We start from the raw sequence: 57,671 nt of genomic DNA, 5'->3' as shown, positions 1-57,671 counted from the left end.
TAAACTTCCAGGTGCTGTCTGACCATGGATAGTTATCTGCCGTAAACTCTTTCTTCTGTCCATCCTTTTCATACACAAACACCATTTCGTATACGTCGGGAGTAGCGCCGGGAGGCAGTTTCATCTTCTCCGGAATATTATTACCCACCTTATACGGCAGGCAGTCAAAGAAAGGCAGATGTTGTAAAGTATACCGCTGGATGCCAAAAGACAAGAGGACAGACAAAAGCAAAACAATACCGGCGCCTTTGACGGGCTGGATTTGTTTCCGGCAGAAAAAGATCACCAGGATCATAGCCAGCAGCGCCACATCTTTCCAGAATGTTTCCACAGCAGTCAGTTTGATACAATCGCCAAAACAGCCACATTCGCGGATGGTTCCGCTGAACAGTGCATAACCGGTGAGGAAAGTAAAGAACAGGATCAGGAGTAACAGCAGCACAGAAAAGACACGCATACGGTATCCCACGAGTACAGCTACACCCGCAATAATTTCAAAGGCATTCATCATGATTGAAAATGCCAGGGAATAGGGAGATAAGAAGGTAAGGTGCAGTACTTCAAAAAACTCCTCCATTTTATAGCTGAGTCCTAACGGATCATTGGCTTTAATCAGACCGGAGAAAATGAATAACACCCCTACGATTATACGCAACAGGTTAAGGATAATCTTCATAAAATAGTTTAGTGGTTAAGTTATCTGTGAAGATAAGGACAATCACCATTTACCTTTCTCTAAAATTGATGAGCGTAAGATATTGTTGATGGTGACAGCAAATCTATTTCTGAAATTGAACGGTTAAATCCCTAAATTCGAAAATGATTAATTTTCCTGCTTAGATTTGCAGCAAAATAAAGAATTTCGGGTAAAAGGCCGGAACTATATGAAAATCAGGCAGGATGTGCCTGCAGGCTAACTTCTTAACGCATTCAAATGAAACCAGACCATATCCCGACATTATCTTCACCGGCTATTAATTGCAGGGGGCAGTTGTTATCGCTGTCGACCCCTGTGGTGATGGGTATCATCAATGTAACAACAGATTCTTTTTATGAAGGTAACCGCATGCACGAGCTGCACCTGGTGATGGAAAAGGCGAAGCAGCACCTCGAAGAAGGCGCTACTATCCTGGATCTGGGAGCGCAAAGCACGCGCCCGGGTGCGGAGTTAACAGGCCCCGAAGAAGAGCTGCACCGTTTACTGCCTGCTATTCACGCTATCCTCAACCGCTACCCTACTGCAATTATTTCTGTTGATACCTGGTATGCCGCCGTAGCAGAAAAAGCGGTACATGCCGGTGCGGCCATCATAAATGACGTTAGCGCCGGAGATATGGATGCCGACATGATACCGGTAGTGGGACGGCTGCAGGTTCCATATATTGCAATGCACATGCAGGGTAAACCGGCTACTATGCAGCAGCAGCCGCAGTATACTGATGTGGTGACCGAGGTGCTCGACTATCTGAAAGAAAAGCTGGCGGAGTGCAGGGCAGCAGGCATCAAAGACTTTATTGCTGATCCGGGATTTGGTTTTGGGAAAACGCTGGAGCACAATTATACGCTGCTAAAGCACCTTCACCTGTTTACCTATATACTCGGCGTACCGGTGTTGACGGGTATTTCCCGTAAATCGATGATATACAAACTCCTGGGCATCACGCCGGTGGAGGCATTAAACGGTACTACGGTACTGAATACAATTGCATTGCAACAGGGCACCCACCTGTTACGGGTACACGACGTAAAAGCCGCTATGGAAGCGGTTAGGATTATGGAGAAAATGAAAGGCTAATTTAATCTTGCTATTTTTACAATTATGAAGGAAGTAATACAGTTTTATGGAGTGGAGTTTCGCTGGCTGAATCTATTGGATCTGCTGATTGTTATTTTTTTAATTATTCAATTGTATCGTTTATTAAAAGGGAGTCTCGCTTTTAACATTTTCGTAGGGTTGCTGATGGTATATGCGGCCTATTTCCTGGTAAGGGCTTTGCAAATGCCCATCCTGACCAGTATCCTGCAAAACTTTATTAATGTTGGTATTATTGCCATCATTATCATTTTTCAGCCCGAGATACGGAAGTTCCTGCTGGTACTGGGCAAGAAGACACCGCTGAGCAAGGATAGTTTCCTGACCAAGTTATTTCTTCCTGATAAGTTTAAAAGTTATAAGGAAGAAGAAAATATTATCAATGAAATCATTGTAGCGGTAAGCCGCATGCAAAGTACTTCCACCGGGGCTTTGATGGTGATCGCCACTACTTACCGTGTAAAGTTTGATTCAGCCTCCAGTATCCCAATAGACGGGAACGTGAGTGCCAAGCTGATAGAAAGTATTTTTGAGAAACACAGCCCGCTTCACGACGGTGCGTTGATTATTGTAGGTAATAAGATCCTGGCTGCCAAGGTGATATTACCTGTTTCCGAGAACCCGAACCTGCCCACGCGCATAGGATTACGTCATCGCTCGGCGGTGGGTATTACGGAGCATAGTGATAACCTGGCGATCATTGTTTCTGAGGAGAGAGGTACTGTTTCCTATGCGATGGATGGAACATTGACACAGGATGTATCGCTGGAAGATTTGAAAGTGAAGTTATACGAGGTGTTGATCGATGGGTATAGTTGAGAAACAGCTTTTAGCCGTTAGCTTTTAGCTTTTAGTAAATGCAGCGGAGAGATAAGGGTGAGAGCGTTTTTTTAGTCTTCTGTTATTTTTAATCTTCTGCTATAAAGAGAAAGGAGATCAGGTGTGATACCTGATCTCCTTTCTCTTTATAGTTAATAGCCGGCGGCTAATAACGGGAGTATATCTTATTTGCCTGGAACAATCGGAGCAGCTGGAGCAGGAGCGCCTGCTTTAATGTCTACCAACTGAACGTCAAATACCAGTACAGAGTTACCTGGAATTACCGGAGGACTTCCCTGTAAGCCATAAGCTAATACAGAAGGAATTACCAGGGTAGCTTTGGAACCTTTTTTCAGACCGCTTAAACCTGCATCCCAGCCTTTGATAACGAAACCGCGACCGATAGGGAATTTAATTGGTTCTAAAGGCATGCCTGGGCGCATAGTTGAATCCTGGCTGGAATCAAATACTTTACCGGAGGTCAGTTTACCAGTGTAGTGTACATAAACGGTATCACCCGGATTAGGGGTGCTTCCTGTACCTTCCTGGGTAACGGCCACGTATACACCTTCAGCGTTTTTAGTAGCGTTGATCTTGTTTTTGTCCAGGTACTCTTTAATGAGTTTTTCGTCTTTCTCTTTCTGGGCAGCGGCAGAGTATTTAGCTTCTACGGCGAAAGTGATTTTCAGTTTATCACCTTTTTTACCAAACGGAGGACGTTCCTGGGCAGGTAATGAATCCCATGGAATGATGAAAGTGGCGCTATCTCCTTCATGCAGGACAGCAATACCTTCCATCATGTCATACTTGTTCTGGGCTTTAGCCACCAGCACGGGAATCGGAGCTCCAAACATTTTGCGGGAATCGTCCAGCAGGGAGTCATTGATTTTCCGGGTTACGTTCAAAAGGGCAGTATCCCCCAGTTTCAGTTGTGGACCGCTGCCGGATTTGTGAACGATATACTCAATACCGCCCGGTGTTTTTTTAACACCTGTACCGCAGCTGGCTATCAGTAAGCCGAAGGCTGCAGTTGCAACTAATAACTGATTGTTTTTTTTCATTTGTTTGTATTAGTAGGTTGAAATACTTTATTAATTTATTGTAACAGCGCTTCGTTTTCTTCGATGGCTTTGATAAAGCGGTCTACCGTTTTCTCGAGCGAATCTGTGCTGCGGCCACCGGAAGCGTTGAAGTGTCCTCCGCCATCGAAGTATTTACGGGCGAAGGTATTCACATCAAAATCGCCTTTGGAGCGGAACGACAGTTTTACTTCTGAGTTACGGTCAATCACCAAAGCGGCCATTTTTATGCCCTGTATGGATAACAGGAAGTTGACCAATCCCTCGGTATCCCCTGTTTGTAAATCAAACCTCTTGAGGTCTGAATAAGGGATGGCGAGCATGGCGGTATTATATTCATAGAATACTTCCATGCGATTAAGCAGACTATGTCCGAGGAATCGCAGGCGGTTTTCCAGGAAGTTGTCGTATATAGCCTGGTGGATCACCTCATGTCGCAAGCCCCTTTCCATCAGGTCGGCCACCATGCGGTGCACGGCAGCAGAAGTAGATGCAAAGCGGAAAGAGCCTGTATCTGTGACCGTTCCGGCATAGATACATTGTGCAATTTCGAGGTTAATATACTGCTCATCTCCCAATTTATATATAGTTTCATAAACTAATTGAGCGGTGGAGCTGGCTTTAGTATCGCTAATGCCGTAATCGAAATTGGGCTGAGGCTCGAGGTGGTGGTCGATGAGGATTTTAATACAATCCAGTTTTTCCAGGTGTGGCGCCAGGTTTTTGGTGCGGTATAAAGCGTTGAAATCGAGGCAGAACAAGAGATCAATTCCTTTCAGCGCCTCAATGGCGCGGTCTGTTGAAGATTCGTAGTCTATAACAAAGTCAGCCCCAGGCATCCATTTCAGGAAATCCGGAAAGTTGGTAGGTGAGATTACAGTTACCTGGTGTCCTTTCTGCAATAGATAGTGATACATTGCTAACGAAGAACCCATAGCATCCGCATCCGGCTTCTGATGCATGGTTATTACCACTTTTTTAGGGCTCTCCAGCAAAGGCTTAATTTCCTCGATCGACTTCATTAAAAAACTGTAATGTTAAGAGTTGATTTCCAATCACAACAAGTGGTTGAAACAGAAAACGAAGATGCGAAGATCTTTATTTGAAGCAGAATTTCAAAATTTTTTACCACTAAAGAAAATGTAATTACTTTTGCGGCCTAATCTGTAATTCGGAATTAAACATTATATGAGCAACAGAACATTTACTATGATCAAGCCTGATGCAGTAGCAAACGGGCACATTGGCGGCATTTTAAACATGATCAACGCTGCAGGTTTCCGCATCGTAGCCATGAAAATGACGCAGTTATCTACTGCTAAAGCAGGTGAGTTTTATGCAGTGCATGCGGAAAGACCTTTTTACGGTGAACTGGTAGAATTCATGAGCAGCGGCCATATCGTAGCGGCTATCCTGGAGAAAGACAACGCCGTAGAAGATTTTCGTAAACTGATCGGTGCTACCAATCCTGCTAACGCAGAAGAAGGTACCATCCGCAAAAAATACGCTGAGTCTATTGGCCGTAACGCAGTTCACGGTTCTGACTCTGATGAAAACGCTGTGATTGAAGGTAACTTCTTCTTCAGCGGTCTGGAAAAATTCTAGTACTGCATCGCAAAATTGATTTTGGAAAAGGCTGACGTGATGAACGTCAGCCTTTCTTGTTTTAACTTATCTAATTGATTCATTATAATAATGTTAAGTGCATTTATATAAAGTACATTATCAAATAAATCAATCAGACTGCCAAATAGTCGCAAACACATGATTTTTAACGAAAATATGATACCTGAATAGGGCTTAAAAACGGCATTTTTCAGTGCTAAACCAGGAAATTTTTGCCACTTCTAATACGTTCGTTATTAATTAATTAAATACATATACCGGATGCGCAGCTTTAAGCATTTACCACTCCCCTCTTTTTAGCCTGAAAATACTGATGTTATATTACCGTTTCAGATAGGCGTTCACGTTGTTTAGCATAAAACTTTTTAACTTGCCCCTATATGTGGGAATCATTCCGGAAACTGTTTAAGGGTTATTTGAGATTAGAGCGGTCGATGTCTGACCACTCAGTAGAAGCCTATTTGCGTGATGTAGAAAAACTGGAACAATACCTGATGTCTGTGGGTAAAGAGCAGCTTCGCCCCCAGGACGTTACCCTGGAAGAACTACAGGGTTGTGTTCAGTGGATCGCCAAACTGGGAATGACTGCTACCTCCCAGGCGAGAACGATTTCGGGGTTGAAGGCATTTTACAAATTCCTGTTGCTGGAAGACATGGCACAGGAAGACCCCACCCAGTTACTGGAGGCGCCCAAGGTGTTAAGAAAATTACCGGATGTACTGACCTTTGAGGAAATAGAAAAGATAATCGCCCAGATATCGCTGGATACCGCCGAAGGACACCGTAACAAAGCGATCCTGGAAACCATGTATAGTTGCGGACTGCGGGTAAGTGAAGTTATCGGCCTTCAAATCACCCAATTACACATGGATGTGGGGTTTATCCGGGTAATTGGTAAAGGTAACAAGGAGAGAATGGTACCCATTGGCAAAGACGCCATGCGGCAGATAGATATTTACCGGAGAAATGTTCGTATAGCGTTACCCGTTAAATACGGAGAAGAGGATACGCTGTTTCTGAATCGCCGCGGCGGCGCTCTCAGCCGGGTCATGATATTCCTGGTGATCAAGGAACTGGCTCAAAAAGCAGGCATCCATAAAAATGTATCACCCCATACCTTCCGGCATTCCTTTGCCACCCACCTGGTGGAAGGCGGCGCCGATTTAAGGGCTGTCCAGGAAATGCTGGGGCATGAAAGCATCACCACCACAGAAATTTATACACACCTCGACCGGGAATACCTGCGGGACACCCTGCTGCGTTTTCACCCGAGGTTTTAACACAAAAAAACAGCCACCCGGGGAAAGGCGGCTGCTTACTCGCTGTTAATCGGGTTAACGGACAAAGTAATGTGGGGGATTTACAAACAATCAGTAGGTCTCAAAACATCCAGTTATTAGTTAAAATAAGCTTGGGGAGGTTAACAAACGGTATTTATCACTCTTCTTTTTTCGTATAACCGTCAGGGTAATCATTTCGCTGAACCAGTTACCAATCTGACTGGAAGCTCTCCGCACCCTGGAGGGTCTGTAAATAATATTGATATTGCTGCAGGGGGCTACATCGCGTCTTTCCCTTGACTGAGAGATCCTTTCATCCTCTTCCCACAATAGCAAGTCGTTTTTGTATACCTTAAAATAAACATCGGGGCCCAGGTTTTTACGTCCTGGTATGATAACTGGTCCCATACCACGTCCCAGCTGCTGCCGGGAGAAATGAAGATAATACCTGCCCTCTTCATTGGTAGCTGCACGTCCAAGCAGCCTACCGGTTAAGGCGTTATAGGCTTCCACTTTCAGGTGAGGTTGCCCTTCACCGCCCAGGTGATTTTTCACTACTCCCGTAATCACCCATGCGCCGGCATGTGAATAGATATTATGCCAGGTCACTGCAGGAATTACATACGCATAAGCGCCTACGTAACCATTGCTGTTGCGCTTCCAATGTAATACCAGTTTGCTGAGATGGAAATTGCGGGGCTGACGGCTGCCGTTTCTCCCTGGCATCTGATCAAGACAAAGGTCCAGTTCCAGGGGTTCGGTAAAAAGATGCACCTCCTCCCAGGATAAACAAAAGTTGCCTTTTTCATCCAGGCTTGTTTCAGCCAGTAACCTGTCGGCTTTCATGAGCACCTCTTTGGCTGATAAAGGCTTCATATCGTTAAAAATACCGTTGGCCTGCGGCTCTTCCTGATACCGGTTATCCGGTAAGTAAATACGGATGCGCGCATTTGCCAGTGGCTCAATACAATCATTACAAATTAGTGCAGAGATGTTGCCGATTAATAGGTAACTCATAATTTTATTTTTTTTAAAGAAAAAAAAAGGGGTTAACGAGCATCACCTGATGAACTGTTTCTGCATAAACTAACTAAATCAAAAAACAAACAAGGTTGAAAGACCAAATACCGTATTCTTTTTTGAGGACAATAGACTACTAAGCCAGTTGACGATACAAAGATTGCGAAGTTTAAATGAGCAGTCAAGCGTTTAACAACTGAAAAAAACAAATGCGTATTTATACGCATATAAGGCTAGGACATACGGAGAGGCGTCGTGAGAGCATGATTTATTTATTTCAAAACAGCCATAGATTATTGATGCGTATTTATACGCAATTTCAGGGCTAACGCTACGGAATCATTCAAGGGAAAGCAATTGGCCAAACCGTCAAAACGCTGTACCACATTGCATTTGAGCACTCCGCATATCAAACAGGCCGGCCAAAGCCGCCACGGGGTGGTGCTTGCAGATGCAATTATTTATAATAATTTTACCATCAAACTAAAACTTACCCACTATGAGCGATTCTACAAAAAGACCTATCCCTTCGGATGCGGGGGCCTTCATTTCTCTTGAAGAAATGAACGTACTTACTAAAAACCACGACGACCAACATGCTAATCAGAAGTCGTTGGATCCTCATATCAAAGCCATATGCTTTGGCAAGGATAAAATACTTGAGTTACTGGATCAACCTGGCGCAACAGCGTTAAGAATATATTTCGGATTGAAGATAGATACGGATGGCGATGGTATAAAAGAAAAGAAAATGGTACTGGTGGCGGTTGACGAAGAAGGAGACGATATTCTGCCTGTTCCGCAGGATGCCGCGGCTTTGTCTTCCGGTATCCAGGCTAAAACAATGCAGGCTAAAATACTGGATGCCGGACTTCCCTGTCCCTCCTATTGTGGTGGTAAAAGACCTTAGAAAATAAAAAAAACTACGTGGAAGTTTATCAAATCATCTTCTATATTATGTTGGGGATCGAATGCTTGCTTTTGATCCCCTTTACATTAAATTATAGTACGCTCGACAAGGCTGGAAAAAGCATCTATCAATACCTGATCAGCAGTATCGTATTTGCGGTAGGATCTGTTACTATTGAGCAATTTGTCCACAATAATATGTGGTTCTTTGCCATTATGTATTTTATCCAGTTTCTTATCTTATCTGTTTTCTATAGTACCGTCATTAAAAATGCTGCTGTTAAAAAGGCCATCAAAATATTGCCTGTCCCTGTACTGATTATCTTTATCCTGGATCTTTTAAAAATTGAAGGGGTAGATAAATACAACTCTTTGTTTACAACCATCCGCTCATTTGTTTTGCTTGTTTACGCCATCATCTTTTTCTTTCAGCTACTCAGAGACAATGAACTGATCGAGCAGGCTATATTTATCAACAGTTTGCCCAATTTCTGGTTTAATTCGGGCCTATTCCTTTATTTGTGTGGGTCTTTCATATTTTCACTTAGTTATAACTACCTCGAAAGCCAAAAAATAATCTCCAACATTACCTTTACTATTACACTGATAGGCGGTATTTTGCAGTTGATTCTTTTTTACATCGGCCTACAGAATATACCTAAAAGAAAATAATGAGCTTTATCGAAATAATGATCATCGGGACTGCTGCTATGCTATTACTCGGCGCTTTGGTGGTGGGATTGGTGTTTCTACAGCAAAAACAGGTTATACAATATAAACTGAATCTGCGCGACAAGGACCTGCAGCTCCAACGGGAACGCCTCATCGCAGTACTCCAGGGCCAGGAACAGGAACGTAAACGGATTTCAGAAGACCTCCATGACGAGGTGGGTGCGCAGCTTTCTGTGTTAAAACTCAACCTGGGTGGGCTTCAATCCCTGCTCAAAACGGGTAACGGCGAAGCCGAGCGGCTAAAGGAAACCAAGGATTTTACGGATAATATTATACAGCATCTCCGCTTTATTTCCCAGAGCCTCCACCCACAGGCATTGGATAATCTTGGTTTGGCCCACGCCCTCGACTCTTTCTGTAATCTGATGAATAAAAATAAACAGGTGAAGATTACTTTTAAAACCGCCGGCAACGGACAGCCCGTGGACCGGGAAAAAGCGCTGAACGTGTACCGGGTGGTCCAGGAACTGCTTAATAATATCCTGAAACACGCCCAGGCCAATGAGGTGCTGATTACCTATCAAACAACACCTTCCCTGCTCACCGTGAACGTGGAAGACGACGGAAATGGCGCATTAATCACGTCACTGGCTGATTCGCGTAAGAAAATCAACAGCCTGGGACTTAAAAATATTGAAAGCCGACTCAATATTATCGGTGGAAATATTACCTTCACCCCAAGAACACCACAAGGAACTATTGCTTCGATCAGTGTAGAGAATTATCAGGCGTCCGCACAGAATAGTTGATACTTATGTTGTTTTATTACTAAATTGCCGTCTGTTATGTTTGAATCCGTTTATAACGACATGACTTATAGTAATTTATTCTCAATAAAATAATAGCAAATCTTCTAACTGTCCACCTATGGCACACATAAAAGTGGCCATTGCGGATGATCACAAGATCTTTCGCAGTGGAGTGATTAACACACTTATTCCGTACGAAAATATCAGCTTCATCTTTGAAGCGGACGACGGTCTGCACCTACTGCAGATCATGGAAACACAACAGCCGGACGTCATCCTGATGGATCTGAAAATGCCGAATATGGATGGTATCGAAGCCACCATCAAAGTAAAAGAAAAGTATCCTGATGTAAAGATCATCATACTCACCATGTATGAAGACGACAATTTTATTGTCCACCTGGTGGAGAATGGGGCCAATGCATACTTACTGAAAAATGCGGAACCGGAAGAAATCTATGAAGCCATCTGTACTACTTTCGATAAAGGATTTTATTTTAATGAAAACGTAAACCTGGCACTGCTTAAAAAGGTATTACACAAGAATAAACAACAATTTAAACCGACACTTAAAAACGAAATCCAGCTGAACGACCGGGAACAGGAAGTACTGAAGCTGATCTGCAATGAACTCACCACCCAGGAGATTTCGGAGCAGATATTCCTGAGTCCCCGGACCGTTGAAGGCATCCGGCAAAAATTATTAGAAAAGATCAACGTTAAAAACAGCGTTGGCCTGGTACTGTACGCATTCCGAAATGGATTAATAGAATAGATTTAAATACCCACCTAATCATGAGAACTATCAAAACCTTCGCCGCCACAGCAGGCGCTATGTTGCTGTTGTATGCCGGCACCACCCTGGCTCAGGGGATTAAAATGCCTGCTCCTAGTCCAACCCAAACGATCAAACAGGACTTCGCTTTATCCAATATAGAGCTGAGCTACTCCCGCCCATTGAAAAATGGCAGGGTGATCATGGGTGACCTGGTTCCTTACGGCAAAGTTTGGAGAACCGGCGCCAACAACGCTACCACCATTACTTTTGGTGATGATGTTAAGTTTGGCGGCGTAGCGGTGAAAGCCGGTAAATACGGTTTACTGACCATACCCGGCGCGCAGTCATGGACCGTGATCCTGACCAGCAGCCTCGATGTAACCAGCCCTGCTGCCTACAAACAAGAAAACGATATTGCCCGCGTACAGGTAAAACCGATCGCCGCTCCCTTCACCCAGGAAAGCTTTACCATCGGTTTTGAAAACGTACGTTCCAATTCCGCGGTCCTGACCCTCAGCTGGGATAAAACTAAAGTTCCGGTTGTGATCAGCGCCGATATCGACGATAAAATCACCGCCCAGATCAATGACGCGATGCAGTCGGCCGAAAAGAAACCTTACTTCCAGGCGGCTGTATACTACTATGAATCCGGTAAAGACCTTACCAAAGCAGTAGAATGGATCGACCAGGCTGCTACCCAAAGCCCTGACGCATTTTGGGTATGGTACCAGAAAGCACGCATCAACGCGAAAGCAAAAAATGTGAAAGTAGCGAAAGAAGCTGCGCAGAAATCCATTGAGCTGGCTACCGCCGCCAAGAACGACGACTACGTAGCACTGAACAAGAAGTTACTGGCTACTTTAAAATAAGCTTAAAGCAGAAGGCATAAAGCAAAAAGCTATAAAAGCGAATGACCAGAGCAAAATGGATTAATATCCGCTCTGGTCATTCGCTTTTATAGCTTTTTGCTTTATGCCTTCTGCTTTAAGCTCGGAGAAAAATACTGGAAACCCGACGCCAACGCAATTACCAGCAAACAGCCTATCGCGTTGAGCCATAAAAAAGAAACAGTACCTGTCCAGTAAATGACCAATACCACTATCTCTGAAATGATGGCCGACCAGAAAGTAGCGGTGCCGCCTACACGCTTTAAATAAAATGCTACCAGGAAAATACCCAGTATAACCCCGTAAAACCAGGAGCCCAGTATATTTACCACTTCTATCAAGCTGCCCAGGCTGCCGGCAAACTGCGCTACCAATATGCAAAATACGCCCCAAATCAGTGTCCAGAGCTTCGATATCCTGAGATAATGATCTTCGCTGGCATCACCATTATACAATCGTTTGTAGATGTCTATCACCGTAGTGGAGGCCAGTGAATTCAACGCTGCTGCAATGCTTCCCCAGGCGGCCAGGAATATGATGGCAATCAGCAGGCCTACCAGTCCCTTCGGCAAACTGTTCACCACAAAATGAAGGAAAATGTAGTTGGTATCATTGGTATCTGCGGTGGTATCAGCCGCTTTAATCAGCGACAGCGCTTCTGTTCTTACCTGTTGCGACTGAACATCCGTTTCCTGCAACGCCTTTTTTGCCGTGGCTATCTGCGCTGTATTGTCCGCTTCCAGCGCAGCCGCCAGTTGTTTTACCTGTTGCTGTTTCAGCTGTCCCAGCTCCCCGTACCGGTCTTCCAGCTTTATCAACGCGGGCCCCTGTTCGGTTTTATGTACCCTGGCCAGTTGTGCTTCATTAAAGAAGATGGGCGCCTTAAAATACAGATAGAATACAAATACCAAGGCGCCTATCAGCATGATGAGGAATTGCATCGGCACCTTTACCAGGCCATTCATCAATAGGCCCAACCGGCTTTCTCTGACCGATTTAGCCGTCAGGTAACGACCTACCTGCGACTGGTCAGTTCCAAAATAGGATAAGGCCAGGAAGAAGCCCCCGATAATCCCGCTCCAGATGTTGTATTTATCTTTCCAGTCGAACTTTGTTACAATCACATTCAGCTTATCCATTTTACCGGATACCTGTAAGGCCTGTTTGAAACCTATATCTGCCGGCAGCAGGTGTACTACCATCCAACCGGCGAGGAACATACCTGCAAAAATAATGACCAGCTGGAATGTTTGGGTATACGCCACTGCACGGGTACCGCCGGCAACCGTGTAAATAATCAGTAAGCCCCCCATGATCATATTGGTCCAGTAAAGGTTCCAGCCCAGCAGCGACGATAGGATGATAGAAGGTGCACAGATACTGATACCGGTAGATAAACCCCGCTGTATCAGGAACAGTGAAGAAGCCAGTGTACGGGTTTTCAGGTCAAACCGTTGTTCCAGGAACTCATAGGCGGTGTATACTTTTAACCGGTGGAAGATAGGCACAAAGGTGATGCAAAGCACTACCATCGCCAATGGCAGACCAAAGTAATATTGTACAAAGCGCATCCCATCGGTATAAGCCTGACCGGGCGCGGAAATAAATGTAACGGCGCTGGCCTGAGTGCCAATGATCGACAACAACACAATATACCAGGGCATGGACTGGTTATCGAGGAAATAACTTTCCATGTTGCGCTGGCCACGGCTCTTCCAGACACCATATAATATAATTATTGTGAGCGTACCACCCAGTACAACCCAATCTAAAAGGCTCATGAAAAGGTTTTGGTGAATAAGTAGAAGAGCACGATCAGCAACAGCAGCCAGGCTATTACCAGTATATACCACCAGTTCCATGACGGAAACAAGGGCGGTTTCTCTTCGTGCGGGTTGTCAGCTGTCATAGACATTAATCGTTTGAATTGCTTTTGCTCCACATACTTCCTGTTAACAGTCCCAGTCCGATGCCAATCACTAAACCTACCTGTACCCGCTTAATAGAAAAACCTATCAGCAAACCCAGGATAATACAGAATATGGCCGCTATCTTCAACCGGGGCCTGTTTTGTTCGTGTTTCTTACTCATTTTTCTTTCAATCCCTATTTAACAGAAATCAGGTTTACGAATAACCGGTATGCACCAGGTACACCTGCCGGCAGCTGTCTGAAAAAAGACAAGCCGGTATAAACATAGCACCCTTTGCCATAGTGTGCCAGCAATGCAGCACCATCCAGCGGCGATTCTCCTTTATCATTCATCGCAAAAAGCCTGGTATAAGCCTTATCAGCGTTCACTGTGTAATATAATCCCCTTTCCTGCACCCATCCGTTGAAGTCGGCCGCAGTGATTTCGTTAGGATAATGAAATACCGGGTCTTTGGCGTTGATCAGTTTCACCGGTGCATTTTCATCGGTTACCCTGTCACGGGAAAGACTGAATGGATAAGGGCCCAGGTCATTGATCACCAGCGGACCATTTACATTATACTGGATGATCAGCTTACCGCCCTCTTTTACATACTCCATCAGCCGGGGCTGCCAGTATTTCATACGTGCGTTTACGTTATAAGCACGTACGCCGGCGATAATGGCATCGTATTGTTGCAGGTTACCGCCCATGATGTCCTTCTCTCCCAGTTCTGTTACATCGTACCCTACCTGGCGCAGGGAAGCCGCCACCATGTCACCTGCTCCGGGTATATATCCCAGGCGGTTCCCATTATGTTTGAGGTTTACAGATACCAGCCTGGCCTGTGCTTCTGGAAACAGGGTGATCAATGGAATATGATCATAACGGATCTGTTGCAAGCTTTGCGTATATTCTTTCCCGTTACATTCCATGACTACCGTAAACGTATCTACGTGATTTTCTGCCGCACTTTTTACGGGATTAATATTAAACCGTAATTCTATTTCATCGCCTTTAGCGGCCAGTGCGTAAGACAGGTTATTGGTACCGGCGGTAAAGCCGGCAGGCAGCTTCAGGTGTACGTTTCCTTTCACGTTATCCGTCATCGCTTTTATTTTCACGGGCACCGATTGTGGTTTGGTGTCTGTAAAAATATATACCTGGCTGCTAAGATCCGCTACTACCGGTGGCGCAATCACCAACGGCTGATAGATCTCTCCTTTTACCGGATCGGTATATTTATATTGTAAGGGGCGGTGCATCGTAAAATCCTGGTCGCCGATACGGAAACGGATTTCTGCCTGCAACGCAGGTATGTTTTCGGGATATCCCACCAGCAACGGGTCTTTTATTATATACATGCCCACCGGATGTGATTCAGCCAGCCAGTATGGCTCTGATTCCGGCGTACCGGCGGGTACTGCCAGGCTTTGGGAAATGCTGGTGAATTTATTAAAGGCCAGTTCCTGTTTGCCTGCGATATTTGCTTTACCCGGAAGGTCAATCTGTTCCAGTGTAATTTTTACGGGTCCCCTGTTAATCAGTTGTACGGTGGCTTCCATGTTATAGCCAGGCACCACGGTAGGCGAAGTGCTGTAGGCTTCTGCCCAAAGCCCGGCGCAGGCGTATATCAGTTGTTCTGTTTCTCTTAGTTTCAGGTTACGCCAGTAGCCATCGGGTAAGGCCTGTATGGCACTGCGTATTTCCAGCAGAGCTGGTACTGATGCGGCGGGATCCTCCATGTTGTAGGCGGCAAGCGCAGCATCTACCAGTGCGCCTACTTTACTCCCCCCGGGCACCCTTGCCCAGCTGGTGTTTACATCATCCAACAGGTTGTTTTTGGGTGTATTACCTTTTATGGTGAGAAAGTATTCCTGTGAGCTGCCGCGTGAGGCGGGCACACCAAAGCCCTGACTTTTGTGCTGGGAGCGGCTTTCGGCGGCAATTTCCCCGAAGCCCTTACCAAGCAATGGATTAAAGGTGCCTACGTCCATCTTAAACTGGTCATCGGCAGTGGTATTTACGCTGCCGAAATTAAACGTATTCCAGAGGATACGTTTGGCTTGCCAGGGTTTTAACTGTTTCAGCTGTTCCGGGAAGCGTGCGGGATCCGCTGCGGCGGCATAGGCTTCTTCCGCCAGCATGGCGGAGGCGGTATGATGTCCGTGACCGGCGCGGCTATCTGCCGGGAAGCGGCATATGATCACGTCCGGCTGAAATTTACGGATCATGTATACCACATCTCCCAGAATCTTCTCCCGGTCCCAGATAGTGAAGGTTTCCTGTGGATTTTTGGAGAAGCCGAAATCCTGTGCACGGGTAAAGAACTGTTCGGCCCCGTCGATACGGCGGGCAGCCAGCAGTTCCTGGGTACGGATCAGGCCCAGGAGCTCTGATTGTTCGTTGCCCACGAGGTTTTGGCCGCCATCGCCGCGGGTGAGCGACAGGTAGCCCGTGCGATATAGTTTTTCTTTCGCCAGGTAGCCCAGCAAACGGGTGTTTTCGTCGTCGGGATGGGCGGCAATATACAATACGCTTCCCAGCGTATCGAGTTTTTTCATTTGCAGTTTAATGTCTGCAGCATTCCATACAGGCGAAGGCTGCGCCATAGCGGGCAAGCCCATTGCTGCCAGTATAATGATGACCAGGGCGGTGTAACGTCTTATAACCATTTGGCGATACGTGAATTTACGGATTGTCAAAAGTAATAATTAATTAGTGGGAGAAGCAGATAAAATGGTTGAGTGGCGAGGGGAATAAAAAAAGTCCCGGTGGATCCACCGGGACTTTACTTCTCATAAGCAAAAACCAACCAGCTCGTAAGCAAAAACCAATTATTAACAAAGGCGGTTTAGATTTAATTGTAACCTTCGTTCTGCTGGTTGCGAATATTGGGGTTAGCATCCAGTTCTCTTTGCGGGATGGGCAATATCACTTTCGTGCTGGGCCACATCACCTTTATATTTTTGTCACTCGCCAGGTATTTGGTGAATGATCGTTTTGTTCTTGTCAGGTCAAATAAGCGATGTCCTTCAAAAGCAAGCTCCTTGCGTCTTTCCAACAGCACAGCATCCAGGAGCGCCTGCCCGGTAGCGGTTACCGGCGGAGCATTGCGATCGGCGCGTTGCGCCACTACATTCAGGTCAGCCTGAGCTTCAGGAATGCGTCCAAGGTGTGCCCGTGCTTCTGCACGGATCAGGTATAATTCTGACAACCGCATCACTTTTATACTTTCTATAAAAGTGGTTACATCGCTGTATTTGGTGATGATATTAGCGGGATCTTCTCCGCCATTACCAGCGCGTTTACCTTTCTTCAAAAAATTTCTTCTCACATCGCCGGCTGTATAGATGTTGTATATATCGGTAGTGGCCAGTACATCACCATAGCCGTCCTGGCTAAACATATATCCGAGTCCATCGGTACCGCGATTATCCACCGCTGTGTTAACGATTTCAAAAACTGTTTCGTTGTTACCGGTCATTTTAAAATCTGACAACAGCTTTTCTCCTGTCAGCAGTGCATATTTATTTGACTTAATGACGTCATCTGCCATGGCGGCGGCGCCTTGCCAGTCTTCCTTATACAACAGTATCCTTGACAGCAGTGCCTTTGCGGAATAAACATTCATCCTGCCTGTTGTGAAAGCAGTGCTTTTGCTTTCTTCCAGTTTACGAATCGCCGTTGTCAGGTCGCTGATGATCTGTGCATAAGTATCTTTCATACTGCTGCGGGATGGCGACTGTATAGCATCTACATCGGTGATGGTTACAATGGGAATGCCCATGTGCGACGCGTTTGCCGTATAGTTATATGGTTGTGCATACATGCGCGCCAAATCAAAAAACACCTGTGCCCTTACTGCGTATGCTTCTGCTACAATCTGTTTTGCTTCGATGCTGTCTGCCGCGGAAGGCAGCAGCGAAATAGCAGGTCCTTTCGAAATCACCATGTTGGCATTGGCTACTACGCTGTATAACCGGTTCCACGAGTCGGTAGTATATACATCGTTAGCGGTAACTATGTACTGATCCTGGTTCCGATAGCGGTTGCTGTTGATCACGCTGATGAAGCTGTTGTCTGACCGCAGATCCGGCAGCAGCGGCATGGTGCGTCCGTAATAATCTTCGCTCTGCATCAGTGAATACACCCCGCTGATGGCTGCCCGTAAACCAGGCAAATCCCTGATGGCTTTACCTGTTTCCGTTGCCTGGTCTGGTTTCAGCTCAAGGAAGTCCTTGTTGCAGGCACTTAGCAGGCCAGCCAGCAAAATAATGACACCGTATGTATATCGCTTCTGCATGAATACCTTAAAAATTTACATCCAGTCCTATCAAAAATGTTTTGAACACCGGGGGGCGCTGGTCGTAATCACCTGTTACCGGTACTTCCGGGTCCATGGTAAGACGTTTATCTTTTACATAGGTCCAGAGATTATTACCTCTTACATAAACTTTTGCATCCATGATATTGGCTTTCTTCAACCAGGTTTGTGGCAGGCTGTAGGCCAGCATCACATCTCTGAGGCGAATAAAGCTGCCATCATAGAGAAAGCGTGAAGATATCTGGTTGCTCAGGCCTGATTGGGTGCCTCCAAACACTACTTTGGGTACACTCGTAATATCGCCCGGATGTTGCCAGCGGTTTTCGTAGGTAAGCCGTGATAGTTTTGAGCTGCCGCCAAATCCGCCGCTGCCATCTGACTCTGTAAAAGGTCCCCAGTTATCAACCACTTTGTTTCCCCAGCTATAGAAGAACTGAAAGCTGAGATCAAAACCTTTATAGCTCAGGAAGTTGGTAATACCGCCATAAAATTTTGGCAGGGCGCTTCCCTGGTAAAACCGCTGCGCTTCCCCATAAACATTGGTGGTAGCGGTTTTGGAACCGTCCTTATACCAGAGGGCTTCGCCGGTTTGCGGATCTGCACCTGCAAATCCCGGCAGGAAAAACTGGTAGAAATCCTTTCCTACTTCTCTTTTATAATAGAGCGCGGAGATCGGATTATCCAGCCTGGTGATTATATTTTTCAGCGTAGACAAATTTGCGTCTGTACGCCATGAAAATTCATTTTCGTTAGTGGCGATGATATTGCGGGAGGAAAGGGATATTTCCACGCCCCTGTTTTTCATCTCTCCATTGTTCCTGAAAACGGTAGTAATACCATTTGAAGAAGATACCGGTACGTTCAGCAGCAAACGAGATGTTGTTCTGCTGTAATATTCAATGGTACCGGATAACCGGTTTTTAAGCACGGCAAAATCGAGGCCGATATTGAAAGGCCGGTTCTGTTCCCAGGTGAGAAAGGGATTGGGGTATTGCGTGAGCACATACCCCGGTTTCCCATCATAATCATTTCCCGGACTATACAACGATAACGATGCATAGTTGTCAATGGCCTGGTTTCCGTTGCTGCCGTAGCTCGCTCTTATCTTTAATTCGTTGATTCCGTCTACATTCTGCAGGAATGGTTCCCTGTAAATATTCCAGGCAGTTCCCAGTGACCAGAATGTGGCGCTTCTTTTCAGGCTGCCAAAGCGGGACGAAGCGTCTCTTCTGATGGAAGCCGTGAAATAATATTTTTGTTTGTAATCGTAGCTGTTGTTCAAAAATACGCCGGTCAGTGAATTGGCGTTGGACACGGATGATACTTTTTCCGGCTTGGAAGCGTCTGCCAGCAGTTGTAACCCGGGGAGCAGGTTAGATGCATCCGAAGAGTTGCCTGTGTTGGTCGTTTTTTGTGCTTCGTAGCCGATAAAGGTACTGATGCCGTGGTTTCCCCAGCGCCTGTTGAAACGCAGGATATTGGTAGATACCCAGTTGTTCCATAAGCTGTTATTCACCGTTACCCAGCCGTTGGTATTTCTGCCGTCACCAAAGCCCGGCGCCAGAAAAGTGTTGCTGCGGGCGTAGTTCAGGTCGAGACTGATCTTGGTTTCAAAAGAAAGAAAGTCGGTAAAGATATATTTGGCGGCGGCGCCTCCCAGCAGGCCATAAGTGGTGCCGGTGCGGGAGTTCCCATCCAGTACTGCCACCGGGTTAAAGGTGTTGTTGTAACTGAAATCGTAGCTGCCGTCTTTGTTGTAAACCTTCAGCCAGGGCTGGAGCCTGACAAGTGAACGTACGGGGTTTGCCATGAGTCCCACATCTCCTACCGCATTTGCACGCTGATAGGACAGTGACAGGTTTACATCAAACGACAAGCGGTTGGTGGCCTGGTTACTCAGATTGAGCTTACCCGTCATACGTTTATAGTCTACTCCTTTCAAAGCTGATTTGGAATCGTAGTAGCCGCCGGAAACATAAAATTTTGTTTTATTACTTCCGCCTGCGGCAGACAGATTCGCTTGTGTATAGCTTCCATGGCGGGTCAACACGTCGATCCAGTCGGTATTTACAGTAGTATCCACGCCGCGTGCGGCGAGTTCTTTCTGAAATCCTGCTTCGCCGGAGCCATCTGCTTTATGTGCCCATCCTTCCCGCAGGAGTTCCATCATTTCCCTTGTATTGAGGGGATAGTTGGCTTTGGGAATGGTGAGCTGGTTACTGCCGCGTTGAATGGTGGCGCTGATCTTTGTTCTGCCCTGGCTGCCTGTTTTGGTGGTGATAAGCACCACCCCGTTGGCGGCCCGGGAGCCATAGATAGAAGCCGAAGCAGCATCCTTTAAAATAGAAATGGAGGCGATATCTGCGCTGTTGATACCTGCCAGGGAGTTCACGTTAAAATCGGTGAGGTTATCTGTTACTACCGGCACGCCATCGACCACATAAAGTGGGGAGCTGCCTGCAGTAATGGAACCTATACCGCGTATATGAACGCTGGGGACGGATCCGGGCTGACCGGATCCGTTGGTAGATTGTAAGCCGGTTACATTGCCTTGTAAGCTTTCCTGGAAGCTGCTACGGGGCGCCTTATCATACAATGAGGCGTTTACCATAGTAGCTGATCCTGTCAAAGAACTTCTTGTTTGCACGCCATAAGCAACTACCACTACTTCATTCAATCCTTTGGAATCGTCTTTCAGCACAATGTTGAAGTGGGTATTGTTATTTACCGGCACTTTTTGTTCTTCATAACCGATGAAAGAACAAATCAATGTGGCAGACGAAGGTGATTCCATGTGAAACTGTCCCTTCTCATCTGTAGTTGTTCCCTTATTAAGGCCTGCGATACGCAAACTCACACCTGGTAAGGGATGTCCGAAAACATCTGTTACCGTTCCGGCGATACTGATACCGGTGACCACTTTTTCTTCCGGTGCAATAGCGACCAGGTTAGCAGAAAGTTGCTTAAAAGTGAGACCTGTATTCTTCAGTATCTTCCGTAAAATATCTTCTGTCAAAGCATCATTCACATTAAGCGACACTTTGCTGTTGGCTGGTATCAGATCATTGCGGTATACAAAACGATAACCGCTTTTCTTTTCAATCAGCTTCAGCACCCGCGTCAGTGGCAATGAATCCGCTTTGATAGAGATGCGACGATCCTGCTGACCGAAGGCATCTCCTGCTATTTGCAAACAGGTAATAAGAATAATAAAGGACACCAGTTTCATTATCAGTACAACTTTTCCCAATGTTTTTAAACGCAAAAGGATTGCATAATGTAGGAATTTTTTCCATACATTTAGGTTGTAAAAGGTCATAAAACTACGACAGGACTACATTGCCAAGTGAAGCTTACTGCCGTTTTGATCTCAACAAAGGGGTAAATGTTTGCAGCATTTGCCCTTTTTTATATGAGAGGTATCGATTTTGCTTTTTTCCAACCCCTTATTGGGTGATAAATACTTCATTGCCTGTTATCCTGCAATGAAATGATGTTGTAACCTTCAGCGCTTCCAGTACTTCCGGAAACGTTTCATTTTTAAATGTGCCGGTAAAATGGAAGTTTTTTAATTTGTTGTCGCTGAGATGTACTTTAATCCCATACCAGCGCTCCATTTTAAGGGCGATATCTTCAAAATTGTCGTTGTCAAAAACCAGGAAATTATTGCACCATGCTGTTTCCGTTACCATGCTATCGACCGGGTTGCTATGGATATTTTCTACCTTATAACCAGCCACGTTGTATGGCTTCGCGGGTTGTTTATCTCCATGATCGAGTACAATCTTCTGATTAGGCAACAATTTTACACTCCGTTCTATTCCATCATTGAGGGTTACCTCTACAGCACCGGTAATCAGCGTTGCTTCCGTTGTGTTGTCCTGCGTATAGGCTTTCACGTTAAAAGAGGTACCCAATACCCTGATCCCCATTTTGGTGGTACGGATCAGAAAAGGTTTTGCTGCATTCTTTGCTACGTCAAAAAAAGCTTCTCCTTCCAGTGTCACTTCCCGGCTGTCCAGGTTGTTCATATCAGGATTATAGGTTAAACGGCTGCCTCCATTGAGCCACACCTCTGTACCATCGGGCAACTGCGCTTTTGAGCGGGAACCATCGCGGGTTTGAATGGCTGCCACGGCGGTTTTATCGGTTTTGGGCGATGTTTTATCGGCCAGCAGATAAACGCAATAGCTTCCCAGCATCAGTACCAGTACGGAAAGGATGGATACGACTTTGCGGATACTCCTGCCCTCTTTTTTTACGGGCAGTTCTGCCGGAGGAAAAATGGTCTCCATTTTCTGAAGATGTTTTTCCAATGCGTTATCTATTTTGTTATTCCATTCTTCATTATTGCCTGGCTGAGGCCAGTTGCTCAGAACTGAAAGCTTGTATCGCAGGTCCGGATCTTTCTGCAGGAGCTCTTCCAGCTCGCGCAACTCCCCCATCGTGGCTTCGCCCGATACCTTTCTTCCCATCAAAAGCCAAATTCTTTCCTGTTCCATGTGTATGATTACAAAAGCATGATTATATAGAAGGACAAGTAAATTTTGAAAATCTACTACTCCGTCTGAAAAAAAAATTAAATTATTTTGTTTTGATAAAGGAGAGGTTGATCACCTCGCTGATTTTTTTGAGGGCCTGTGCCATATGTACGTCGATGGTATTCACGGAGATATCGAGGATCTGGGCTACCTCTTTATACTTCAAACCATCTTCCCGGATCAGTTTAAAGATCATCTTCCTCTTTGGCGGAAGCGCATTGACGGCGGCTTCAATTCGTTTGACCATTTCACCGGAAATAAAGATCTGTTCGGGGGTGGCATAGCTAACGCTGAAGTCTACCGCAAGCTCATCGAGACTGAAGTGCTGGGTTTTAGCAGCTTTATTAAGATAATTAAGGGCAACATTTTTAGTAGAAACATAGAGATATACGCGGAGATTTTCAACCTGCAGCAATCTTTCCCGGTGATTCCAGACGTTCATAAACACGTCTGACGCGATTTCTTCAGCAGATTCCCAGGATTTTATGATGGAATAGGCAAACTGGCTCAATGGCTTGTAGAACATCCGGAACAACGCCTTGTAAGCCTGTTCATCTCCCAGAGATGCCACCCGTTCCACCAGTAGCTGTATATTAGCTTCTTCCCTCAATGAATTCGTTTTTGGTTGAAAGTTGATCCCTAAAGATAATACGGAATAACATTAATTTAATCTTGTTTTACATCTTTTTTTATTTAATGTAATATTTCACTAATATAAAAACCCTTGCTGCGGTGTTTCTGCATTATTTTTTAAACATAAAATAAACGGCCCCTACCAGGAAGAAAAAAGAGACCAGGTAGTTCCAGCGGAGGGGTTCTTTGAGAAAAGTGACGGCAAAGATGCTGAAAACGGTGAGGGTAATGACTTCCTGGATGGTTTTGAGCTGGAATCCGCTGAATCCTTCCTGGGCGCCATACCGGTTGGCCGGCACCATGAAGCAATATTCAAAAAAAGCGATGCCCCAGCTGATCAGGATGACTTTCCAGAGGGCCACGTCCTGGTGTTTAAGGTGTCCATACCAGGCGAAAGTCATGAACGTGTTGGAAACGGTAAGAAGGAGAATGGTGCGCATAAAATAAATCCGCAAATTTAATAATTCTTCTTCCAAAATCATAAACCGGGAAAATAGCCAGCTATTCAGGCAAAAAAAAGAGGGCCCGAGATGGGGCCCCCTGGATCAAACCAAAATGGGTTTCCATATTGGATGATGTTGTGTTGTTGGTTGCTATTTCATTAATTCAGACTATTGCTCTAATTTGATTTCGCCCAGGTCTGTAGCCTTTCCTTCTTCCACTTTTACATCTTTAATCACGGCATTTTTGTAAGGGCTTTTACCCAGCACGGTAACTGTATAAGTACCGGCTTTTGCAGCAGGGATCGTAAATGCACCCTGTGATACCGCACCTTTCAGTTTATCGGTACCGTTGTCTGCTTCTACTTCAGCAGCGCCATCGGCCGGTGCAATTTTACCGGTGATAGAACCACCTTCTACGGCAACACTTTTTGCTCTATCCAGGCCCTGTAATGAGTCTACACGCTGTAAAGAATCAAATCTCATTAATGAATCTGTTCCTTTTAAAGAATCGAGACTTGTTAAAGAGTCAACGCGTTGCAAAGAATCAAATCTCATTAATGAGTCAGTTCCTTTTAAAGAATCGAGACTTGTTAAAGAATCCAGGTGCTGCAAAGAGTCCAGTCCATAGAACTTCATTGAGTCTGCGCGAACAAGGGAGTCAACGCCTGCTACTGAATCCACCATTGCGGCGGTGCTGTCAACAGACTTAACTGCGGCTACGTCGGCGCTTTTAAAAGCGGACATTCCTACTACCATTGTTGCTAATGCGAGCATTCCTACAATTGATTTTTTCATGGCATTCAATTTTTTGTATGGTTAATGTTTAATGATAAGTTCATCCGGCTCTGATGAATGTGCATGGTTTTTGATATATGCCCTCATCGTTGGCTGCCGTATAATAACAATACATCCGACAATTCACTTACCATTAGTCAAAGAAATGTTAAAGTGAAAAAAAGAATTACGGCGCCTTCACAGGTAAGCGTTCGTAATTAGTAATTTTAAAAATTATCTTCGCACTACGGAAACAAGTACAAAAGATCAAAAGCATGTTGCAATTGAGTAACGACGAAATAGTAAAAGGCATCCGGAGCAGGAATAAAGATGTATTTGAGGCTGTTTTTAAACAGTTCGCCCCTTCTATGTATAATATTGCCGTGAAGTATGTAAAGAACGAAGATGATGCGAATGATATGGTACAGGATGTTTTCCTCAATTTGTGGAAAGGTGCGGAAAACCTGGATGAAAGAGCCCCGATTAACCATTACCTGGCAAGAGCTACGGTGAATACCTGTTTAAACCGTATTAAAAAAGAACAGCGGCAGGAAGTATATGCCAAGGAGCAGCTGCATCGCGCAAATCCCGCAGCCGACAATCATTCACAGCTGGAGCACAAAGAACTGGAAGCGCACTACCGTTCTGCGCTGGAGAAATTGCCTGAACAATGTCGTCGTGTATTTGAAATGAGCCGCCTCAAAGGCTTGTCTCCCGCTGAAATCGCCGAGCAATTAAATATATCTATTAATACAGTATACGCCCATCTGACCACAGCATTAAAACGATTACGGGTAGACCTTATTAATAAGTCCTGACCGCGGCCAAAATTTTTTTTATTATCGCTTAATGGTATAACGTTCCCTGGTTGTATTACTAATAAGTAGCCATGAATAATCAAACCGACATAGATATAGTAGTCCGTTACCTGGAGGATCCGGAGAATGAGCAGTTCAAGCAGCAGCTCAACGAATGGATGCAACAGGACGCTGGAAACCTGGATATTTTCCTGGATATGAAAGCGATGTGGCATGGCGATCCGCTCCCCGCCCCTTCCACTTTTGATACTGATGGAAAATGGCAGGAGCTCAATACCATGCTGGACAAGGTTCCTGTAGCTATGCCGGCTCCGTTGGTTAATACCCGTGTTGTGAAGATGAACCGCAGATACTGGTGGGCAGCTGCCGCTGTGCTGCTGATTGCAGGTACCTGGACATGGATGGGTCCTGGCGGCTATAAAACCTACGCTACCGACATGCAACAGGATAGCCTGCGTTTGCCGGATGGTTCTATGCTTTACCTGAACGCGCATACGCAGGTGCGCTATGCCCGCGGATTTGGGAAAGCAAACAGGTTGGTTAAAATAGATAAGGGAGAAGCATTTTTTGATGTTAAAAAGAATGATGCCCTTCCTTTTATCGTTAATGCGCCGGAAGTAGAAGTACAGGTACTGGGTACCGCCTTTAATGTAAAGGCCGCCAACAGCGGCGTAAAAGTATTTGTGCAGTCAGGAAAGGTAAGCGCCGCCTATAAAGGCACCGAGAAAAAAGTGATACTTACCCCGGGAGTAGAAGCGTCTCTGAAGCATAATGGCAATGCGATAGATACCCGCATTCATAAAAAGAATAATAACATCCTGGCCTGGAAAACCCGGACCCTGACTTTTGATGATACCCCACTGAATGAGGTGGTAGACGCATTGGAAGATTTTTATAATGTACAGATCACGATCAGCAATCAGCAACTGGCTGATAAAAAGCTGCTCGCTACCTTCCCGAATATGTCGCTGGATGAGGTGCTGGACATTATGAGAAAAACCCTTCAGATTAACGTTACTCATAAAAATGACCTGGTAGATATCTACTAATACGCGCCTGACCTTTTGCTTATGCAGCATTTTATGCTACAGGCGCGTGGCTCCAATACCAGGTTTGGATGCGTGCCTGATTTTATTTTCGTTGTTATCCTGGTATTCGCCAATGCTGTTGCAATGGCTCAACAACCTGTTGCCCCTCCAAAACGAGTTTCCCTCCAGTTTAATAATGCCAGCCTGAAAACCGTGATCCGTGAAATAGAGAAACAAACCAAATACACTTTTGCTATTTCTTCCGAAGAACTGGAGACGCGCCACGGTGTTAGCTTACATGTACACAATGCGCCGCTGCGGGAAGTACTGCCCAGCATCTTCCCTCCCACTAAATATAAAGTGGAAATAAAAGATGGGCAGATCATCGTTATTCCGCTCAATGCCATTGCATCAAACCTGCCGCCGCTCCCTGATAAAGAAACTAACAGCAACAAATGGACAGTTACCGGGAGTGTCAGTGATGGTATGCAGGCACTCAGCGGCGTATCTATCCGGGAAAAAGGCAGCACTAACGGCACCGCCACAAAAGAAGACGGCAGCTTTAAACTCGATGTGGCCAGCGGGCAAGCGACCCTGCAGGTATCACTGATCGGGTTTGAGACAAAGGAAATCGCTGTGCGGGAACGCAGGAGTTTTTCTGTATTGCTGCAACCCGATCTTCGTAAACTCAATGAACTGATTGTACTGGGATATGGATTGCAGAAACGCGCCAACATTACCGGGGCTATTGCCCAGGTAGACGGCGTACGGCTGAGAAGCCGCCCAGTAGCCAATGTGATGGCCGCCTTACAAGGCACCGCCACCGGGCTGGTAGTTACCCGCAGTAACGGGCAGCCGGGCCGGGAAGGCTTTAATATACAGGTAAGAGGTGTTAGTTCCGCCTCCGGTAACACGCCCATTATTGTAGACGGCGTGCCTGGTTCACTGGCCGTACTAAACCCTGATGACATTGAATCGGTTTCCATCCTGAAAGATGCCGCCGCCGCCTCTATATACGGCGCACGGGGCGCGGGCGGCGTAGTGCTTGTAACTACCCGGACCGGCAAACCAGGCAAGCTCAGAGTTGATTTTAATACCCTCGCCGGCTTTGAAACCCCTATCCGCCTGCCTAACCGGTTACCTTCCTGGAAAGCAGCTGAAATGGAAAATATCGCGGCCGGAAATGCAGGCAAAACGCCACGCTGGGATCCGGCTGAAATAGCGCTGATGCAGTCTGGTAATCACTACGCCATCGACTATCAGCAACCGGATTATTATAAATACTATTACAATTTTGATCCGATACCCGTGCTCACCAAAAGCAAAACAGGTGTACAGAATTATAATATCTCCGTGAAGGGCGGCGATAGCTCCAACCAGTTTTCCGCGTCGCTGGGGTATTTCGGGCGACAAGGACTTTTCGCCGTTGGGCCAGACAAAACACAGCGGGTCAACGCCCGTGTAAATATGAACAATCGCTTCAGTAAACATGTGAGCCTGGAAACACGGTTGTCGTACGCACAAACCAATACCTTTTCTCCATCGCAACCCGTAGAAGGACCGAAAGGTTTGCTGGCCGGGCTTTTCCGGGGACCAGGCAATGTGCCTGTTTATGTGCCGAGCACGAGCAACTATGCCTATGGCGGCGCGCCTACCTACCCGGTACTGGCAGATGGCGGGGAGCGCGACGAAAAAAATAATTATGTGGATGCAGTATTTACCTTACGTGCAGACAGCATTGCCAAAGGTCTTACGCTTCGCCTGATCTACAGTCCGCAGCGACATACCTTGCAGGATAATCTCGGCAGGAATACCATTGTGCTATGGAACCGGGTAGATACTGCCGCACTGGTACCGCCGGATAACATGCTCCAAAAAAGCAAGCTCGTAGCCAAAGGCGGGAACCTACAGGCGCTGGCAGATTACGATGTAAAAAGAGAAAAACACAATATCCATCTGTTGGGCGGTTATACCCAGGAAACCTATAACACCACGCAGCACACCGCTGCTTCCTATCACATCTCCCCTGCTGATATCAGCAACAATAGCTTTACTAACGCCCCCGACTATACGCAGTTACTGGCGGCCAGCGGTTCATTGCAATCAATTTTCGGCAAGCTGAATTATAATTATGATAACCGCTACCTCGTGGAAGCGAACCTGATCGGTGCGCGTTTAACGCAATACAGCACTTCGTTTGAAGGAGGAACCCAATGGCAGGCGTTCCCTTCTTTTTCTGCCGGATGGCGGTTAAACAATGAAACCTGGTTTAACAGGGCGTTGCCGTTTTTCAATGAGTTTAAATTAAGATGGTCCTGGGGCCGGCTGGGCAATGTAAACAGCTGGAACAATATACCGAACGACGAGCGCCTGCAGACCTTTACCTTTGGTAACTACTGGCGTCAGCAGCCATTCGTTTATAAAAATCCGGTCATCCAGGCCAAAGGATGGGAAAATATCTCTACAAATAACTACGGGTGGGATGCCACACTTTTCCGCGGACGACTTACGCTGGCGGCCGATTATTTTGTAAAACGGAACCGTGATATGCAGATCCCGCAGTTGACGGCTTCCACAGAAGGCGCCTGGCCGCTTGCTTTTCACCGGGGAGAAATGAAAACCTGGGGCTGGGAAATCAACGCCGGCTGGAGAGACGACCGGGGACCATTTACCTGGTATATTAACGCGAATTTGTTCAATAGCCAGAATAAGGTGCTGCGCAACGACGATGTAGCTCCGCAGGCCGGATGGAACCAGGGCATCGCCGGCTATCCCTACTCTTCCCTTTTCGGATACCTGTCTGACGGCTATTTCCAAACCGCCGCTGACGTGGCGCAGCATCCTTTTCAAACCGCGGCCACCGGACCAGGAGATCTGCGCTATAAAGATATCAATGGCGACCATCACATAGATAAGGCTGACCTCGTGTACCTGGGCAGCACTGATCCGCAGTTGTCTTACGGAATAGATGCCGGATTTGCCTGGAAAGGGTTCGATTTTTCTGTTTTCTTCCAGGGGGTGGCCAACCGTAAGGTAATGCCGGATCCCCGCTATAACCTGCCCTTTACGGGCACCTGGCAGCAACCCTGGGATATCAACCAGGACTACTGGACGCCCGATCATCCAAATGCCTTATTTCCCCGTCTGTATATGAACGATGAACAGAATACGGTACCCTCGTCGCATTGGGTGATGAATGGCGCTTATATCCGGCTTAAAAACCTCCAACTGGGTTATACCATTCCGCCACGCTGGCTGAAACAGATCCGGCTCACCAGTCTGCGCATTTATTTCTCCGGACAGGATCTCTGGGAAACTACAAAAATGAAGATCAAGTATTATGACCCTGAACAGGCAGGTGGTTATAACGGGAACGTATATCCTTTTTTCAGATCGTATACGGCTGGAGCAGCTATTAGCTTTTAGCTGTTAGCTTTTAGCAAAAATGCAGCGAGTTGAACATATTATGTTCTTCGCTGCATTTTTGCTAAAAGCTAAAAGCTAATAGCTATTCTACTCTGTTTTCTTTCCTGCCAGCAAATACAGTGCAGCCATGCGGACAGCCACTCCGTTTTCTACCTGGTCGAGGATAATGGACTGACCTGAGTCGGCCACATCAGAATTTATTTCCACACCGCGGTTGATAGGTCCCGGGTGCATGATGACGATTTCTTTATTCAGGCTATCGAGCAGTTCACGGTTTACGCCGTAAGCGAGGGAATATTCCCGCAGTGAAGAGAACAAGGGGGTATTTTGCCTTTCCAGCTGGATACGTAATACGTTGGCTACATCGCACCATTCCAGGGCTTCACGGATACTGTAGCTGACATTTACACCCAGTGCGGCGGCCATATATTTCGGGATCAGCGTAGGCGGACCTACCACGGTTACTTCTGCGCCCAGTTTTTTGAGACAGTAGATATTGGAGAGGGCTACCCTGGAGTGCATAATATCGCCGCATATGGCGATCTTTTTCCCCTCCACACTGCCCAGTCTTTCCCGGATGGAGAAGGCATCAAGCAGCGCCTGCGTGGGATGTTCGTTGATACCATCGCCTGCATTCAGGATAGGCACGTTGATGTGCTTGGCCAGGAAATGCGGGGCGCCGCTGGCGGAGTGCCGCATCACCACCATATCCACTTTCATGGACAGGATGTTGTTCACCGTGTCTATCAGCGTTTCACCTTTGGAAACCGATGATCCCGAGGCAGAAAAGTTAACGGTATCGGCTCCCAGGCGCTTTTCCGCTAACTCAAAAGAGATGCGGGTGCGGGTAGAGTTCTCAAAAAATAAATTTACAATTGTTGTATCGCGTAGCGTAGGAACCTTTTTAATAGGCCTTTGTAAAACCTCTTTAAACTGGTCGGCTGTTTGAAAAATAAGCTCTATATCCTGGCGCTGCAGATCGCGAATTCCGAGTAAGTGTTTTACAGAAAGTGACATTAATGTGCAAATATAAAGGGTGAAATCTGAATTCTGAAATCCGGATTCATTTTAGTCAATTAGGATTACTTCGTCGTTACCATCTCTTTCGTTCCATAACACCCTTACTTTCTGGGAAATGAGGGCATCAATGGTTCGTCCGGTATAGTCGGGCTGAATAGGCAGCTGCCTGCTGAAACGTCGGTCTATCAGCGTAAGCAGCTCCACAGAAGCAGGCCGGCCGAAATCCAGCATTGCATCCAGGGCCGAACGAATGGTACGGCCTGTATACAACACGTCATCTATCAACACTACCTTTTTATTTTCTATGGAAAAATCAATACTTGTTTCACTCGGCACATGCAAAGTTTTGCTCTGGTTAAAATCATCCCGGTAAAAAGTGATATCCAGTTTACCATAATCGATATGTGCGCCAGGCACCAATTTCAACAGGGTTTGATGAATTCTTCCGGATAAGTAAATACCCCGTGGCTGCAAGCCAATCAACACGGTATTTTCAAATTGTAAATGATTTTCTATCAACTGGTGACAAAGCCTGTCTATCGTGATAGCCATCTGCCTGCCGTTTAGTATGGTTTTCAAAACACAACGTTTTAGGGGCCAAAAATAACGATTAAATGCAACAGATAAAAAGCTGATTGTTAGAAAACCCTGATAAGCAACGGAATATTTACGGCCTGCCAATCTTTTCTGTACTTCTCTTTGTTGTTTCGTACTTTAGCGGTATCAATACACAGGCATGCACCTTATCAAGACAATTATTGCTATGGCCGCTTTCTTCCAGCTCTGGGGCACCGACACCCAGGCACAAATTAAGACAGGAGATAAAATACCCGCTTTCTCGCTGCAGGATCAGGATGGAAAAACTTTTGATATCACTGCTGTATTAGGCAAACAGCCATTGGTGATTTATTTCTATCCGAAGGATGAAACCAGTGTTTGTACCAAAGAGGCCTGTTCTTTCCGGGATTCATTCCAGGATTTTCAGAAATACGGCGCAATGGTGATTGGCATCAGTTCAGATGATGTGGCTTCCCATAAAAGCTTTGCGACTCATCATCGCCTTCCTTTTACCCTGCTCAGCGATCCTAAAAATGAAGTACGCAAATTATTTGGCGTGCCGAAAACCTTTGTGATCCCCGGTCGCGTCACTTATATTGTAGATAGAAAGGGTGTGGTAGTGCATGAATTTAACTCCCTGCGCGACGGAGAAAAGCATGTAACGGAATCGCTGGCGGCCTTGCAGAAGATGCAGTAGGGTCAATGGTACCAGCAGATACTATAATCTCCTTAAATCTTTAAACGTATTAATTTCTTCTTTCAGGGCAAACAGCTGTATGCCCCAGATCAGTCCGCGCACGAGTGCGAAGGCTACCAGCGCCAGGGAAAATGATACCTGCATAAAGCTGCCTTCCTCGCGGTTGGTAAGGGTAATCACCCTGATCAGCATAATAAAGGCTACTACGAGAAAGATCCCGGCTTTTACACCGGTGGTACGCATCTGTTTACTGAAAAACTCATCAAAACTTTTGGCGGCGGCGATGCTGGCTTCTGATGGCGGTGTACCATCCTGGATGAGACGTTGTTCCAGGTCGGCTACCCGGCGTTGTTTGTGGTGTTCTGTAAAGTATGTTTTGATAATATCTGCCTGCATAGTTTCCGAGATTCAGTATTGAGGCTGCAAGTTACAAAAAAGGCGATGGATATAGATCCACCGCCCTGATATAAATCATGAACATTTACTAAGCTTCTTTCAGGAACGGATACCTGTAATCGGTAGCCGGTACAAAAGTTTCTTTGATACTTCTGGCGCTTAACCAACGGTAGAGGTTCAGCATAGAACCGGCTTTATCGTTGGTACCGGAAGCACGGGCTCCGCCAAATGGCTGCTGTCCTACTACGGCGCCGGTTGGCTTGTCGTTGATATAGAAGTTACCGGCAGCGTTCACCAGTTTGCGGGTAGCCAGTTCTACTGCGTAGCGGTCCTGTGCGATTACCGCGCCAGTCAGCGCGTATTCGGAAGTAGTATCCACGATCTGCATGATCTCTTCGAATTTATCTGCCTCATACACATGAATAGTGAGCACGGGGCCGAAAATTTCCTCGCACATGGTGATATACTTCGGATCGGTTGTTTCAATAATAGTTGGTTCAATGAAATAACCTTCTGATTTATTGTAGTTACCGCCTGCAATGATCTTTGCTGCAGGATCCTTTTTGGCGTTATCGATATAGCTGGCGATCTTATCAAAAGAACGTTCATCGATCACGGCGTTGATAAAGTTGCTGAAATCTTCTGTGGTACCCATTTTCATGGTTTTCAATTCAGCAACAAGTTTTGATTTTATATTGTCAGCAAGATTGCTTGGTATGTATGCGCGGGAGGCGGCAGAACATTTCTGGCCCTGGTATTCGAATGCGCCGCGGGCTAAGGCAGTAACGGCGATATCTACATCGGCTGATTTGTGAATCAGTACGAAATCCTTGCCACCGGTTTCGCCAACGATGCGCGGATAAGTTTTGTATTTGTGTATGTTTTCGCCGATGGTTTTCCACATAGTCTGGAATACACCGGTAGAGCCGGTGAAGTGGATACCGGCGAAATGAGGATCTGCAAAGCAGATATCACCGATCAGCGGACCGCCTGCATATACCAGGTTGATAACACCGGCAGGCAGACCTGCTTCTATCAGCACCTTCATGATTATCTGCGCTGCAAATACCTGGGTGTTGGCGGGTTTCCATACCACCACGTTACCGCACAGGGCAGCAGATGTTGGCAGATTACCGGCAATGGCGGTGAAATTAAATGGTGTTACGGCGAGCACAAAACCTTCCAGCGGACGGTATTCTACCCGGTTATGGATACCTGGGGCGCATACCGGCTGTTGACGGTATATTTCGCTCAGGAAGTGTACATTATAACGAAGGAAGTCGATCAGTTCGCAGGCGCTGTCGATTTCGGCCTGGAAAGCATTTTTGCTTTGGCCCAGCATAGTGGCTGCGTTGATGTGGTAGCGGTATTTGGTGGCCAGGAGGTCGGCGGCACGCAGGAAGATGCCAGCGCGTTGTTCCCAGTCCATATTTGCCCATTTTTCGCGGGCCTCGAGTGCGGCAGCGATGGCGGATTTTACATGAGAGGCGTCGCCTACATGGAAGTGACCTAATTTGTGTTTGATTTCATGCGGCGGGCGCAGATCTACGGTCTTTCCTGTACGGACTTCCTGACCACCAATGTACATTGGTATGTCAGCTACTTCTCCCTTAAATGCGGCTAATTGTTTCTTGAGTGCAATTCTCTCAGCGGAACCGGGTGCATAAGACAACACAGGCTCATTGGCAGGCGCTGCGTATTCAAAGTATCCTGTATTCATTGTAACCTGATTTAATATTAAGAATTACCAATTATTAACTACGAATGACGAAACTTCGCGAACATCCGGTTCGTCATTCGTAATTAATAATTCGGAATTGCAAAAATAACGGTTACGGCGCCTACACGCTTATTAATAATTAGTCGATACTTATTAATTATTGTCCTCTTCTTTCTGCATCATCAGGTATGCCTTTACAAACCCGTTCAGGTCGCCGTCCATTACAGGTCCTACGTTACCTACTTCAAAATCGGTCCGGTGGTCTTTGATCATCTTATACGGATGGAATACGTATGATCTGATCTGTGAACCCCACTCAATTTTGCGTTTGTTGGCGTTGGCTGCGTTTTTCAGCTCTTCCCGTTTACGGATCTCCTCTTCATACAGGCGTGATTTCAGCATGGTGAGCGCCTTTTCGCGGTTCTCTCCCTGTGTTCGTGCCTGCTGGCATTCGATAATGATTCCTGAAGGGATGTGTTTTAAGCGCACGGCAGTTTCCACCTTGTTTACGTTCTGTCCGCCTTTACCTCCTGAACGATAGAATTCCCATTCCAGGTCAGCAGGGTTTACAGCGATTTCGATAGTATTGTCTACTAACGGGTACACATATACGGAAGCAAAGGAAGTATGCCGGCGTGCGTTGGAGTCGAACGGTGAAATACGCACCAGGCGGTGTACACCGCTTTCTGCTTTGAGGTGGCCGTATGCAAAGTCGCCATCAAATTCCAGTGTTGCGGATTTGATGCCGGCGCCATCGCCATACTGGGTATCAATTTCTGATACTTTCCAACCTTGTTTTTCTCCATACATACGATACATCCGCAGCAGCATTTCGGCCCAATCCTGGCTTTCCGTACCGCCTGCACCGGAGTTAATGGTGAGTACCGCAGGCATTTCATCTTCCGGCTGGTTAAGGGTAGATTTGAATTCCAGGTCGTCCAATGCTGCTACCGCCGCACCATACGCTTGTTCTACCTCCTCCTCGGAAGCCTCTCCTTCTTTGAAAAAATCGTTCAGTACCGCACTATCATCGATAGCGGCGTTTACATGATCGTAAAGGTCAACCCAATATTTGTTTACCTTAATTTCCTTCAGAATCGAAGTCGCTCTGACATTGTCATCCCAGAATCCGGGCGCCAGGCTTAGTTGTTTATCATTTTCTATTTTTGCTAATCGGTCAGGTACGTTAAAGAAAACCTCCCAGGACATATAAACGGTCCCTCATAGCTTTAAGTTGCTCAGCTGTCATAGCTGGCAAATGTATGTAAAAATACAGATATCTGCTAATGTCTCCGAACTTTGTTTTCATTGTTCATTTTAGCATAATATTTGTGTTATAACGCGGTAACCATGTCGCTAATATTACAAAAAGTACCTATCTATTATGGTCAGCCATGAAACCCTCCACTTTAAAAATAAATCTGTTTTTAATACCCTCGCATATATTATAATGATCGCCGTAAACGTACTGGCAGTAATGCTTCCCATTAACGGCAAAACGACTGCACAAATTTCTGAAGAGTACCCCAACCTTTTTGCTCCTGCCGGTTTTACCTTCTCGATATGGGGTTTGATATATCTTTCTTTGCTGGTATTTATTATTTACCAGCTCTGGCTGGCTTTCTCCAATAAACAACCTGAGATATTATCGCGGATGATGCAGAAAATGAAAGACTGGTTCCTGATTTCCGCCGTTGCCAATGCCTGCTGGCTTTTCGCCTGGCACTATCGTCTTATTCCCGTAAGTGTGGTGATTATGCTGATGTTGCTGATATCCCTGCTGGCAATTCATATCAACTTTGGTATCAATACTGCGCCGGCTACGCTTCCGGAGAGAATATTTATTCATTTTCCTTTCAGTCTTTACCTGGGTTGGATTGCTATTGCCACACTGGCCAATATCACCACCCTGCTGGTATATGCGGGTTGGGAAGGCACCATTCATAAGCAGGTGATCTGGACTATGGTGATGATTGGCGCGGGCACGGTTTCAAGTATGGCGATGATCCTGCAGCGTAACAATCTTGTCTATGCGCTGGTTTGTGTCTGGGCATTTTATGGCATCCTCGTGAAAAGAAAAGCCGCCGACGTGATCGCTGAGAATGCCATTGTACATGCCTGCATCATTGCCATTGGCATCATTGCCATCACAATTTCCTGGCAATTATACAGGAAGCAGAAAACCTGATACTAAAAGATTATTTTTGATGCGCATTTAATATATACTACTATGTTTCCATCTATCAATCCAACTGCCACCAAATCATGGGAGGCTTTAAAGAAACACGCGGAAGAAATGAAAAAGGTACACATGCGTGCCTTGTTTATGGAAAACAGAGAACGCTTCAGCGAATTCTCCCTGCGGTTTGAGGACATCCTTTTCGACTACTCCAAGAATATTATTACCGAAGATACCCGCAACCTGTTATTAGGCCTGGCGGAAGAATGTGGCGTACCTGCTGCGATTAAGGCCATGTTTGGTGCTGAAAAAATCAATGTAACGGAAAACCGCGCAGTGCTGCACACTGCGCTGCGCAATACCTCCGACAAGCCGGTGTTGCTGGACGGCCGCGATGTGATGCCGGATGTTAAAGCGGTACTGAATAAAATGGATCATATCTGCCGGCAAATACATTCCGGGGAATGGAAAGGATATACGGGTAAGCCTATACGTTATATCGTAAACATCGGTATCGGCGGTTCGGATCTGGGCCCGGTAATGGTTACCGAAGCATTAAAGCCCTACTGGAAACCCAACATCCAGCCATATTTTGTTTCCAACGTAGACGGCACCCATATTGCTGAAACGCTGAAGAAAATAACACCGGACGAAACACTGTTTCTCATTGCGTCGAAAACCTTTACCACGCAGGAAACCATGACCAATGCACATACTGCACGTAACTGGTTCCTGGAGTATGCGAAAGATGAAAAATTTGTTGCCAAACATTTCGTGGCGCTGTCTACCAACGAAAAAGCGGTTACTGCATTCGGTATTGATCCGAAAAACATGTTTGAATTCTGGGACTGGGTAGGCGGCCGTTATTCCCTGTGGTCCGCTATCGGCTTGTCGATTGCACTGACCGTTGGCTTTGAAAACTTCACGCAGTTGCTGGATGGCGCCCATGCCGTTGATACGCACTTTGCTGACACCCCGCTGGAACAGAATATTCCGGTGATCATGGCGCTGATTGGCCTGTGGTATACCAACTTCTTTGGCAGTACTACGGAGGCTATCCTCGTATATGATCAATACATGCATCGCTTTGCTGCTTACTTCCAGCAGGGCAATATGGAAAGCAATGGTAAGTCGGCAGATCGTACAGGCCATAACGTTAGTTATGAAACCGGGCCTATTGTATGGGGCGAGCCTGGTACCAACGGACAACACGCTTTCTACCAGCTCATTCACCAGGGCACACACCTGATCCCCTGCGATTTTATTGCACCAGCGATCAGTCATAACCCGATCGGCGATCATCATGTGAAACTGCTCTCCAATTTCTTTGCACAAACAGAAGCGCTAATGAATGGTAAAACAGCGGAAGAAGTACGTGCAGAGCTGGAAAAAGCAGGCACACCTGAAGCTGAAATAGCAAAGATACAGCCATCAAAAATATTCAGCGGTAACCGTCCTACCAACTCCTTCCTGCTGAAAGAAATCAACCCGCGCTCACTCGGTGAACTGATAGCCCTATACGAACATAAGATCTTTGTACAGGGTGTGATCTGGAACATCTACAGCTTTGATCAATGGGGGGTGGAACTGGGTAAACAACTGGCGGGCAAAATACTGCCGGAACTGGAGAATAATGAGGTGGTGCTGAATCATGATGCCAGTACCAATGGCCTGATCAATGCCTGGAAGGCGATGAAGGCGCCGGGAATGTAATATCGCCGCGGATTTTTTTCTTGCCCAGGATTAAACTGATTTCAATGATTTTAGGATTTTTTTTTGTGATTATAATTTGATTTTGAAAGATTTGAGAAGACAGAGACAAATATGTCACTTGTATCTTCCCAAATCTTTTAAAATCAGAGTAGAAAAAATCCTAAAATCATTGAAATCAGTTTAATCCTGGGCAAGAAAAAAATCCGCGCAATAAAAAACCCCCGGAGAAATCCGGGGGTTGCCAATTATTTTAAGTAAAAAAATTGAGTAAAAGTTCTTACCATTTGTCTACCTCATCTGAGCTATGTGAAGCCGGGGCGGCTACTGACGCCTCAACAGGAACTGCTACTTCTTCCACAGCGGCTGAAGCGCGCACTTCAGATCCATCTGCTTCTGTTTCGTCCTGTTCTTCCTGCACATAATCATGGTTGTAGGCATCAAAGTCGAAATCGGGCATCAACTCAGTCTTAACATAGTTGATGGTTTCGGTTAATGCGTTCAGGAACTTGTTGAAGTCCTCCTTGTACAGGAATACTTTGTGCCTGTCATAACCGTTGTCATTAAAACGCTTCTTACTTTCTGTTATAGTAAGAAAATAGTCGTTTCCCCGAGTGGTCTTTACATCAAAGAAGTACGTTCTTCTTTTGCCCGCTTTCAATCGTTTAGAAAAGATGCTATCATTGTTTCTTTCCTGTTGATTGTTGTTTTCGTACGCCACAGTTGATAGATTTAAGTGTTAACGAATCAAATCCTGTTACAATAAGAGACAAATATACTATTGTTTTACAAATATCAAAATATTTTTAAATGATTTTGAAAAATCATAAAACCGGCGTGTAACGGGCTGCCGTAGCGCATATACAAGCTCATGATTGTTACTCAGTTACGCTTTCATCATCTCCTGATTGCTGACGTGCATACAACTCTGCATAATAACCATTCAATGACAATAAATCATTATGCGTACCTTCTTCCACTATTTTTCCTTCGTCCAATACGATAATCTTATCGAACTCAAACAACGCAAAGATGCGGTGGGTAATGATAATAGCCGTTTTATTTTTCAGATAGGCGTAGAGGTTGCCAATGATCTCCTTTTCCGTACGTGCGTCTACGGCAGAGAGGCAATCGTCGAAGATCAGGATGTCCGGATCCTTGATAAGCGCCCTTGCGATGGAAATACGCTGCTTCTGGCCACCGCTGAGGGTAACACCCCGCTCTCCTATTTCCGTGTCGAATCCTTCCTTAAACCCGAGTATATCTTTCTCCACGGAGGCCTGCCTTGCTGCAGTCCGCACGGATTCCAGGTTAGCGGCAGGATCGCCGAAGCGGATGTTATTGGCAATACTGTCTGAAAACAGGAACACATCCTGGGGCACATAACTGATCTGGCCGCGCAGATTAGTAAGTTCCAGTAAACGGATGTCCTGGTCGTCTACCATCACCTTGCCTTCCTGGGGATCGTACATACGGATCAGTAATTGCGCCAGGGTACTTTTACCCGACCCTGTTCTTCCGATGATGGCGACTTTTTGCCCGGGTGCAATATGCAGGTTGAAGTCGCTGATAGCAGTAATACCGGTATGCGGATAGGTAAAGGTGACATTATCCAGCCGAACACCTCCCTGCAGCTTTACCGTTTTGGCATTCGGCACATCTTTTATGACTGGTTCCAGTTGTAAAAATTCGTTTATACGTTGCTGTGAGGCGGCGGCACGCTGTATCATAGAGGCTACCATCCCGATGGAAAAGAATGGAAACATCAGCATGTTTACATAAATCACAAACTCCGCCAGGTTACCTACGGTAATGTTACCTTGAATAACCTGGATGCCACCGATAAAGATGGTAAGGATAACACTCAAACCGATCATCAGCGCCATTGTTGGCTGGAACAGGGCATCTGTTTTAGCAAGACTGATAGAACTGTTTTTATAAGCTTCACTGGCTTCTTCAAAATGTTTCGCACTGGCATCTTCCTGGATATAGGATTTAATTACCCGGATACCGGAATATGATTCCTGCGAGATGGAAGTGATGTTGGATAACTGTGCCTGAATTTTTTCACTTTTGCGGTGAATGATCCTGTTTACATAGTAAATGGTAAGCGCCAGCAAAGGCAGTGGTGATAAGGTATACAGGGTAAGTAACGGATTTACTTCCAGCATCAGGTATACAATGATCACAATGAGAAACAAGGTGCGGGATGCATACATAATAGCCGGTCCTACGTACATGCGTACCCGTGATACGTCTTCCGTAATACGGCTCATCAGATCACCGGTGCGATGCATCTTGAAAAAGTTCAGATCCAGTTTCTGATAGTGCTGGTAAACTGCATTTTTCAGGTCAAACTCAATATGCCGGCTCATCACAATAAGTGTTTGCCGTTGCAGAAAGAGAAAGAAGCCACTCAACAGTGCAAAAAGGAGAATACTCACGCCATAGAACGCCAGCACGTTTGTAAAGTCGGCCCGGAATACCCCTTTCAGCGAAGTATTATTCAACAACCTGTACTCATCGATGTTGTGGGAAAGCAGATCGAAGATCTGTCGTACCATGATAGGCTGAAAAACGCTGAATACAATGGAAATAGCGGTAAACAGCAAACCCAGGATCAGTCGCCATTTATTCGAAAGAAAATATTTATTGAGTGCGGCAAGGTGTTTCAATGGTCATCAATTTGCCAACAAAAATAAGGGATTCAGCCCATATAGCTATTATGGAGAAGACCGGGGTGGATAAGTATATCTGCCCCGGTCTTCTCCATAAAATTTTTATGTATATCCTACTTTGCTTTGAAGGTATTTAGTATTTCTTCCAGCGCAGGTGTATATTTCTCAAGGTCATCGGCAAGTGTTGTCAGCGTGATGGCGTAGGCGATATTATTTTTCACCAGCACGGTCACGAGTATATTAAGTTTGGTTCCGGTTTCGCGGTGCACGTAGCCGCACTTCAACCATTTGGCTTTTACGTCTGTTACCGTGCGTTCTCCATCTTCGAGCTTTTTGTAGCTGTCGAAATAGTTTTGCATTTCCTGTTGGGTGGCCTCCATGTATTTATCTAACGAAGATCCACTTTTCAGTTCCTGGGTAATTACGTTTACGTTTGCCTGAAACGCGCTGCCTTGCTGTACGGGGGCCATCATAAAGGTATATTCTACCCGGCTGATCACGGTATCCTTTCGGCTCCAGCCTTCGGGTGTTTGAACGGTAAAGGTGCCGTTTCCGGCGTTCATTCCGGGAGCTTTCCCTACCTGTTCCAGTATTTCAGCGCTGCTTAATTCTTTGGGGGATTTAGAAGCATTGTTACACGCGGCGAAGCCTAACAAACAAATTGCCGCGGAAATTAATTGTACTTTCATCGTGCACTAAGGGATAAAAACCGCCCCGGTATTGGCGCCGGGGCGATTAAAATGATTATAAGCTTTTAAGTGCAGCTATTATTCTGGATTCTGCATCCGCAGCCGCTACTTCTTCCTTCACAAATTTTTGACCGGTAATATTTTCAAACAGTTCAATGTAACGTTCGCTTACGCTGCTTACAAATTCGTCTGTCATTTCAGGAACCTGCTGCCCGTCTTTACCCTGGAAACCGTTTGCCATCAGCCATTCGCGAACAAACTCTTTACTGAGCTGTTTCTGCTGAGTACCACTTTTCTGATTTTCTTCGTAGCCTTCTGCATAGAAGTAACGGGAAGAATCAGGTGTATGAATTTCATCAATTACGTAGATGGTATCGCCAATTTTACCGAATTCATATTTGGTATCAACCAGGATCAGTCCACGTTTTGCAGCCATTTCCTTACCTCTTTCAAATAAAGCAAGGGTATATTTTTCCAGTTGCTCGTAATCTTCTTTGCTCACCAGTCCCTGCGCGATGATTTCTTCACGGGAAATATCCTCGTCATGGCCTTCGTGGGCTTTGGTAGTAGGTGTAATAATTGGTGTGGGGAAGAAGTCATTTTCCTTCAGTCCTTCCGGCATAGTAACGCCGCATAGTACACGCTGACCGGATTTGTAAGTTCTCCAGGCATGGCCGGTGAGGTTACCACGTACCACCATTTCCACGGGGAAAGTTTCGCATTTCAAGCCAATCGTTACATTAGGCAGTGGTGTTGTTTTTACCCAGTTAGGAACGATGTCCTTTGTTGCTTCCAGCATAATGGCGGCCACCTGGTTCAGTACCTGACCTTTAAATGGAATCGGGCGGGGCAATACTACATCAAATGCAGAGATACGATCACTTACTACCATTGCCATCAGCCTGTCTTCAATGGTGTAAACATCGCGTACTTTTCCTTTGTAAAAGGCAGTTTGACCTGGCAATTTGAAACTTGACTCTAACATGAATAAAAAAATATTAATAATTAAAGATGAAAACCGGTATTACAAGTTGCAAAAGTAATCAGGAATCAGTTATTTTCTGCGATTACCTCATTTTTTTTCTGAACCCCGGCCAAAGGGATAATGTTTGCAGAGCGGATGTTGTTACATACCCGCCAATTGCCTGCTGTTGCCGGCATACGGCCGAAGCAGGCTGATGATCACCTCATTTTCGGCGTATTGGGTCAGGTATTCCCTGAAATGTTCTGCTGCTGTAGTGTTCACCTCTGCGGGAACGTATCCCATTCCATAAAAGCGGCCCTTTTCCATCAGGATACAGCTTTTTTCGCTGCTGTTGCGGCCCTTGTCGATAATAATTACCGAAGGCTGTTGTTCCTGCAGGAAAGCGACGGCAGCCAGCATTCTTTCATTATAGGAAGCCGGCGGTTCTGCTTTCTCACAGGCTCCCTTACAGGTAGCCGCGGTAATGCCGGCGCAGGTGCCGTTCCCCTTTTGCAGGAAGCACAGTTTGGGGCATAGTTCAAATTCCTTTATGAGGGAGCGCAGCAGCCGGTGTCCATCTATCAACAGGTTAAAGCTGTGTACCGGGTGGGAATATTTACGTTTCTTTTCGATGGCCAGCCGCAGATAGCCCTGCTGGTCTTCAAACAGGTAAAACCCGTATCTGAACTCCACCCTTTTCTGGGCGTAGTTGAAAATAGGCCACAGACGTTTTATCTCCACCGACTCTAATATACAGGCCATCAGTTCTGTGGCTGTTTCCTGGTGGGTGATGCTATGAATGGTACGAAGAAAGTTCTGGCGCTGGCGACTGGTGCTATGCCCGGTAAAGTGGCTGTTAACACGCTTCTTCAGGTCTTTGGCCTTGCCTACATATACAATCTTTCCTTTATGATCATGGAAGTAATATACTCCCGGGAGTTCCGGCAGTGATTTCACCTGTTCCGGCGGCAGGTTAGGCGGCAGGAACTGTTCTTTCGATCCTACCTTCAGGGCGGCGGCAATCACCTTTTCTTTGTCGTTGGCCAGCATCAGCCCAAAAAGGTGCGTGGTGGCTTCGGCGTCTCCTCCCGCCCGGTGACGGCCATTCACCGGGATACTAAAGTGCCGGCAGATATTACCAAGGCTGTACGATCTCAGACCGGGGAATATTTTGCGTCCCAGTCTTACCGTACACAACTTTTTGCATTGCAGGTCGTAGCCTGCATTACCCAGTTGGTGCTTTATAAAAGAGTAATCGAAGTTTACGTTGTGGGCCACAAAGATCCTGTCTTTCAGCAAATCATACAACAACGGCGCGATAGCCTCAAAAGGAGGTGCTTCGGCCACCATACTGTTACTGATGCCCGTTAATGATTCTATGTAATAAGGAATGGGGATACCGGGGTTTACCAAAGTCTGGTAATGCTGCGTGATTTCCTTCCCGTCATACAAGAACACGGCGATTTCCGTAATACCATTTGCGCTGGCATGGCCGCCTGTTGTTTCAATATCTACAATTGCATACATCCGTTACAAAGATAGGGATTGTTGTTGCTTATTCAAACGTCTTAATCCGAGCAGCGCCAGCAACATATAAAAAGCGGTCAACGCCAGTAAATGCAGCACAGACGGGACATTATCAGCCAGCGTAGCGCCGGTTTGCACTACTGACTGGTACACCCGGAGGAAGGGCGTGGTAGGCACCATCGACGACAACCACTGCAGCGGTACCGGCAACGATTCATACGGCCAGGCATAGCCTGCAATCAAAAAAACCGGGTAAGTGGAAAACACCATCATCTGGGCAGCCATCAGCTGGCTGGGAAACAGGGTACCCAACCATATCCCCAGCGGGATAAGGGTAAAAAAGAAGATGATAAATGCTACCGCCACGTCAAATGCGTGACCACGGAATGGGATATCCAGTGTGGAATAATTTACCGTCAAAAAGAAGAACGCATAACACAGGAACAGCACCAGGTAAAAGAGTCCCTTCCCCCAGAGGGTGGCCGACAGACTTCCCCCTCCCATATGCAGCATCTCGGGCACATTTTTCTTTTGCTTATCAAGTGCCATACTTTCCGCCAAACCGATCAGCAGCGTTTGCTGCAGAATGAGTGCCAGCAAGCCTGGCAACAGAAAGGCCCCATAGCTCGAGCGGGTATTGTACATAGGCCGGTAGTCGAGGTTTACCGGTTGAGTTTCCCGCATGGCCATCTGTGAATTAAGCCCTTTCATTTCATTGTATTTCAAACGTACCCCTGCTCCTACCGTGAGCGCCAGCGTGGTAATAGCGCCGGCCAATTCGCTGGACGGCAGGAAGCGGGCTGCATTCACGGCCAGCACTATATCTCCCTGTTGCAGGGCCAGTACTTTCTTCTGTACTCCGCCCGGAATATAGAGGTATCCCTGGCAGGTTCCGTAGTACATCTTCTCCTGCGCATCCTTCAGATCCCGGGCCCCCACTACTTCCACGATCTGCATTTTGGAGAGCTGCTGCAGGAAAGTCCGGGACAACTCGCTCTTATCGTCGTCGGCAACAGCCAGTAACACTTTTTCTTCTACCTTATAACTATATATACTACCGTAGAAAAAAGCATACAGGAGTGGCGCTATCAGCAAGGTAAGCAGCAGGCTGTGGTCCTGGACTACCAGCTTCGCTTCCCGGAGAAACAGGCGGGTGATATGACGAAAAAAATCAGGCATGCTGTAGTTTAAGTTTATTCATTCTACGCTGCAGGAAAAACAACGCCAACGGAAAAGTGATCACTATATAAATCAGCAGCTGTCCTGTTTCCTTATACACATAATGCAATGGCAATTCCATAAAGTACACTTTAAAAAAGCCATCCAGGAAGGGTGTAAAAGGCATCAGCCAGGCATAGTACTGATCGTACCAGGGCATTGCCCAGCGCGGAAAAGTAAAACCACTGAAAACAAATGCCGGGGAAGTATAGAACAGCCCCAGATCGCAGGCCACCATCACATCGCTTACAATGGCGGACACCATAAATCCAATTGAGATACATCCCATGATCAGCAGGGTAAAGAGGGTAAAGAGCGCCCAGGACCCTCCCATCCTGCCCCCGGCAAAAACAGGATACACGATAGCTGTTACCAGGATATAATGCAACCAGCCAACGCTCAGGTGTGCCAGCCCCTTTCCCAGCAACACACTGGAGGCGGATCCGTTGGCCATCACGGTGAGTTCCGGCAATGTACCCCGTTGCGCTTCCAGGTTGAGCGCCAGCACCGTAACCATGATCACCATCATTTGAAGGGCTACCGCAATAAGTCCGGGTACCAGGTATTGGAGGTAGCTGAACTGGGGATTATACAACAGGTAAGATGTTAACCTGATGGGCTGCACCAGCGCCATGGCCTTGCCCTGGGGCATACCTGTTTTCATGAGCTTTTGCAGAATGACTCCCGAGCCGGCGGTTATCAATACTTTGGCGGCATCTTTATAGATCAGTTTTCCGGTTACTACTGCGGCGGTGTTGGTATACAACGTAACATATATGGGTTGCCTGCTTTTGATATGATCGTCCATCCGGGCAGGAAAATGAATCGCGCCCTGGATCACGCCCCGCTGCATCAGTTGCTCGATAGTCGCTTCGTTATGGATCTGCTGTGTGATATGGATACTTTCCGTTTGCTCGAGCATGAACGTGAATTTGCGCGACAGCGGCGAATTGGACTCATCCCAGATGGCTACCGGCAGCTCCCTGGCAAATTGCTTGTGATAGATGTATCCATATAAAAAGCAGACCAGTGGCGGCAACAGGAGCAATACAATGCAATGCTCGGGAAGCGTGAGTATACGCTTCCATTCCCGGATGGTGATATTAATAATAGAACGCAGCATCATGGCAGGGTCATAGAAGCCGTCATGCCCGGGCGTAATCCCCTGATGCCGGCCTGGTTTACAGGTTTCAGGTCTACCGTAAAAGTGCGCAGTTCAAACTTGCCCTGTTCTTTTACCGGTACCCAGTTGGCGAAGGTGAGAGACGGGGATACTTTGGATACTTCCGCCTCAAAGCTTTCCGGATCACAACCGGGTACGCGCATTTGAAAGCGGGTACCCAACGGAAAATCTTTCATATCATCCTGCCGGATATTATAGGTGATGTGATAAGTAGCCGGCTTTTGAATGGTCATCAACGGATAACCGATGGCTACAATTTCGCCTTCTTCTATTACCATGGAGGTAATGATCCCGTCGGACGGTGCGTGGATATAAGTATTATCTGATAAGGCTTTGGTCAGCTCATATCCCTGTTCCGCCTGGCGTACAATGGCGGCGGCGGTGGTGATAAGTTCAGGCCTGGTGCCCTGCTGAAGCATGTCCATGTTCAGTTTGGCGGTTTCCATTTCTTTTTTGGCTGCCTGCAGTTTAAAATATACGAGGTCTTTTTCCTGCCCGGAAATAACATCGTCATTGAAAAGATTTTGCATGCGCTGATAGGTTTTCTGCATCAGCTCATACTGATGTTGGGTGATGTTGTACAGGTTGTCGGCGGCTTTGATAGCTTCCGGCCGGGCACCTTTCTGCAGCAGCGTAAGCTGTGCCTGTGCAGCATCGATGGCGGCCTGCGCCTGGTTGCGGATAGCATTGATTTCGGTGGAGCGGAGTACCCCGAGCAGCTGTCCCCGGCGAACGGTGTCGCCCTGTTTTACCAGGAGGCTGTCCAGCCGGCCGGGAAATTCGGCTGCCACATCCACGTAGTCCGCATCTACCATGCCTATGGCTGATTTATCAGTTGCAGCGGGCTTCTTCACAAAAAAAATCAGTGCGATGATCAATATAACAAGGGGGATCAGCAGCGCCCAGTAATTTTTAAATATAGCTCTCATGAATGATATCTGTTTATCTGTCAACGTAAGTAGCAAATTGTTCCGGTGTACCAACAACATTCCAGTATTCTGCCAATCCCAGGTAATAGCCCATCACGGCGGTATAGTAGATCTTCTGCATTTCTTCTTCCTGGAGCAGTGCATCATTTACATCTTTTACGGAAGACAGTTGATTTTGCATGCGGTCTGTTACCAGGGTGGTAGTTAAGCGGGCCTGCTGCCTGGCACTATCGAGAGATGCCACGTCGTTTTGCAGCGCCTTCATTTTGTTCATGGATATACGCAGTCGCAGTTCCAGGTTGCTTTTGGTATTGACGGCAGCCAGGCGGGCTTCTTCCACCAGCATCTTTGTGGCTTTGGTGCGTTTATATTTCTGAAAGCCATCGAACAGGTTCCATTGCATTTCCACGCCAATCAGCCATGGTGGTATCGTAACGGGCAGGTCTTTCTGATAAAGATTAAGGCTGCCGATGGCGAATATATTGGGCAATGCCAGGGAGCGGGCGGCTTTCACGGCTACATTGGCAAGATCCGTTTTATTTTCCACCAGCCGGTAGGTGGGATTATTCTGCAGCTGTTGCAGCTCTCCGGATACGGTGAGTTGCTTCAATTCGTATTGCAGCGTGTCATCGATAAAGATGGGTGTTTCTATGGGCTGTCCCAGGAGGTTATTTAACTCCAATAGCGCATTTTCTTTTTCCAGGGTAAGATTGCTGTAGCGGTTAGTGGCCTGAACATAAGCTACCCTGGCCCAGTTCAGCAGATATGGGGGCAAGATCTGGTTATCTTTCAGAGAGGTCGCATAATCGCGGTTCTTTTTAAACGATTCCACGATCACTTCTTCGTGTGCAATGATGGTATTGAGATAAAGGATCCGGAGATATTGGGCGCTGATAGCGAAAAACAGTCCTTTCTCCACTACCTGCTGGTTAAATTCTCCTGCGGCCACCTGGGTTTTCGCCAATTGCTGGGCGGCGGAGATCTTTCCACCGAGATATATTGGCTGCCTGAGCGCCAGAGCGGCGGTAAAATAAGATTGTTTGGAAAGTTCCGGGTTGTAGTCCGGGTAAAAAGTATTGATGATCCCTTTCGTGGCATTATAGATCACATCCTTCACGTTTTGAGGAAGGGGTTGTCCCGTAATTTGCTGGTATACGGTATTGGCTGTATTTACGCTTTGTGTGGAGGAGCCATTCACCACCCCGTCTTTCACCTGTTGCAGGTTAATTTCCAATGGTTTGCCGAGGTAATTATAACCTGCGAGGAGATCTACTTTGGGGTAGTAAGAACGGTTCTCCGCCTGTAGTGAATACTGCCGGGACTCCAGCGATCGCTGTGCCTGTTGCACCAGGGTATTGCCCTGTTTTGCCAGTTGGTAACATTCCTTTAAAGTCAGCTGCTGCGCGTTTTGCTGGGCCCGTGCACAAACAACGGTCAGTAACTGTATCAGAAACAAGTAATATCTCATACGGTTTTCTTTTCATCAGGCAGGTCGCTCAAATGACCTTAACACCTCAAAACAATATTTCATGAATAATGTTTGAAGTATTTGAAAAAAATTATACATAATTTGATAACGAACCGCTTACCTTCAAAATCAGTATCTTTAACCGCGATAAAAAATAGTACATCAATTAGTTTATTTGGTCCATTTTCACCCTCGTGTTATCTCCCGACATTTGTGTTAGAATAAGTTTGAACAATCAGTATTCATTCTTGTTAGCATATAGCCCTGCAGCGGTTTCCGCAGCGATAAAAAAATTCTTTGAATCATTTTAAAACCACAATCAATCATGGCAAAACAACAATGGGTAGTAGACGGCAGTCATAGTGAACTCGGATTTAAGATCCGTCACCTGATGATCACCAATATCAATGGTAAATTCCACAACTTCTCGGTGGAAGCAGAAACGGAAGAAGAAGATTTCATGACAGCGAAGGTAAAGACCACCATTGACGTTGATTCCATTTCCACGGGCAGTGATGACAGGGACAAGCATCTCCGTTCTCCGGATTTCTTCGATGTAAACAAATACCGGAATATCGTGTTCGTTGCCACCAAATACGAAAATGTTGACAACGACGGTTCCTATGAATTGTATGGCGATCTGACGATAAGGGACGTCACCAAAAACATTAAGCTGGCAGTGGAATTCGGCGGTGTAGTAAAAGATCCCTGGGGCAATACCAAAGCGGGTTTTACCATTAATGGCAAAATTAACCGTAAAGACTTTGGGCTGAACTGGAGTGCTGCTACGGAAACGGGCGGTGTGCTTGTGGGCGACGATGTGAAGATATACTGCGAGGTGCAGTTGATTAAGAAATAAACAGCTACCAGCTGGCAGCTTTCAGGAAATGCAGCGAAGACCAACAAATGATCATCTTCGCTGCATTTCTTAAAGGCTAATAGCTAGCAGCTTAAAAAAAATCTTATGAGTGAAAATGCAATAACCGGCCTTCATCATATCACGGCTATTTCCGGCAACGCTAAAAAGAACTATGATTTTTATACCCGGGTAATGGGTTTACGGTTTGTAAAAAAGACTGTCAACTTTGACGACCCGCATACCTATCATTTTTATTATGGTGATGAAACGGGCACACCGGGTACCATCCTTACTTTTTTCCCATGGGAGGATATCTCGGCCGGACGAAGGGGAACACATATGGCTACGGAAATAGGCTATGCTATTCCTGAGGGCAGTATTGATTTCTGGTTAAAAAGGCTGGAGAAAGAGAATATTATCTACAACAAGCCTTCTTCCAAATTCGGGGAAATATACCTGACTTTTTTAGATCCGGATGGACTGAAAGTTGAACTGACAGTCCCGGAAAAGCCGGATCCCAGGCAGCCCTGGGAGACCGGTGAAGTACAGGAAGAAAATGCCACCCGCGGTTTTCACCATGTAACGCTGACATTGGAAGATATACAACCCACTGCCGATTTACTGGTATCGGTGTTTGGTTATCAACTCGAAAAAAATCATACCAACCGTTACCGCTTTGCCAGTCCTGCCGGTGAAACAGCCAACTATATTGACCTGGTGGAAGCCAAGGGTGAGCCACGGGGCCATGTTGCAGGCGGCAGTGTGCATCATATTGCCTTCCGGATGAAAGATGATGCGATGCAAATGCATTACCGGGAGTTATTGGAAGCGCGTGGGTTAAATGCTACCCCGCAACTGGACCGCAAATATTTCCGTTCCGTTTATTTCCGGGAACCGGGCGGCGTTTTATTTGAGCTGGCTACGGACACTCCGGGATTCACGGTAGATGAACCTGCAGCGGAGCTGGGCACCCACCTGATGTTGCCGGCTCAGTATGAGTCGCAACGCGAAGAGATTGTAAAAAAACTGATTAAACTGGACTGATATGGATTTTAAACCGATGGAGTATGTATACCAGTCTGCTGGTAACGGCGCCGCTTATACGCTGCTGTTGCTGCATGGCACTGGTGGTGATGAGCGTGATTTGTTGCCATTGGCCGGAGCCCTCGGAAAGGGATACAATATACTCAGCCTGAGAGGCAATGTGGAAGAGCATGGCATGCCGCGGTTTTTCCGGCGTGTAGGCATGGGCGTATTTGATGAGGCTGATGTTCATTTCAGAACACACGAGATGGTACATTTCCTGAAAACGTTGGCAACATCAGCAGGTTTTGATATCAATAAACTGATTGCAGTAGGATATTCAAACGGCGCCAACATTGCAGGCGCCGCGCTGATACTATACCCGGAGCTACTGGCCGGAGCGGTACTGTTCCGCCCTATGCAGCCACTGAGCGGGTTGGAGGATTCTTTTGAAACACAACGGCAGCAGCCGGTGTTTATGAGTTCAGGCACCCGGGATGGTACCGTGAATCCGTCTGCCACCGCGGCTTATGCCACATTGCTAAGTGCCAACGGTTTTAAGGTGAGTAGTTATGATATCAATACTGGTCATAACCTGGCACAGCAGGATATTACTTTAGCAGCCACCTGGCTGGCAACTAATTTTCACTAAAAAGAACACATGGACCAGGAAGTAAGACTAAGTTTATCCGGGCATCCCTACCAGGTATCCATCGATGCCAGGGATCATCGCTGGCTGGCAGACGAGCCCGAGGAAGCAGGAGGCGATGATACAGGCCCTCAACCGGGAGAATTACTACTCAGCAGCCTGGGCGCCTGTACAGCCATCACGGTGAAGATGTATGCGAACAGGAAAAAATGGCCATTGGAAGATATCTCCATCGAGGTGCGCTTCAACAGTGCGGCCAAACCGGATCCACTCACCACCGTGATAGATATGGAGATTCAGCTGAGAGGCGACCTCACAACAGAGCAGCAGGCAAGATTGATACAGATTGCACAGTCCTGCCCTGTTCATAAGGTTTTGAGTAATCCGATTACTATGAATACAAAAGCAGTTTAACATGGAAGACATTACCCGGCATTACACCAACGGAGAAGTGACGATTGTATGGAAGCCCAATGTGTGCATCCATTCGGAGGTTTGTTTCCACGGTCTTCCGGCGGTGTTTAATCCAAACCAGAAACCCTGGATCAATGCAGAAGCAGCTACTACCGAACAAATTGTATCACAGGTAAAACGGTGCCCTTCGGGCGCGCTGACTTTCTTTATGAATGCAGATGTAGCCGCTGAAGGCGATGTGGAACCGAAAAAATTATAATATACTATATGGAACTTACTATTCAGAACAATACCGCCAAGCACCAGTTTGAAACCATCGTCGACGGGCATACTGCCCTGATTGCCTACACGCTGTTTCCCGGGGGCATTGCCTTCATACATACGGAGGTGCCGCCGGAGCTGGAAGGCAAAGGCATTGCAGGCCAGCTGGCAAAATATGTGCTGGAATACGCCAGGGAAAATCATTTGAAGGTAAAACCATATTGCCCTTACGTAAATGCCTATATGAAAAGGCATCCTGAGTATAATGATTTGTTGTAAAGAATTACGAAAGAATTACGAATTTATCCGGAGATGGTAAACGCGATGATCTCCGGATAAATCCGTAATTCTTTCGTAATCCGTAATTTCACCGAAATGTTTCTTCTCCATGCAATTCTTAAAATTCATCCAGCAGCCCTGGCACTGGTCTGTATCCGGGTTACTGATAGGGCTTACAGTGCCTTTGTTGCTGATCCTGGGTAATAAAGCCTTTGGTATTTCCTCTTCGCTGCGGCATATCTGCGCCGCCTGTTTTCCGGCCGATATTTCCTTTTTCAAATACGACTGGAAAAAAGAGTCCTGGAACCTCTTTTTTGTGGCGGGTATTGCATTGGGTGGTTTCCTTGCGGGTCATTACCTGCAGGACGGGCAGGACATACAGGTAGCTGCCGCCACGCAGCAGCGGCTGGCAGCTTACGGCGTACATGACTACCGTGCTTTGCTTCCGCCGGAAATATTCAGCTGGGGCAACCTGTTTACCTGGAAAGGACTTATATTTTTTATTGGAGGTGGTTTTCTCGTTGGTTTCGGTACCCGGTATGCGGGCGGATGTACTTCCGGGCACTCCATCATGGGCTTGTCTAACCTGCAATGGCCTTCGCTTGTAGCCACCATTTGTTTTATGGCAGGTGGATTTTTCAGCGCCAATATCCTGATCCCTCATCTCTTTAAATGGTTTAATTAATATGAAGAACATCAAATACCTGGTAGCAGGCGTTTTCTTTGGGATGGTGCTGGTGAAGGCACAGGTGATCAGTTGGTTCCGGATACAGGAAATGTTTCAGCTTACCTCTTTTCACATGTACGGTGTAATTGGTACGGCGGTGGTGACAGGCATTATTTCACTACAGCTGATAAAGCGCTTTAATATTAAAACGATCGGAGGCGATCCAATTGCGGTGGCGCCTAAAAGATTCAGCAAAGGACAGATTATCGGCGGGCTGATATTCGGTATAGGATGGGCTATTACAGGCGCCTGCCCTGGTCCGCTCTTTGCGCAGATCGGCACCGGTTTCACGGTGGTAGCCATTACTTTGCTTAGTGCTATTGCAGGCACCTGGGTATTTGGCGCGCTGAAATCGAGGCTCCCTTAATCAGAAAAGCTCCAAGGAGATGACCCTTGAAGCTTTTACCTGCATTCTGCGAGATTCACTGAAATGATATTATATTATTTTTTCCACCCGTCTTTAATCGCCTTCGCAGAATCCTGGTGGGCTTTCAAAGTAGGCAATGTATTTCTTGCCCATGTCTTCAGATCTTCATCTGTTACATTATCGGATGCTTTTTCAAATTCCTTTACATCTTTATCATGATCATCCACCATCATGTCGATGTATGACTTATCGAAGTCTTTCCCGGTTTTCTTAGCCAGATCATCGATATGCTTTTTTTCTTCTGTCGACAACTCTGCAGGCAGCGTAATGCCTTTCTTTTCTGCCAGTGCCTTCAACTCGTCTCCTGCCTTAGAATGATCATTGACCATCATAGTACCAAATGCCTTTACTCTTTCATTCTGGGCTTTTTCCTGTGCCAGTTTACCCATCGCTACTTCCATCATACCACCGTTGGCTGCATCTACCGCAAACTGAGAAGACTTTTCATCTACCGGCTTTACTGTTTCATTGATATCCTGCGCGCTGTCTACCGGTTTTTCAGATTGCGCGTTCTTCGCATTATTACCGCAGGATGGTGTCATCCATACGGCTAAGACTGTTGCTGATAAGATTACGAGCTTCTTCATTGTGTATTGTTTTGGGTTTGTAATCGCTGTGCATGTTTACGCATTACATTTGGCAAAAACGGTACCCGGAAGCAGATGCAGTGCTAAATCCTTTACCACAGCTGGTTTCAAACACCCACCGAGACAATAGCAGGCTCAAAATGCTGTAGATGGTTTTCCCCATAGCGCGCAAAAAAAATGGTTACCTGGTTTTCCTGCAAAGAAAACCGGGTAACCAGCTATTTGAAACAATAATGTTTTTATTTAGACTGAGAAAGTGAATAGATAACCACAATCGCCAGGATGATCACCAGGATGAGGCCCACAATTTTGAACCAGCTGTATGGCCGGTCGCCGGTTACTTCACCGGTGCAGGCATTCACCACAAAATGGTACAGCTTCCCGTTATAGCGATACGCACTGATCCATACAGGCAGTAACAGGTATTTTAAACCGAGATTGTCATATTCCACATCATAACTGTCGATGCTTTGTTCATCTCCGCCTATGTCGTCGCATATTTCGCCGCGGATGACCGGATCCATTCTTCTCTTAGCCACTACCAGCGCCTGTTCCGCATTGGTTTGATACAGCTCTGCACGGAAGCCGCTGAGATAACGGCCATCATATTTTTTGAGTTGATCCAATAACCAGGGTTCCAGTATCTCCGCCATTTTAAGCGGCAAGGAGGGACTGGCAGAAACCAGTACATCGCGGAAGGTGTTGCTGACGCGTCCGGAAGTTGGGTACCATGCGGTATGTCTTACCTGCCTGGTGCGGGTTTCCGTTTTACCATTTACTTCTTCCGTATAGGTTTCGGTGGTATAATAATATTCACCCCGTTGCCCGGTATATTCTGTATCGGTGTCTGTATCGTAGCTCCAGTGGGGAATGTAAACTCCTTTCAGCTGCTGGGAGGAGCCGTCTTTCACCTTCTTCACCATATCGGACGGGGCAAACCAGAGTTTACTCATCCAGTTCCGAAAATACTGTACTGCTTCATTGTCTTTTACAACGAAGGGCAATACATAGTGCGGCTGGAGAATCCTGGTGGTTTGGGCAGTGTCGACTACAAGTGGCGAAGCGCAAAACGGGCAGGAATCGGCGGTTACATTAGGCAACATGGTGGTGGAAGCGCCGCAGCCCACACATTTAACAACCACCGCTTCCTGGGTAGCTTCAGTATGGCTTTGCTGTTCGGCGATAAAGCTGTCGTAGCTGACGGCTCTTATAGCGGCAGGCAGTGATTCATTTTCAATCTGATTCACCGTTCCGCAGTATTCACATTTCAGGCTGTTGGTACCGGGCGCATAGTGCAGGATAGCGCCACAGTTCTGACATTTTAACGAGTTAACTGTTTCGCTTGTTTTTTCCTCGAAAGACATAGGAATATTTTGAGATCCGGCTACAGAGCAATGCTGCATAGCCGGATCATTAGACTTTATGGTAATGGTGGTGGCACTGTTGCCAATACCGGCACCAGTTCAGGTACGGTGGATGCGGCAGACCAAGCGGCCATGCCCGTTTTCCATACCAGTGTTTGTGCATTGAGGCTGCCAGCGGCGGCCAGCTGACGGAGTTGGTCAAGGTCAAACGGGCCTGTTTGTTTGCCATCTACTGCAACAAAAAATGGTGCAGCCGTTGGCAATGGTGGTGGCGCACCTCCGCCGGCATTGGGCGGTTGGTTATTATTATTCTGGAAGATATTACCTACCTGTCCCATCATTGCTGCGCCCATACCGGCACCCAAACCCGCGGCTGCCAGTCCTCCGCCGGAAGGATTTTCTGCTGCTTTCTCCATGGAATTGGCAGCCTGGAATTGCGCATATGCGCCCAGGTTACCTACGATGCCGATACTGCTGCGTTTATCCAGTGCGGCTTCTACTTCCGGCGGCAGGGAAATATTTTCAATGAGGAATTTGGTCAGTTCCAGTCCCAGTTCATTAAACTCCGCTCCTATTTTGCCAGTGATCAAACCGGATACTTCTTCGTAGTTGGCTGCGAGGTCCAGTACCGGGATCTTTGCTTCTGCAATGGCTTCCATACCACGGGATACTGCGAGATTACGCAGTTGCTCGTTGATACCTTCCACGGTAAATTCCGGGTTGGTAGCAGCAACTTCTTTCAGAAACTCCCCGGCATCTTTTACGCGGAAAGCGTAGCTGCCAAAAGCGCGGAGTCTTAATGGCCCGAATTCCGCATCACGGAGCATCACCGGGTTTTTAGTTCCCCATTTCTGGTTGGTGAACTGCCGCATGCTCACAAAAAACACGTCGGCTTTGAACGGGCTGTTGAAGCCATATTTCCATCCCTGTAATGTACTCAGTACAGGCATATTTTGCGTAGTAAGTGTATACATGCCGGGTTGAAAAACATCGGCAATCTTACCTTCATTCATAAAAACGGCCACCTGCGATTCGCGTACAGTCAGTTTGGCGTTCATTTTTATTTCATTCTGGTAACGGGGAAACTTCCACACAATGGTATCCGCAGACGGGTCCGTCCATTCAATAATGTCAATAAATTCATTCCTGAGTTTATCAAAAATTCCCATAGTAACAGGTTTTATAGTCGGTCAAATGTATAGAATTATTTACTCGAAATGTCACTAATGAAAAGTTATAATTTGCCGGTAGTTGCTTTGAGCCATTTTTCCAAGAGAGGGGGCCATACCTCCGCTGCGGGGTTACCGGTGCGTAATCCGTATCCATGGCCACCTTTGGCGTAAAAATGCAGTTCTACCAATGCTTTGGCATCGCGTAGGGCGCCGGCTATTACCAGGGCGCTGTTGCCATAGAAATCATCGGAAGTAGCAAAAAGGAACATAGATGGTGTTTGGGCGTCTGGCTTTAGCTCCGGGGTGAGACTCCTGTTTTCTCCCTTATCGAGATAGGCGGGGTAAATGAGGACACCAAATGCCGGGCGTGCCGACAGGCTATCGGCACGGTCAACAGGCGTATAGGCATTAACGTTATAGAGGGTAGATGCCCTGGCGGTCAAACTGCCACCGGCGGAAAAGCCCATCATACCGATGTTGCCGGGTTGTATGCCCCATTCTGCCGCGCGGCTGCGTACTATACGGATGGCACGTTGTGCATCCTGCAATGCGCCGGCTTCTTTTTTGGGTACCCGGTACTGCAATACAAAGGCAGTATAGCCCAGTTTATTTAGCCATGCAGCAATTTCATATCCTTCGAGGTTAATGGCTAAAATGTTATACCCTCCACCAGGACAAATAATCACGGCATTCCCGTTGTTATTGCCTGCAGCCGCCGGGAATACCTCCAGGATCGGGTCAGTCACATCTGTGAGGCGCTTTACATTGTTACTGCCATCTGCTGTTACCTGCGCCGCCTGTTTGGCGGTGGTTTCTCCGGGTACGTTTCCGGGCCAGAGATGAATGGTTTGCTGTTGTGCGCTGATTGCGGTAGTTAGTCCTAACATCATTAATAAGATAGCATATTGTTTCATAACCGGAATTTCGTGATGAAAACAAATGTAATAAATGTTAGGTCCAGATAAAAGGACAGCTTCCCAAAAAGGAAGCTGTGTTGCCTATATAACCAGCAGGATATGCAGATCCCGCGTGGTTTCTTTGCTTATGAAATTTCGTAAAAGAATAGCCTATATGGCCTGGTATATGATGTCTTCCACGCCGTTACCATCTGCCTGGAAAACGGTAAAATTGTCTTTTATACAGTTATCCAGGAGTGAGAAAAGATCTTCCACCGGTTCTTCTTCCCCTACATCAATACCCGGCTTCACGGTGATTGCTTTTACCTGCCATTTCTTCCCTACCAGGAAAGATTTGTTGCCCACCGGTGTTGGTTTATCCTTGTCTTTGTGACATTGTGTAAAAAACAGGAGACTCATAGCAGCCGCCAGGAATAATGTTACATCTCCGATGTAGTTGCGAAATAATTTTTTCATAATTAAA

Annotated in this window: 56 protein-coding genes (1 of these 56 running past the window's edge); 23 read left to right on the top strand and 33 right to left on the bottom strand. The window is 46.5% G+C overall.

Going from position 1 to position 57,671, the window contains the following annotated elements; genetic code table 11:
- Positions 1 to 676, bottom strand: partial view of a BT_3928 family protein gene (locus KE626_RS20000; protein ID WP_211974710.1) — the 5' portion only. 407 nt of this gene lie to the left of the window's left edge; the window shows 676 of its 1,083 coding nt (coding positions 1-676); the start codon lies at positions 674 to 676; its stop codon lies off the left edge, out of view.
- A gap of 258 nt (positions 677 to 934) precedes the next feature.
- Here KE626_RS20000 and folP point away from each other — a divergent pair, with 258 nt between their 5' ends.
- Positions 935 to 1,795: a dihydropteroate synthase gene (gene folP, locus KE626_RS19995; RefSeq protein ID WP_211974709.1), complete on the top strand. Its 861-nt coding sequence runs from the start codon at positions 935 to 937 to the stop codon at positions 1,793 to 1,795.
- Between the two features lie 24 nt (positions 1,796 to 1,819).
- Complete coding sequence (locus tag KE626_RS19990; protein ID WP_211974708.1) at positions 1,820 to 2,632, top strand: diadenylate cyclase; 813 nt, start codon at positions 1,820 to 1,822, stop codon at positions 2,630 to 2,632.
- Between the two features lie 185 nt (positions 2,633 to 2,817).
- Here KE626_RS19990 and KE626_RS19985 read toward each other — a convergent pair whose 3' ends face one another.
- Positions 2,818 to 3,693, bottom strand: coding sequence for an FKBP-type peptidyl-prolyl cis-trans isomerase (locus KE626_RS19985; RefSeq protein WP_211974707.1), 876 nt, complete (start codon positions 3,691 to 3,693; stop codon positions 2,818 to 2,820).
- Positions 3,694 to 3,728: 35 nt separating this feature from the next.
- Positions 3,729 to 4,733, bottom strand: coding sequence for a DHH family phosphoesterase (locus KE626_RS19980; protein ID WP_211974706.1), 1,005 nt, complete (start codon positions 4,731 to 4,733; stop codon positions 3,729 to 3,731).
- 166 nt (positions 4,734 to 4,899) lie between these two features.
- On the opposite strand from KE626_RS19980, the gene KE626_RS19975 reads away from it, so the two are divergent.
- Both KE626_RS19975 and xerD read left to right on the top strand, forming a co-directional pair.
- Positions 4,900 to 5,316, top strand: coding sequence for a nucleoside-diphosphate kinase (locus KE626_RS19975; protein ID WP_142687090.1), 417 nt, complete (start codon positions 4,900 to 4,902; stop codon positions 5,314 to 5,316).
- 401 nt (positions 5,317 to 5,717) lie between these two features.
- A complete protein-coding gene (gene xerD, locus KE626_RS19970; RefSeq protein ID WP_211974705.1) occupies positions 5,718 to 6,617 on the top strand; it encodes a site-specific tyrosine recombinase XerD in 900 nt (299 codons plus the stop codon).
- A gap of 120 nt (positions 6,618 to 6,737) precedes the next feature.
- Here xerD and KE626_RS19965 read toward each other — a convergent pair whose 3' ends face one another.
- Positions 6,738 to 7,634: a hypothetical protein gene (locus KE626_RS19965; RefSeq protein ID WP_211974704.1), complete on the bottom strand. Its 897-nt coding sequence runs from the start codon at positions 7,632 to 7,634 to the stop codon at positions 6,738 to 6,740.
- A 502-nt stretch (positions 7,635 to 8,136) separates the two neighbouring features.
- Between KE626_RS19965 and KE626_RS19960 the strand changes: the two genes are divergently transcribed.
- The 5 genes from KE626_RS19960 (at position 8,137) to KE626_RS19940 (ending at position 11,674) form a co-directional block, all read left to right on the top strand.
- Positions 8,137 to 8,547, top strand: a complete 411-nt coding sequence (locus KE626_RS19960; RefSeq protein ID WP_211974703.1) for a hypothetical protein — start codon at positions 8,137 to 8,139, stop codon at positions 8,545 to 8,547.
- A gap of 17 nt (positions 8,548 to 8,564) precedes the next feature.
- On the top strand, positions 8,565 to 9,218 hold the full coding sequence (locus tag KE626_RS19955; protein ID WP_211974702.1) for a hypothetical protein: 654 nt from the start codon (positions 8,565 to 8,567) through the stop codon (positions 9,216 to 9,218).
- Positions 9,218 to 10,027, top strand: coding sequence for a sensor histidine kinase (locus KE626_RS19950; protein WP_211974701.1), 810 nt, complete (start codon positions 9,218 to 9,220; stop codon positions 10,025 to 10,027). Before KE626_RS19955 ends, KE626_RS19950 begins: the two co-directional genes overlap by 1 nt.
- A gap of 118 nt (positions 10,028 to 10,145) precedes the next feature.
- Positions 10,146 to 10,802, top strand: a complete 657-nt coding sequence (locus KE626_RS19945; RefSeq protein WP_211974700.1) for a response regulator transcription factor — start codon at positions 10,146 to 10,148, stop codon at positions 10,800 to 10,802.
- A gap of 20 nt (positions 10,803 to 10,822) precedes the next feature.
- Positions 10,823 to 11,674 (top strand): DUF2911 domain-containing protein, encoded by an 852-nt coding sequence (locus KE626_RS19940; RefSeq protein ID WP_211974699.1) that lies wholly within the window; start codon positions 10,823 to 10,825, stop codon positions 11,672 to 11,674.
- 101 nt (positions 11,675 to 11,775) lie between these two features.
- Here the strand turns inward: KE626_RS19940 and KE626_RS19935 are convergent, their stop codons facing one another.
- From KE626_RS19935 to KE626_RS19895, 10 genes are all read right to left on the bottom strand, one after another.
- A complete protein-coding gene (locus KE626_RS19935) occupies positions 11,776 to 13,473 on the bottom strand; it encodes a sodium:solute symporter family protein (RefSeq protein WP_211974698.1) in 1,698 nt (565 codons plus the stop codon).
- On the bottom strand, positions 13,470 to 13,601 hold the full coding sequence (locus KE626_RS34910; RefSeq protein WP_283093168.1) for a hypothetical protein: 132 nt from the start codon (positions 13,599 to 13,601) through the stop codon (positions 13,470 to 13,472). Before KE626_RS34910 ends, KE626_RS19935 begins: the two co-directional genes overlap by 4 nt.
- A 5-nt stretch (positions 13,602 to 13,606) precedes the next feature.
- Positions 13,607 to 13,783 (bottom strand): hypothetical protein, encoded by a 177-nt coding sequence (locus KE626_RS19930; protein WP_211974697.1) that lies wholly within the window; start codon positions 13,781 to 13,783, stop codon positions 13,607 to 13,609.
- Between the two features lie 14 nt (positions 13,784 to 13,797).
- Positions 13,798 to 16,278, bottom strand: coding sequence for a PIG-L family deacetylase (locus tag KE626_RS19925; RefSeq protein WP_249207591.1), 2,481 nt, complete (start codon positions 16,276 to 16,278; stop codon positions 13,798 to 13,800).
- Between the two features lie 185 nt (positions 16,279 to 16,463).
- Positions 16,464 to 17,909 (bottom strand): RagB/SusD family nutrient uptake outer membrane protein, encoded by a 1,446-nt coding sequence (locus KE626_RS19920; protein ID WP_211974696.1) that lies wholly within the window; start codon positions 17,907 to 17,909, stop codon positions 16,464 to 16,466.
- Positions 17,910 to 17,916: 7 nt separating this feature from the next.
- On the bottom strand, positions 17,917 to 21,159 hold the full coding sequence (locus KE626_RS19915; RefSeq protein ID WP_211974695.1) for a SusC/RagA family TonB-linked outer membrane protein: 3,243 nt from the start codon (positions 21,157 to 21,159) through the stop codon (positions 17,917 to 17,919).
- A 217-nt stretch (positions 21,160 to 21,376) separates the two neighbouring features.
- Entirely contained in the window at positions 21,377 to 22,405 is a 1,029-nt protein-coding gene (locus KE626_RS19910) for a FecR family protein (protein ID WP_211974694.1), read from the bottom strand.
- Between the two features lie 109 nt (positions 22,406 to 22,514).
- Positions 22,515 to 23,081 (bottom strand): RNA polymerase sigma-70 factor, encoded by a 567-nt coding sequence (locus KE626_RS19905; protein WP_249207590.1) that lies wholly within the window; start codon positions 23,079 to 23,081, stop codon positions 22,515 to 22,517.
- Positions 23,082 to 23,214: 133 nt separating this feature from the next.
- Positions 23,215 to 23,544 carry a DMT family protein gene (locus tag KE626_RS19900; protein WP_211974693.1) on the bottom strand — a complete coding sequence of 110 codons (330 nt, stop codon included), beginning with the start codon at positions 23,542 to 23,544 and terminating at the stop codon, positions 23,215 to 23,217.
- A gap of 171 nt (positions 23,545 to 23,715) precedes the next feature.
- Positions 23,716 to 24,342 carry a carboxypeptidase-like regulatory domain-containing protein gene (locus KE626_RS19895; RefSeq protein ID WP_211974692.1) on the bottom strand — a complete coding sequence of 209 codons (627 nt, stop codon included), beginning with the start codon at positions 24,340 to 24,342 and terminating at the stop codon, positions 23,716 to 23,718.
- A gap of 254 nt (positions 24,343 to 24,596) precedes the next feature.
- Between KE626_RS19895 and KE626_RS19890 the strand changes: the two genes are divergently transcribed.
- The 3 genes from KE626_RS19890 to KE626_RS19880 all read left to right on the top strand — a co-directional run bounded on the left by KE626_RS19890 (position 24,597) and on the right by KE626_RS19880 (position 29,593).
- Entirely contained in the window at positions 24,597 to 25,139 is a 543-nt protein-coding gene (locus KE626_RS19890) for an RNA polymerase sigma-70 factor (protein ID WP_211974691.1), read from the top strand.
- A gap of 71 nt (positions 25,140 to 25,210) precedes the next feature.
- The gene (locus KE626_RS19885; RefSeq protein ID WP_211974690.1) at positions 25,211 to 26,188 is read left to right on the top strand and encodes a FecR family protein; all 978 of its coding nucleotides are present in this window, start codon (positions 25,211 to 25,213) and stop codon (positions 26,186 to 26,188) included.
- Positions 26,189 to 26,209: 21 nt separating this feature from the next.
- Positions 26,210 to 29,593, top strand: a complete 3,384-nt coding sequence (locus KE626_RS19880; protein ID WP_211974689.1) for a TonB-dependent receptor — start codon at positions 26,210 to 26,212, stop codon at positions 29,591 to 29,593.
- An 87-nt stretch (positions 29,594 to 29,680) separates the two neighbouring features.
- Here KE626_RS19880 and KE626_RS19875 read toward each other — a convergent pair whose 3' ends face one another.
- Positions 29,681 to 30,610 (bottom strand): aspartate carbamoyltransferase catalytic subunit, encoded by a 930-nt coding sequence (locus KE626_RS19875; protein WP_211974688.1) that lies wholly within the window; start codon positions 30,608 to 30,610, stop codon positions 29,681 to 29,683.
- A gap of 51 nt (positions 30,611 to 30,661) precedes the next feature.
- Positions 30,662 to 31,192: a bifunctional pyr operon transcriptional regulator/uracil phosphoribosyltransferase PyrR gene (pyrR, locus tag KE626_RS19870; RefSeq protein WP_211974687.1), complete on the bottom strand. Its 531-nt coding sequence runs from the start codon at positions 31,190 to 31,192 to the stop codon at positions 30,662 to 30,664.
- Positions 31,193 to 31,349: 157 nt separating this feature from the next.
- On the opposite strand from pyrR, the gene KE626_RS19865 reads away from it, so the two are divergent.
- Complete coding sequence (locus KE626_RS19865) at positions 31,350 to 31,868, top strand: peroxiredoxin (protein WP_249207589.1); 519 nt, start codon at positions 31,350 to 31,352, stop codon at positions 31,866 to 31,868.
- A gap of 21 nt (positions 31,869 to 31,889) precedes the next feature.
- On the opposite strand, the gene KE626_RS19860 is transcribed toward KE626_RS19865, so the two are convergent.
- The 3 genes from KE626_RS19860 to prfB form a co-directional block, all read right to left on the bottom strand.
- Positions 31,890 to 32,264 carry a hypothetical protein gene (locus KE626_RS19860; RefSeq protein WP_211974686.1) on the bottom strand — a complete coding sequence of 125 codons (375 nt, stop codon included), beginning with the start codon at positions 32,262 to 32,264 and terminating at the stop codon, positions 31,890 to 31,892.
- Between the two features lie 88 nt (positions 32,265 to 32,352).
- Positions 32,353 to 33,984 carry an L-glutamate gamma-semialdehyde dehydrogenase gene (gene pruA / locus KE626_RS19855; RefSeq protein ID WP_211974685.1) on the bottom strand — a complete coding sequence of 544 codons (1,632 nt, stop codon included), beginning with the start codon at positions 33,982 to 33,984 and terminating at the stop codon, positions 32,353 to 32,355.
- Positions 33,985 to 34,137: 153 nt separating this feature from the next.
- Positions 34,138 to 35,233 (bottom strand): peptide chain release factor 2 gene (prfB, locus tag KE626_RS19850; protein WP_211974684.1). Its coding sequence is split into 2 segments (ribosomal slippage): positions 34,138 to 35,172 and positions 35,174 to 35,233, totalling 1,095 coding nucleotides; the frame shifts between segments, so codons are not numbered across the junction.
- Positions 35,234 to 35,368: 135 nt separating this feature from the next.
- Between prfB and KE626_RS19845 the strand changes: the two genes are divergently transcribed.
- Together KE626_RS19845 and pgi are read left to right on the top strand one after the other, a co-directional pair.
- Positions 35,369 to 36,172 carry a hypothetical protein gene (locus KE626_RS19845; RefSeq protein ID WP_211974683.1) on the top strand — a complete coding sequence of 268 codons (804 nt, stop codon included), beginning with the start codon at positions 35,369 to 35,371 and terminating at the stop codon, positions 36,170 to 36,172.
- A 42-nt stretch (positions 36,173 to 36,214) separates the two neighbouring features.
- The gene (gene pgi / locus KE626_RS19840; protein ID WP_211974682.1) at positions 36,215 to 37,876 is read left to right on the top strand and encodes a glucose-6-phosphate isomerase; all 1,662 of its coding nucleotides are present in this window, start codon (positions 36,215 to 36,217) and stop codon (positions 37,874 to 37,876) included.
- A gap of 277 nt (positions 37,877 to 38,153) precedes the next feature.
- Here pgi and KE626_RS19835 read toward each other — a convergent pair whose 3' ends face one another.
- The 9 genes from KE626_RS19835 to KE626_RS19795 form a co-directional block, all read right to left on the bottom strand.
- Positions 38,154 to 38,594, bottom strand: coding sequence for a DUF3276 family protein (locus KE626_RS19835; RefSeq protein ID WP_211974681.1), 441 nt, complete (start codon positions 38,592 to 38,594; stop codon positions 38,154 to 38,156).
- A gap of 157 nt (positions 38,595 to 38,751) precedes the next feature.
- A complete protein-coding gene (locus KE626_RS19830; protein WP_211974680.1) occupies positions 38,752 to 40,548 on the bottom strand; it encodes an ABC transporter ATP-binding protein in 1,797 nt (598 codons plus the stop codon).
- A 116-nt stretch (positions 40,549 to 40,664) separates the two neighbouring features.
- Positions 40,665 to 41,240 carry a DcrB-related protein gene (locus tag KE626_RS19825; RefSeq protein ID WP_211974679.1) on the bottom strand — a complete coding sequence of 192 codons (576 nt, stop codon included), beginning with the start codon at positions 41,238 to 41,240 and terminating at the stop codon, positions 40,665 to 40,667.
- A gap of 55 nt (positions 41,241 to 41,295) precedes the next feature.
- The gene (locus tag KE626_RS19820) at positions 41,296 to 42,225 is read right to left on the bottom strand and encodes a phosphoribosylaminoimidazolesuccinocarboxamide synthase (protein ID WP_211974678.1); all 930 of its coding nucleotides are present in this window, start codon (positions 42,223 to 42,225) and stop codon (positions 41,296 to 41,298) included.
- Between the two features lie 141 nt (positions 42,226 to 42,366).
- Entirely contained in the window at positions 42,367 to 43,731 is a 1,365-nt protein-coding gene (locus KE626_RS19815) for an exonuclease domain-containing protein (RefSeq protein ID WP_211974677.1), read from the bottom strand.
- A 3-nt stretch (positions 43,732 to 43,734) separates the two neighbouring features.
- On the bottom strand, positions 43,735 to 44,910 hold the full coding sequence (locus KE626_RS19810) for an ABC transporter permease (protein WP_211974676.1): 1,176 nt from the start codon (positions 44,908 to 44,910) through the stop codon (positions 43,735 to 43,737).
- Entirely contained in the window at positions 44,903 to 46,075 is a 1,173-nt protein-coding gene (locus tag KE626_RS19805) for an ABC transporter permease (RefSeq protein ID WP_211974675.1), read from the bottom strand. Before KE626_RS19805 ends, KE626_RS19810 begins: the two co-directional genes overlap by 8 nt.
- Positions 46,072 to 47,061: an HlyD family secretion protein gene (locus KE626_RS19800; RefSeq protein WP_211974674.1), complete on the bottom strand. Its 990-nt coding sequence runs from the start codon at positions 47,059 to 47,061 to the stop codon at positions 46,072 to 46,074. Before KE626_RS19800 ends, KE626_RS19805 begins: the two co-directional genes overlap by 4 nt.
- Before the next feature lie 13 nt (positions 47,062 to 47,074).
- Positions 47,075 to 48,529 carry a TolC family protein gene (locus KE626_RS19795; RefSeq protein WP_211974673.1) on the bottom strand — a complete coding sequence of 485 codons (1,455 nt, stop codon included), beginning with the start codon at positions 48,527 to 48,529 and terminating at the stop codon, positions 47,075 to 47,077.
- Between the two features lie 325 nt (positions 48,530 to 48,854).
- Between KE626_RS19795 and KE626_RS19790 the strand changes: the two genes are divergently transcribed.
- From KE626_RS19790 to KE626_RS19755, 8 genes are all read left to right on the top strand, one after another.
- Complete coding sequence (locus KE626_RS19790) at positions 48,855 to 49,388, top strand: YceI family protein (RefSeq protein ID WP_211974672.1); 534 nt, start codon at positions 48,855 to 48,857, stop codon at positions 49,386 to 49,388.
- 105 nt (positions 49,389 to 49,493) lie between these two features.
- A complete protein-coding gene (locus KE626_RS19785; RefSeq protein ID WP_211974671.1) occupies positions 49,494 to 50,432 on the top strand; it encodes a ring-cleaving dioxygenase in 939 nt (312 codons plus the stop codon).
- A gap of 1 nt (position 50,433) precedes the next feature.
- Complete coding sequence (locus tag KE626_RS19780) at positions 50,434 to 51,063, top strand: alpha/beta hydrolase (RefSeq protein ID WP_211974670.1); 630 nt, start codon at positions 50,434 to 50,436, stop codon at positions 51,061 to 51,063.
- A gap of 9 nt (positions 51,064 to 51,072) precedes the next feature.
- On the top strand, positions 51,073 to 51,474 hold the full coding sequence (locus KE626_RS19775; protein WP_211974669.1) for an OsmC family protein: 402 nt from the start codon (positions 51,073 to 51,075) through the stop codon (positions 51,472 to 51,474).
- A gap of 1 nt (position 51,475) precedes the next feature.
- Entirely contained in the window at positions 51,476 to 51,733 is a 258-nt protein-coding gene (locus KE626_RS19770; RefSeq protein ID WP_211974668.1) for a (4Fe-4S)-binding protein, read from the top strand.
- Between the two features lie 8 nt (positions 51,734 to 51,741).
- Positions 51,742 to 52,014, top strand: a complete 273-nt coding sequence (locus KE626_RS19765) for a GNAT family N-acetyltransferase (RefSeq protein ID WP_211974667.1) — start codon at positions 51,742 to 51,744, stop codon at positions 52,012 to 52,014.
- A 109-nt stretch (positions 52,015 to 52,123) separates the two neighbouring features.
- On the top strand, positions 52,124 to 52,699 hold the full coding sequence (locus KE626_RS19760) for a YeeE/YedE family protein (protein WP_211974666.1): 576 nt from the start codon (positions 52,124 to 52,126) through the stop codon (positions 52,697 to 52,699).
- A gap of 1 nt (position 52,700) precedes the next feature.
- Positions 52,701 to 53,108 carry a DUF6691 family protein gene (locus KE626_RS19755; RefSeq protein WP_211974665.1) on the top strand — a complete coding sequence of 136 codons (408 nt, stop codon included), beginning with the start codon at positions 52,701 to 52,703 and terminating at the stop codon, positions 53,106 to 53,108.
- A gap of 74 nt (positions 53,109 to 53,182) precedes the next feature.
- On the opposite strand, the gene KE626_RS19750 is transcribed toward KE626_RS19755, so the two are convergent.
- The 5 genes from KE626_RS19750 to KE626_RS19730 all read right to left on the bottom strand — a co-directional run bounded on the left by KE626_RS19750 (position 53,183) and on the right by KE626_RS19730 (position 57,664).
- Positions 53,183 to 53,755 (bottom strand): DUF4142 domain-containing protein, encoded by a 573-nt coding sequence (locus tag KE626_RS19750; protein WP_211974664.1) that lies wholly within the window; start codon positions 53,753 to 53,755, stop codon positions 53,183 to 53,185.
- Positions 53,756 to 53,994: 239 nt separating this feature from the next.
- Complete coding sequence (locus tag KE626_RS19745; protein ID WP_211974663.1) at positions 53,995 to 55,119, bottom strand: TFIIB-type zinc ribbon-containing protein; 1,125 nt, start codon at positions 55,117 to 55,119, stop codon at positions 53,995 to 53,997.
- Positions 55,120 to 55,175: 56 nt separating this feature from the next.
- A complete protein-coding gene (locus KE626_RS19740) occupies positions 55,176 to 56,288 on the bottom strand; it encodes an SPFH domain-containing protein (protein ID WP_211974662.1) in 1,113 nt (370 codons plus the stop codon).
- A gap of 65 nt (positions 56,289 to 56,353) precedes the next feature.
- Complete coding sequence (locus KE626_RS19735; protein ID WP_211974661.1) at positions 56,354 to 57,205, bottom strand: alpha/beta hydrolase; 852 nt, start codon at positions 57,203 to 57,205, stop codon at positions 56,354 to 56,356.
- 153 nt (positions 57,206 to 57,358) lie between these two features.
- Positions 57,359 to 57,664: a hypothetical protein gene (locus KE626_RS19730; protein WP_211974660.1), complete on the bottom strand. Its 306-nt coding sequence runs from the start codon at positions 57,662 to 57,664 to the stop codon at positions 57,359 to 57,361.
- Positions 57,665 to 57,671 lie beyond the last annotated feature (7 nt).

The organism is Chitinophaga hostae (genome assembly GCF_018224885.1).
Classification (GTDB): Bacteria; Bacteroidota; Bacteroidia; order Chitinophagales; family Chitinophagaceae; genus Chitinophaga; species Chitinophaga hostae.
Note: the sequence above shows the minus strand (reverse complement) of the source record. Positions and strands in the feature narration are given on the sequence as shown.

Excerpts from the sequence above, each read along its gene's own strand:
- folP (WP_211974709.1), top strand. The coding sequence starts at position 935 with ATGAAACCAGACCATATCCCGACATTATCTTCACCGGCTATTAATTGC.
- KE626_RS19990 (WP_211974708.1), top strand. The coding sequence starts at position 1,820 with ATGAAGGAAGTAATACAGTTTTATGGAGTGGAGTTTCGCTGGCTGAAT.
- KE626_RS19985 (WP_211974707.1), bottom strand. The coding sequence starts at position 3,693 with ATGAAAAAAAACAATCAGTTATTAGTTGCAACTGCAGCCTTCGGCTTA.
- KE626_RS19980 (WP_211974706.1), bottom strand. The coding sequence starts at position 4,733 with ATGAAGTCGATCGAGGAAATTAAGCCTTTGCTGGAGAGCCCTAAAAAA.
- KE626_RS19975 (WP_142687090.1), top strand. The coding sequence starts at position 4,900 with ATGAGCAACAGAACATTTACTATGATCAAGCCTGATGCAGTAGCAAAC.
- xerD (WP_211974705.1), top strand. The coding sequence starts at position 5,718 with ATGTGGGAATCATTCCGGAAACTGTTTAAGGGTTATTTGAGATTAGAG.
- KE626_RS19965 (WP_211974704.1), bottom strand. The coding sequence starts at position 7,634 with ATGAGTTACCTATTAATCGGCAACATCTCTGCACTAATTTGTAATGAT.
- KE626_RS19960 (WP_211974703.1), top strand. The coding sequence starts at position 8,137 with ATGAGCGATTCTACAAAAAGACCTATCCCTTCGGATGCGGGGGCCTTC.
- KE626_RS19950 (WP_211974701.1), top strand. The coding sequence starts at position 9,218 with ATGAGCTTTATCGAAATAATGATCATCGGGACTGCTGCTATGCTATTA.
- KE626_RS19945 (WP_211974700.1), top strand. The coding sequence starts at position 10,146 with ATGGCACACATAAAAGTGGCCATTGCGGATGATCACAAGATCTTTCGC.
- KE626_RS19940 (WP_211974699.1), top strand. The coding sequence starts at position 10,823 with ATGAGAACTATCAAAACCTTCGCCGCCACAGCAGGCGCTATGTTGCTG.
- KE626_RS19935 (WP_211974698.1), bottom strand. The coding sequence starts at position 13,473 with ATGAGCCTTTTAGATTGGGTTGTACTGGGTGGTACGCTCACAATAATT.
- KE626_RS34910 (WP_283093168.1), bottom strand. The coding sequence starts at position 13,601 with ATGACAGCTGACAACCCGCACGAAGAGAAACCGCCCTTGTTTCCGTCA.
- KE626_RS19930 (WP_211974697.1), bottom strand. The coding sequence starts at position 13,783 with ATGAGTAAGAAACACGAACAAAACAGGCCCCGGTTGAAGATAGCGGCC.
- KE626_RS19925 (WP_249207591.1), bottom strand. The coding sequence starts at position 16,278 with ATGGTTATAAGACGTTACACCGCCCTGGTCATCATTATACTGGCAGCA.
- KE626_RS19920 (WP_211974696.1), bottom strand. The coding sequence starts at position 17,909 with ATGCAGAAGCGATATACATACGGTGTCATTATTTTGCTGGCTGGCCTG.
- KE626_RS19915 (WP_211974695.1), bottom strand. The coding sequence starts at position 21,159 with ATGAAACTGGTGTCCTTTATTATTCTTATTACCTGTTTGCAAATAGCA.
- KE626_RS19910 (WP_211974694.1), bottom strand. The coding sequence starts at position 22,405 with ATGGGAAGAAAGGTATCGGGCGAAGCCACGATGGGGGAGTTGCGCGAG.
- KE626_RS19900 (WP_211974693.1), bottom strand. The coding sequence starts at position 23,544 with ATGCGCACCATTCTCCTTCTTACCGTTTCCAACACGTTCATGACTTTC.
- KE626_RS19895 (WP_211974692.1), bottom strand. The coding sequence starts at position 24,342 with ATGAAAAAATCAATTGTAGGAATGCTCGCATTAGCAACAATGGTAGTA.
- KE626_RS19890 (WP_211974691.1), top strand. The coding sequence starts at position 24,597 with ATGTTGCAATTGAGTAACGACGAAATAGTAAAAGGCATCCGGAGCAGG.
- KE626_RS19885 (WP_211974690.1), top strand. The coding sequence starts at position 25,211 with ATGAATAATCAAACCGACATAGATATAGTAGTCCGTTACCTGGAGGAT.
- KE626_RS19880 (WP_211974689.1), top strand. The coding sequence starts at position 26,210 with ATGCAGCATTTTATGCTACAGGCGCGTGGCTCCAATACCAGGTTTGGA.
- KE626_RS19875 (WP_211974688.1), bottom strand. The coding sequence starts at position 30,610 with ATGTCACTTTCTGTAAAACACTTACTCGGAATTCGCGATCTGCAGCGC.
- KE626_RS19865 (WP_249207589.1), top strand. The coding sequence starts at position 31,350 with ATGCACCTTATCAAGACAATTATTGCTATGGCCGCTTTCTTCCAGCTC.
- KE626_RS19860 (WP_211974686.1), bottom strand. The coding sequence starts at position 32,264 with ATGCAGGCAGATATTATCAAAACATACTTTACAGAACACCACAAACAA.
- pruA (WP_211974685.1), bottom strand. The coding sequence starts at position 33,984 with ATGAATACAGGATACTTTGAATACGCAGCGCCTGCCAATGAGCCTGTG.
- KE626_RS19845 (WP_211974683.1), top strand. The coding sequence starts at position 35,369 with ATGGTCAGCCATGAAACCCTCCACTTTAAAAATAAATCTGTTTTTAAT.
- pgi (WP_211974682.1), top strand. The coding sequence starts at position 36,215 with ATGTTTCCATCTATCAATCCAACTGCCACCAAATCATGGGAGGCTTTA.
- KE626_RS19825 (WP_211974679.1), bottom strand. The coding sequence starts at position 41,240 with ATGAAAGTACAATTAATTTCCGCGGCAATTTGTTTGTTAGGCTTCGCC.
- KE626_RS19820 (WP_211974678.1), bottom strand. The coding sequence starts at position 42,225 with ATGTTAGAGTCAAGTTTCAAATTGCCAGGTCAAACTGCCTTTTACAAA.
- KE626_RS19815 (WP_211974677.1), bottom strand. The coding sequence starts at position 43,731 with ATGTATGCAATTGTAGATATTGAAACAACAGGCGGCCATGCCAGCGCA.
- KE626_RS19810 (WP_211974676.1), bottom strand. The coding sequence starts at position 44,910 with ATGCCTGATTTTTTTCGTCATATCACCCGCCTGTTTCTCCGGGAAGCG.
- KE626_RS19805 (WP_211974675.1), bottom strand. The coding sequence starts at position 46,075 with ATGATGCTGCGTTCTATTATTAATATCACCATCCGGGAATGGAAGCGT.
- KE626_RS19800 (WP_211974674.1), bottom strand. The coding sequence starts at position 47,061 with ATGAGAGCTATATTTAAAAATTACTGGGCGCTGCTGATCCCCCTTGTT.
- KE626_RS19795 (WP_211974673.1), bottom strand. The coding sequence starts at position 48,529 with ATGAGATATTACTTGTTTCTGATACAGTTACTGACCGTTGTTTGTGCA.
- KE626_RS19790 (WP_211974672.1), top strand. The coding sequence starts at position 48,855 with ATGGCAAAACAACAATGGGTAGTAGACGGCAGTCATAGTGAACTCGGA.
- KE626_RS19785 (WP_211974671.1), top strand. The coding sequence starts at position 49,494 with ATGAGTGAAAATGCAATAACCGGCCTTCATCATATCACGGCTATTTCC.
- KE626_RS19780 (WP_211974670.1), top strand. The coding sequence starts at position 50,434 with ATGGATTTTAAACCGATGGAGTATGTATACCAGTCTGCTGGTAACGGC.
- KE626_RS19775 (WP_211974669.1), top strand. The coding sequence starts at position 51,073 with ATGGACCAGGAAGTAAGACTAAGTTTATCCGGGCATCCCTACCAGGTA.
- KE626_RS19770 (WP_211974668.1), top strand. The coding sequence starts at position 51,476 with ATGGAAGACATTACCCGGCATTACACCAACGGAGAAGTGACGATTGTA.
- KE626_RS19765 (WP_211974667.1), top strand. The coding sequence starts at position 51,742 with ATGGAACTTACTATTCAGAACAATACCGCCAAGCACCAGTTTGAAACC.
- KE626_RS19760 (WP_211974666.1), top strand. The coding sequence starts at position 52,124 with ATGCAATTCTTAAAATTCATCCAGCAGCCCTGGCACTGGTCTGTATCC.
- KE626_RS19755 (WP_211974665.1), top strand. The coding sequence starts at position 52,701 with ATGAAGAACATCAAATACCTGGTAGCAGGCGTTTTCTTTGGGATGGTG.
- KE626_RS19750 (WP_211974664.1), bottom strand. The coding sequence starts at position 53,755 with ATGAAGAAGCTCGTAATCTTATCAGCAACAGTCTTAGCCGTATGGATG.
- KE626_RS19745 (WP_211974663.1), bottom strand. The coding sequence starts at position 55,119 with ATGTCTTTCGAGGAAAAAACAAGCGAAACAGTTAACTCGTTAAAATGT.
- KE626_RS19740 (WP_211974662.1), bottom strand. The coding sequence starts at position 56,288 with ATGGGAATTTTTGATAAACTCAGGAATGAATTTATTGACATTATTGAA.
- KE626_RS19735 (WP_211974661.1), bottom strand. The coding sequence starts at position 57,205 with ATGAAACAATATGCTATCTTATTAATGATGTTAGGACTAACTACCGCA.
- KE626_RS19730 (WP_211974660.1), bottom strand. The coding sequence starts at position 57,664 with ATGAAAAAATTATTTCGCAACTACATCGGAGATGTAACATTATTCCTG.